Raw genomic sequence first — 57,671 nt, 5'->3', positions numbered from 1 at the left:
GTAGCCAAGTGAAGTAATGGCTTTTGCAGCAATTCAGTCCCACGGATCCAGTTCTTGGCTGGGGAGAACGTGTGCATCCAAGTGATCACACCGGCAACTTTATCGTTGTAGTTAACTTCTTTCATGAAGTCGGTGATGCTTTCAGCGGTCGTCATAACGTCCTTGAAGACAACCTTGTAAGGCAATTTGCCACTGGCGTTTAACTTGTCAGCGATGTCTTGGGCGTCCTTGGCAACGGACTTCAATTGTTCTTCACCATAAAGGTGTTGTGAACCGGTAACGAACCAAAATTCATAATCTGGTACTGATAACATAAGATAACACTCCTTTAGTAGTTTTAAATTAATTATTCGCAATGATTAGATGGCTAACTCATCGACTTATATAAATATCAGTTCATATAAGTGTCATAGGCATGAACCCTGTAAAGCTAACGCCACGTCGAAGGACGTCCTTGCGTAGGCGGCAACCCAAAACCTACTCGCGTGCAGCATGTTCCTTGGACTTGGCGTTGTTTTGGCCGTAGTAGGCATTGGCGCCATGCTTCCGCAGGTAATGCTTGTCCAACAAGTATTGTGGTAACTCACGATTAGCCCGCGTTAATTGCAAGGTGTGGTAGTCTTCTTCGGCAACCACTTCCAGCACCTTAGCGTTGTAAACGGCCTTGTCAGGTGTTGGGCCCCATGAGAAGGGTCCATGTTGGCTAACCAAGGCAGCGGGAACGGCTTCGTAATCAATACCGCGTTCGTTGAAGGTCTTGACGATGGTCTTACCCGTGTTACCTTCATAGTCTTCTTCGATTTCTTCCTGGGTCAAGGCATCGGCAGCTGGTACGTCACCATAGAAGGTGTCAGCGTGCGTCGTGTTCATGGCTGGAATATCCATCTTAGCGGCAGCGAAGGAAACGGCCCAAGGTGAGTGGGTGTGGACAATCCCACCAATATTAGGAAAATGATTGTACAGGTACGTGTGGGTTGGTGTATCGCTGGAAGGATTCATGTCCCCTTCAACAACCTTACCGTCTTTCAAACTCACAACAACCATGTCTTCGGGCTTCAATTCATCGTAAGGGACGCCAGAAGGCTTGATTACGTACAAACCCTTTTCACGATCGACACCGGATACGTTGCCCCAAGTGAATGAGACCAAGTCTAATTTTGGCAAACGCATGTTAGCCTCGTAGACCTCTTGTTTTAACTCTTCAAGCATAATAACTCTCCTTATAATTCAGTGATTAGTCGGCCAGTAGCTCAACGGCCTTGCCCTCAACTGGCAAAGCAGCCTTGTAACCAGCGATGAACTCGTTGGATCCTTTGACGCCAGCTGGGTCAGGTTCAACCGTCGTGCTGTCTGGATTGGCGAAGACCTTGTTGTCCAAGAAGTCTTCCAACGTTTCATTGGTATCTTTATCAGTCACGTAGAAGCCTAGAACAGCCATCCCCCACGGACCACCCTCACCAGCATTACTGGTGACAGTGATAGGTGTATTCAGCGAGTCGGCCAGAACTTGTTGGCCAACCTTAGGTGTTCGGAACAGCCCACCTTGAGCAATCAAGGAATCCAGATGGATGTGTTCTTCATTTGCTAAAATATCCATACCAATTTTGAGCGGCGCAAACGCTGCGTAGAGCTGCGTCTTAACAAAGTTCGCTAACGTAAAGTGACTGTTGGGCGTCCGGACAAACAATGGCCGGCCAGCCGTCATCTTGGTGATGTTCTCACCAGAGAGGTAACTATAGTTCAACAGTCCCCCGGCATTGGCATCGCCTTCCGTTGACTTGTTAAATAGCGCACCGTACAATTCGTCCGGCTTCAAATCAACACCAATCGTTTGGGCAAATTCTTTAAATAAGTTAACCCAAGCGTTGATGTCTGAAGAACAGTTGTTGGTGTGGACCATCGCAACTGGCAACCCAGTTGGGGTCGTTACCAAGTCGATGTCGCGGTGAACGGCCTTCATGGGTTGATCTAAAACGACCATCGAGAAGGCTGACGTTCCGGCCGAAATATTCCCGGTCCGTTCGCGGACGGCGTTGGTCCCAACCATCCCGGTACCAGCATCCCCTTCAGGCGGTGCCATCACGCTACCAGCGGTCAGGTTGCCTTCTGGGTCGAGCAACTTGGCACCATCAGTGGTCAAGCTACCAGCTGGTTGCCCAGCCAAGAGTACTTTGGGCAGAATTTCTTTGATATCCCAATGATACTGCCGAACGGATTTGACGTTTCTGAATTTATCTAACAGCTTTTCATCGTAATTCTTCGTGTAACTGTCAATTGGGAACATGCCAGAAGCATCCCCAATACCAATCACCCGTTCACCTGAGAGCTGCCAGTGCACGTATCCAGCTAATGTCGTGAAGAACGTGACATCCTTGACATGGTCCTCTTGGTTAAGGATTGCTTGGTACAGATGAGCGACACTCCAACGTTGTGGAACATTGAAGTCAAACAACTCTGTCAACTCATCGGCAGCCTGTTCGGTCATGTTGTTCCGCCAAGTTCTGAAAGGCACTAGCAACTCATCGTTTTCGTTAAACGCCATGTATCCGTGCATCATCGCACTGACACCGATTGACCTAATTTTAGTCAATGGTACTTTGTATTTATCTTGTACTTCTGCAGCCATTTCTTGGTAACTGGCTTGAATCCCGGCCCAAACGTTTTCCAAGGAATACGTCCAAACGCCCTTCTTCAACTCGTTTTCCCAAACGTAACTGCCAGAAGCAATCGTTTGAAAGTCGGGAGTAACTAAGACGGCCTTAATCCGCGTTGAACCAAGTTCGATTCCCAGCGAGATGTTACCGCTTTCAACATCCTGAATAATATTCTCCGCACTCATGCGATTAACCTCCATAGCTCTGTCGGCTAGTTAATTCTGTCACTTATGACTCAACACAAGAATTGTACAATTTTTGTTCGCATAAATCAAGCGAGAAAATATATTTATACGGATTATTTCTCTTTTGGCTGTTTCTACGGTCTTTTGAGGCATCTATCTCCATACTATTTTTTTATTGATCGTTTGAGCTGTGATTTAAGAGGAAAGGAACCGCTCACAATAAGAACTAATTTGCTTCAATTGGTTAATCACTCACGTCCTATTTTACGGGTTTATCTAGTTATCCGGATAAATAACACGTTAAGGTAAAAAACCACTCGCCCATCCATCTGGGAGAGTGGTTCATTTTACCTAAGACTACTTTGCGACCAGCAGCTTACTTAAATGGACACCAGAAAAGGCGGGCCATATGCTGTTGTGGAAACGCAACGTGTAACTGATTATCTTGCTGTTTTACCTGAATCCCTCTCGGCTCCTGCGGATAGATTAACTGCATCTCTTCAAAGTCCCCGTACCTCGTCAAATCAATTTTCATTTGGCGGCTACCTGAGTTTTGCCAGACGGCTAAGTAAATTCCCGTGTCTGTTTGGAGCCCAAATGCGAGTTGATCATCGTCAATGTGCCCCATTCCTAAGGGCCAAACGGGACGTGCCAACGGAATTTGCTCCCGATACGTCTTGTAGACCGCGATTCCTTGTTGTACCAAGCGTAAGCGTGAAGCCGACAGTCGATTCAAGTAACCACTCTGATGAATACGTACGAGCATCGCATTCACCATGTTGTAGATTGTTTCCTCTTCATCTCCATTAGCTAGCGGGTAGGACCATACGGCACATTGTTCTGGCGTCACTGCGCTAACACCGGCTGCGGAAATTGCACCATTGCGCAGATAATTGGTCTGATCCGTCAATGACTGAATGCTGTGACGCTGTAACATAACATAGTCATGACGCATACCACCGCTTCCACAATTTTCAATAACAAGTTCTGGATACTTAGCAAAGATTTGATCTAACCAGTCGATATAGGCGCGATTATGGGTTAACAGCGCGTCGCCAACGCTATCGCTTTTTACATCACTACCGATACCAGTAGTGATATTGTAATCCATTTTAATGTAGCCCACATGGTACTCATTAACTAAGCGATTAACGACTTGGTCTGCGAAATGAATAACTGCCGGGTTCCGAAAGTCTAAATGGTAACGGTCAACGTCAATCACCCGCTTTCCATGACGCATAAAGAACCAATCATCGGGTAGCTTATCGGCCAGTGGACAGTTGATTCCCATTGCCTCAATCTCTAGCCACAATCCCGGTACCATTCCCTTCTCACGGATATACCCAGTTAACTGTTCAATCCCCTCAGGGAAACGTTTAGCTGAGGGCAACCATTCACCCACACTATCCCACCAGTAGCCATCGGCGTACCAGCCACAATCAATTACAAAATAATCACAGCCGGTCTTAGCAGCAGCGTTAATCAACGGGATTTCCGCCTTAGTGGTTGGATCGCCCATTAACCCGTTCATGTAATCATTAAAGATGACAGGTAAATGGACATTATCAGCGTTAGGGCGACGAATCAGGCGGCGATAGGTTGTCAGCTCTTGGATAGCAGCCTCAGCATTCCCGCCAAGTTGGGCAAACGCAACCGCAATTGTCGTGAAGGACTCTGTTGGCTTTAGCTCTTTCCACCAATGCGTGTCATATTCTTCAGGTCCCGCCAGCTGGAGATTCAACAAGTCTCCTCGTCCCGTATCGCTCAACTCATAATGCCAAGCACCATTGTTTTCTAATTGCCACATGGCAACCTGACCAGTCCGATCATTAGTTAAAATCGCGTTTGGCGAGTATTCAGAACAAGACCAGGATGAATTGTTTGTGATACTAATTCGCTTAGATGAAGCTTGTTGGTGATCACCATCCGCGCGATACGTCAGTCCCAGATCCTTTAGTCGATCCGTTTGCCACTGCAGTTCAGCGGTCCAACTGTTATTGGCGATATGGAGTGTGTTGTCAACAGTAAAGTCTGCTTGATAAGCGTCGGCCTGCATTAGCCCGGTGTACGCAAGCGACGCGACGTACTCAAGTCCTAGATTGGCAGTCCCTTGATTAGTCACCGTCTTCCAAGTACGAATTGTGACTGTATCGTGATACAACTGAAAGAACGTTTGAACAACCAATCCTGTCTGGGAATCTTGCTCAGTCACTGTCAATCGTTGGCCATTTGCCATTTTATCTACCTGATGTGCAACGTATTGTAACCGGTCTGCCAGCCCAGTACCAAGTTGCTTGATCCCTTTATGATGAATATTCTCACCAGTCACTTGGATCTCACTTAATTTAAACGCAGCCAACTGATCATCTATTGCTCTTAGCCATTCAGCATTGTCCCTTAGTGCTCCTAAATAAACCAAGCGAACTGCACCATGATCTAAAACCAAATCAACTTGGGATTGCTGATCTTTAACCATAATCTTGGATTTCTCATTGACCCTCTCAGTCATCATTTGACGGCCTCCCGAATCGTATCTTCCATGTTTTCATACTTCTTGTAGAACAGTAAAGGCAGAATAGCAATAGCAAAAGCCACGATAGTCACCCAGTTAAAACTCAGTGAGATTCCTGATAAGGCATGGGCAGTCTGCGTTTTACCAGCAACGTAACCAAAGCCAGCAAGAATCATCGATGGGATAAACCCGGCAATCCCACTTCCAACCTTTACACAGAAGGAGCTCCCAATTGCCGTCAGTAACCCAGCAGCGTTCACGCCGTTCTTCCACTTACCATAATCGACGGCAGAACCTAGCATGGCAAAAGGCATCGAACATGCGACACCAGACCCCATGTTTGCAATAATCCACCCGGTGATTACGATTGGTAAGTTCATCCCGGCGAGGAGAATAATAACTTGGCCCAAAATTGCCGCAATCAAAGCGCCAATCCAAATATTTCGCTTCGTAAAGAATTTGTTTAAGAACGGAATAGAGATCATCGCAATGATTTGAACGGAGGCAATCGAATTAAAGAACGTTACCAAGCCTTTGTTGCCAAAATTATAAGTGAAGTAGTAAACCAGCGTTGAGGTCCGTTCCGTCAGAGCAATCCAGAAGAAGAAATTACTGATCACAATAATCAGCCATGGCCAGTTCTTGTTCATTGCGTGAACCCCTTTCTTCAAGGAGGTTCTTTCGGCAGTTACTTGGACCCGTTCCTTAATGTGAGCGAAGGAGAACAGTGTCATAACGGCACTCAAGATGGCAAAGATGGTAATCGTGATCCGAAAACCTTTGGTATCACTGCCACCGCCAAAGAAGGCAACCAGTGGTAGTGTTAACGCATTGACAATCAAAACACCTAATTGTGAACCAGTCATCCGCCAAGAATTCAATTTCAATCTTTGGCCTGGATCTGGTGTCAGGAGCGGCAAGACAGCAGTCAATGGCGTGTTTAACCCTGTATACAGAATTCCCGTAATGATATACGTAATCGCACAGTACCAGATTCGACCGTTAAGACCGATTTGTGGCGCCCAGAACGTCATAATCCCAAACAGTGAAAATGGTACCGCTAGCCAGAGGAAGTACGGCCGGGCACGACCCCATTTGGAATTTGTCAAATCAATTAGGGTACCCCAAATGGGCGCGTCGATACCATCGAAGAGCCGCGCAACCAGCAGAATGACCCCCGCTGTTGCGACTGGAATCTTCGCAATATCCGTATAAAAGTAAAGCAAGTAACTACTGATCATTGTGAAAACTAACTGCCCAGCAGTATCTAGCTGCGCATAACTAAATTTTTCAAGAATTGATATCTTACCTGGATTGGTTGCTACTTTCTTAGTCTCGTCCATAGTGTTCGTATCCTTTCATAATAGCAAATGCAATTTTGTTCATCGTTACTCAAGCTTGATCACAAAAATAAGTGTAAGCGCTTTACGAAGTGAAAAAAACTGTTAAAATCAATACAAAGGTATACAAAATAACGGATTGGGGCACATTATTATGCAAAAGGTATACAAATTTAACATCACTCGCGCGCTTTCCTTCTTCAAGGCAGGACAATTCATGACGCCTGAAGGATGGCGGCACAAACACATGATTAACGATGGTGATTACGAATTGATTATCATGATTCGTGGAGAAATCTTCATCGCCATTAATGGTGAACAAATTGCGGTCAAAGCGCATGATTGTCTCCTGATTCCGCCGCACGTCAAACACTGTGGTTATCAGGGCGCAATCGCCGGTTCGACTCACTACTGGTTCCATTTCTTTCCGAATGGCCCTGTCGCCGTGAATGCGGACTCGAATCCATCCGCAGAACCCATTGCCAATCAAATTCTTCTACCACAGCTTTTTCATCTCGATGACTTTGAAAAGGCCGTTTTGATCATCCGTCAAATGTTAGACAGCGCCAACAGTCACCATTCCTCTTATCTAGCAACCGATTACTTCACGACAAGTGTGGTCATTGAACTTGCCGACCAATTTCGGGCCCAGCAACTACGTGAGAGCACACAAAATCGACTACCTGCACAGATGGAATCCCTTATCAACTGGATTCGTATTCACAGTCATGAAAAACTATCTGTTCAGCGGGTAGCCGATGAGTTCCACTTGTCTCCGCTTTACTTAACCAAGCTATTTAAGAAATATCGTCAAACCTCGACCATTCATTACATCAATCAAGTCAAGATTAAAGAGGCCCAGGAGCTTTTACTGACAACGAATCAATCAATTAAACAGGTAGCCTTTGAAATGGGCTATCAGAGTGAAAAGTACTTCATGCGTCAGTTCAAGCAATTTGTCGGCGTTTCCCCCTTACATTTTAAGAATTCAAACAGTCACACCTACTTAAATAACCTAGAGGTCGATCCACCTATTCCTAAACCCGAGCATCCCTAACCCCTATCGAATAACAAGAAAGGCTTTCTCTAGGCCTTGATAAGCCGACTGGCGGACAAATACCGGTAATTGTGCCAATGGCGTTTCTGCCTGAACCGTTTGGCCACCAGGTAACGTTTCTGCTGTATAAACGTTCACCCACTCTTCTCCCGCGGGTAAGTACACCTTTCTTGAACTGGCCGCTTCATACAGGACAGGTGCCACCAAAATGTCTGGTCCTAACATGAACTGATTTTCAACTTTCCATGCCACAGAGTCCGTCGAAAAATCGTAAAATAGTGGTCGAATGACCGGTGTCCCCGATTCATGTGCGGCTTGCATTTGCACACGCAAGTAATCCTTCAGGTTCTCGCGGAGTTGCAGATACTTCTTCATAATGCCGTACGTCTGTTCACCATAAGCCCACGGTTCAGTCGCACCCCCAGATGGCATCTTCCCGCCACCAACTTGACTTAACGGTGCCGTATGGGGTTCGCGGTCGCCGTGCATCCGCATTACTGGACAGAACGTTGCAAACTGGAACCACCGGGTCACTAACTCCCGGAATTTAGGATCATCATCCACACCACCGTGGAATCCCCCAATATCAGTAGTCCACCATGGAATTCCAGCAATGGCCATATTTAAACCAATTGCAAGTTGGTTACGTAAGGACTGGAAGCTTGAATCAATATCCCCGGACCAAACTAGGGCACCATACCGTTGACTCCCTGCCCAAGCACACCGCACGAGATTAACGATCTTTTGCTGACCACTCGCCTGCATTCCATCAAAAATTGCCTTCGAGTAGTCCACAGGATACTGATTGCCGACTTGCAGATTGCTGCCCGCGTAGTACCGATAATTATCAAAATCATATACGGTGTATTCCGGCTCAGCCTCGTCCAACCAGAAGAGATCCACCCCCTTGTCCGCATAATTTTTCTTGAGCAATTGCCACAAATAGCGTTGGGCTTTGGGATTGGTAAAGTCTACAAAGCCATTATTTCCCAAGAAATTCATGGCAATGGGTACCCCTCGTTCTGCTTGAACTAGATAACCTTTCTCGGCCATTTCAGCATAATGACTGCTAGTTTCATCCACCGTTGGCCAGACAGAAACCATCAGTTTGATGCCCATTGCATGCAGCTCATCAATCATTTCTTGCGGATTCGGCCAGTATGCCGGATCAAAGGTATATTCTCCCGACTTAGGCCAGTGAAAATAGTCGATGACAATCACGCTAATAGGTAATTGCCGCCGCTTAAATTCACGGGCCGCCGTCAATAATTCTTCTTGCGTGCGATAACGTAACTTGCATTGCCAGTAACCGAGACCGTAATCAGGCATCATCGGCACCGTTCCAGTTACAGCTGCATATTGCTTTTCAATCTCACTGGGTTCATCGCCGCAAGTAATCCAAAAATCCATTTCCTTAGTCGACAACGCATGCCATTCTGTTAAGTTCTTGGCGAAATCAACATCCCCAATAGCCGGGTTATTCCAGAGAAAACCATATCCACGATTAGAAATCATAAATGGGACACTTGCTTGCGAGTTGCGGTGTGCCAATTCTAATTTAGCGTTCTTCAAATCTAGAAAATCTTGTTGATACTGACCCATTCCAAATATTTTTTCGTCAGCATAGGCTTCAAATCTCACCTTTAATTCAAAGTCCCCACCCAAGTGAGACTTGAACTCCCGGGAATCAATATTAAGCGCACTATTAAAGTGATTCACCTTGCTCTGATCGACCTCGGTCGTCATTTCGTCAACCCGGTTCCGTTGGTACCCGCGAAGTAACTCTTGATTCTTTTGATTGAAAAAGCTCAAATTATGGTAAGCATCAATCTTAGCAGTTAATTTTCCGTTAGTGATTTGCCCAGTCTGGGCGTCGGCAGCTACAGTAACGGTCGCCCGAGTTGCTCTAACCGCCATGGTTAACGCATTTCTATTGCCCGTATAATCTGGATACCGTGTGCTCCTAACCCGAAAACTGTTCTTCCCCCACGCTTCAACGGTCAAAGTCTCATGTCCTTGACGTAAATGGAGGGCATTTTCCTCTTCATAAATCATTCGATGACTTCCTTTCGATTCCTATGTAACCGATTACAAAACCGATTTTACGGCTTTTCAACAGAAGTTAAAACTGATAAAATAAAGAACAACGTGGACAAAACGAAACTCGAGGTGGGCAAAATGACCAATAAAGTGTACAAATTCAATCTATCCCAGCCAGCGATCTTTTATAAAGCCGGCCAATATCTGGCAGACACGGGTTGGCAGCACAAAGATATCATCAATCACGGTGACTATGAATTATTCGTCGTCCTCAAAGGAGCTGCCTACATTCAAATTGGTGCCGATAAATTTGTTGTTGGGCCCCATGAATGCCTTTTGATTCCACCCGCTGTCAGACACGTAGGCTACCAAGGTTCACCCGCCGGAACAGACTATTACTGGATGCACTTCTATTCGCAAGCGAATGTTCCACTTGATAATTTCCCCGTACCAGATATGCATGAGCCTGTCGCCTACCTCCCGCAAATATTCAAACTAGAAAATTTTGAACGCTTTGCCCTGTTGATGCGCCAATTATTGGATAGCGCAAATCGCTCAGCCACCTTGGAAATCACTAGCAACTACCTGATTTCTGCTATCTTAATTGAACTGGCCAATCAATACCTATCACTCAGCCAGAAACAGCAATCGACTGTCCCTTCAACCCGCTTCGAGTTGATTAAAAACTGGATTCGCATTCACAGTCACGAACCACTAACCGTCCAACGGGTATCCGAAAATTTTCACATCACGCCCACCTATCTGGCCCAAATTTTTCGTGAACGTCATCAGGTAACGCCCGTTCAATTCATCAACCGGGTCAAGATTGCCCAAGCACAGGAGCTCCTCTTAACAACCGATGCCACCATCAAGCAGATTGCTCTCGAACTAAGTTTTCGTGATGAGAAGTATTTCCTACGCGTTTTCAAACAGCAGACCGGCATTACGCCTTCAAAATTCCGTAATTCTTATGACAAAACTTACCTGAACAATCCGCAGGTCGATCCCACTATCCCCAAACCAGCTTCATTGAACCGGTAGAAATAGCCCGCAGATTTTCCAAACTATACAAAAAACTCGTCCCCAAATTATGGAGACGAGTTTTTTGTGTGACATCCATATCCAAACTGACTCTAAGACCAGCTTACCAGTGTCTATTCTTCGACTTCAGCTGGCAAAAAGCCCTGGTTAAGATCATAAATAACCTGAGTCGCCGTGGTAACCACCTCTTTGTGCTGATGGATAAATTTCACAGCATGTGGGTACGGTGCAGCGTTGGTCACGCGATATTGTGTGGGTGACAATCGTTCTAATTTGCCATTCACGACTGCTAATTCACCATCCGCTTGCTCGTACAGGTAGGCATTCTGGCCAAAACCCGTCAGGTAAGCGGCCAGCTCTTCACCCATATCCCAGTCGGCTTGACCGGTATCACCATCCGGGAAGAGCCGTGTGTAGATGCCGCCATCCTTGGCAAAGGTTGACTGACCAAAACGATTCCGCGACAGATCTGGCCGGTTCAAATTAGGTCCCGCAATACTGTAAGTCGAGGCTGCTTCACCTGGTGCCAACTGATTCGTAGGCGTCGTGGCGTGACTATCGTACATGTAGAGGACACCGACAAATGCCCGGTATGAAGCCAGCAGCAAATCCGTATCATCCAGCACCTCATAGGCGTTCAACGCGGAAGCAGCGGTAATGCCGCCCCACAAGGAATGAATCATGTAGGACTGGGCCTCCCACCACCGATCTGGTGCCTGGCTCCGGAAATCATTGCTAAAACCAATGTTAGCTTTCAACAGTTCCGCATAGAGCCGAGCTTGCGCGACGTAACCAGCGTTTGCCAGCGCGCCCGTTGCTGGACCAAATCCTGCATTGTCGTAGAAGTGTTCCGTAATGGCAGCCTGATACTCACTACTGTGCGCCGCGACTCTGGCCGTGGCATCTTCCCAACACTGCTTGATCTGCTTGTATTCCGCTGTTAAGCCATTTTCCTTTAGCGCAGTCAACAAATCATTGATGTACAGGAAGTAAACCCCCAACGTGTGCGCCTCTTCCTTCCCCCGTTGTGACGTGTGGAGATCAGCGTTAACGCGCATGTTAAAGACCTGTGCGGCCCATTTTAAATAGGTTGCCGGCGCATGTAGCTGGAGCACATCTGCATCGAATTGCGCCAGCAAGTAGTACACGTGCCCGATATACTCAAAGTCCATGTCGCGATAGAAATCGCCGTACAGGTTAACCGGCTTGAAAAAGTCACCGTCAGCAAACCACTTCGGCTTAACGTAGTTGACTGCGCTGGCTTCTACAGCCTGCACCTGTTGCCGTGTCTTATCCGTTTGATGTAGGAGATTGGTTTGCAGAATCAAGCTGAGCTTTCCCAACGATTCACCCTGATTCGAGATTGGCGTAAATGCGTCGTAAGGTTCTTGCCGCTTGCCATTGTATGCGTTCTCCGTCAGCCAATCGACACGAGTTTCAATCAATTCTCGCACCGCTGCCATCACATTGAAGACGACGAGGTCACTGCGACCATCTTTCAGGTAGATTCGGAGACAATGTTCCCCTGCCCCCTGGACAGCGGTTCGTAACGTGTTGCCGGCAAAGTCCACTGTGACATCGTCTTGATGCAACTGACCGTCAACCTGATATTCCAAGACCAACCGATCCAGTGGCGATGGCAATGTCAGCTGGATGGCCGTCGTTTCTCCCGCTGTCAGCAGGGGGTCGTAACGAACTAACGGATGGCCATTGGCAACCGCCACTTGTTGAAAGTCAGCTTGCGTCGTAAACGGTTGGAGCACGAAGCCCCACGCTTGTTGCCCACCAGCGGCCAGCGTCACGTTGTCATGTGGATAGATCCAGTCATTTTTCGGTGCTTCACCTGGTCGATACCCGCCCGCTAATTCCAATTGATGAAATAGGAGTCCATCCAATGACGGCGAGACATTCTCAAAGAAACGATTGGTCCACTCGTTGTAAGTCCCCACGGATTGCGTAGTTCCAGCGGTCTGGTACAGTCCAAGATTCGGCCCCTGGTTATCCCGTCGTACACCAGCTAGCTTGGTGAAACTAGCCGAAATGCTTGGGAAAACGGCGGTAGAATCGGCCATGTTGCGGTGAACATTTTTATCCCGGAACATGACGTAAGCTAGGGAAGCCCAGACACCTAGATGGCTGAGCGTCACTGCAGCATTTGTCGGGTTTTGCACGGTAATCTGCCAGCGAACCTTTTCTGCCTCAAGACGATAGGTTTCAACCACCGTGAGTCCCGCTATCGGGTACGTAACCGTGGTTTGGTTGGCTGCTACGCTAACCGTTGGTGTCACGGTAATACTCTGATAGGTGTGTCTCCCAACCGTCAACGTGAATTCACCAAAGAGTTTATCCTCGTCCTGATAACCCACCTGTTCTAAATAGGCCGGATCCACGACCCAGTTCATGCCATGGGAATCTTGGGTATTTTGCAGGTTAATCACGGCTCCCCGTGCATTAACATCTAGTTTAAACTGTGCTGATTCCATTATTTCAGCCCCTCCTTGTCCGTTTTAATTCGACGCGTATTTTCCCGTCGATACTGACTGGGTGACAAACCCGTGTACTGCTTGAAGACCGTCGAAAAATAATAAATATTCTGAAACCCAATGGCCTCAGCGATTTCCGTCTCCAACATGTTCGTGTTCAATAGGCGTTTACTAGCCTCTTCCATGCGATACTGTCGCAGATATTCGGTTGGCGTCAGTCCGGTCGTAGCCTTCAGGGTTCGAATCAAATAGTTCGGATGAAAGTGAAAGACCTGACTGAGCGTCGTATTCGTGATTTTTTCATCAAAGTGATCCCGCAAATAACGCTGGATCCGAGCTGACAATTGGACCATGGCCGACTCAGCCTGTGATTGCACCTGAACCTCCTGCAACACATCAATAAATAACTGTTGTGCTTGCCAGAAGCCGTATTCTTCGGTAGCTGAACTATTCTTAAAAATTTGCTCGGTCATCTGTTCTAACCGTGGCAGGTGCCGCAGTTGGGTGTGCTTGGCTAAATATAGCGTTTCCGTTGGCGTATAGTGATGCAGTGTGGGCACCTTAATCGCCGAGCGCATCGGCTCTAGTGTTGGCTGCTGTTCCCAGCGACCCGACACATAAAAGTGTAGCCAGTAGTAACCGGTATCCTCGGAGATAGCACGCCAAGAATAGTGGTGGTGCATGGGCAACAAGACAAACATTTCTCCGGGCAAAATCGTGTAATCCGTATCATCCTCAGAAATGTAGAGTTTCCCCTTGACCATAAACATCAGAATAAAATACTGTAAATTATTACGGTTCGGATGATGGTCGCCGGCATGAAAGGTCGCGTACCCCCCTTCAATGAACGTCGGCAATGGCAAACATGAAATAGAAATATAAGCCGGTTGTGCCATCCACTCACCTCCAATATCTTTACCACCAGAATACCACGGAAGGACTGACAAAATCTGCCAGCCCTTCCATTGTCTAAAGCTCAATTTTTTCCGATTGCTAAGCAGTAACACATATTCTCCACACGCAACCAAATGTACTGTGTCTAATAAGTTAATCTTCAGCTAAGTCGCCACGCTTTTCAGCAAGGTCGGCTCTGATTCCGGTTTCCTTCTTTTCGTAACGGGCGTAGAAAATCATAATTGCTGCGCCGATTACGAAGAAAATAGCTGGTAGGAAACTGATACAGAATTTAATGGCACTCAGTGATGCGGCCGTTTGCGTCGCACCAGCTTTATACCCGGCATTTGCTAAAATCATGGATGGTGCCCAGCCACCTAAGCCAGAACCCATCTTGATGGCAAATGAACTCCCAATGGCCGTTAAGAAGCCACTGGCCCGGATACCGTTCTTCCATTCCCCATAATCAACCGTATCGGATAACATGGCAAATGGCATGGAAACGGAAATCCCAGTACCAACTGAAGCAATACTCCAGGCAACCCCTAAACCAATCAGAGACTTGCCGGTGAAGAAGATCAAGATTTGACCAAACGCTGCTAAGCAGAGACCAAACATCAAGACGTGCGTTTTTGTGAATTTCTTAACTAAGAATGGAATTAAGACCATCCCGACCATTTGGAACATGACTAAAGCGTTCAAGATTGACGCAAAACCTTTGACACCTAAGTTGTATTGGGTGTAGTAAACCAACACGGATGTCCGTGAAGAGTTGCCCAACCAGTAGAAGATAAACGCAATGACCAGGATGAACCAAGGCCAGTTACTCTTAGCAGCGCGGATACTGTCCATGATTGGAATCGACTTCTGGGAAGCGGTGTTCACTTCTCGTGTATCAAAGAAGGCAAACATCAACAGTGCAAAACCAGCAACAGCCAAGACAATGGCCGTGTTCCGCCAACCAGCGACATCATTACCACCGCCAAAGAACGCGACAAAACTCAACGTGAAGGTCGCGGTAATCAGGAACCCAATGTTCCCCCCAATCATCCGGACACTGTTCAACTTGATTCGTTCGTCCGAATCATTACTCAAGTTAGGCAGAATGGAACTGATTGGCGTACCGACCCCGGTGTAGGAAATCCCGAAGACCAGGTATGTAATCATCGCCCACCAGAATTTACCGTTGGCACTCAGATTTGGACTCATAAACATGAGGACGAAGAAGATGGCAAACGGGAAGGCCATCCACAAGAAGTACGGACGACTCTGCCCCCAACGGGTATGCGTGTGGTCGATGATGAAGCCCCAGACCGGCGCATCAAAGGCATCTAAAATCCGGGCTGCCAGTAACACGGTCCCGGCAGCAGCAACAGACAGGCCGAACACGTCCGTGTAGTAATAGAGAATAAACGTGGTAACCGTCGTATAGAGTAAGTTCCCTGCCGCATCCGTACTAGCAAAAGCTAGCATTCTGTGGAACGGCACTTTGGCGTCTGATTTGACGGCAGTTGCAACTTGGCTTTTCACAAGAAATTCCTCCTTGAAGCAAATTTATAAAAACGGTCGTAAATCATTCCGGGCGTATCCATGTGGTGTAATCGGTTTCAAAATAGCTCAATAAAATAGCAAATACAAGCACAACGCCCAGGTCGTCGCCTTTATTTATCCCTACTTTAAAACGAAAACACGGTATTGCCAATCTGATTGGCAACACCGTGTTTATAAAATCTAACACTTTACTAATTTTTCACAGAGCTTTCATTTTCCTCGCGATCCAGTAAAGCACTGATATCTTGTGGGATTGGAATACTGGGATCAATTTCTGGATTGTTCAAATGCGTATTGCCATAACTGCTTCGATACTGGCCCGCCGTCATTTTCGTTTTCTTTTTGAAAAGCTTCATAAAATTTTTATCGTCGTGAAAATAAGCCGTCGTGGCAATGGTTGAGATGGGTAAATTGGTCCGCATCAGAAGCAGTTTGGCCACCTCAATTTTCATATCCATTAAGTAATTGCGTAAATTCTTCCCTTGTTCTTGCTTGAATAGCTTCGTCAGATAATCCGGACTCATTTCAAAATGCTGGGCAATCGTCGCAACGGTTAAGTCGGCTGAGAAGTTCGCCCGGATCCATTCCACCATCCGGGTGGTCTTGGGACGGACGTTGCCGGTTGCTTCAACCAAATGCTTTAGGTAAGCATCCCCCAACGTGATTAAGGTCAGCTGAGCAATTAAGTGATTGCCGTAATCCGTGTAGTGATACCGATTCGTGTAATCCAGTAATTGATTGAACTGTAGCAAGACTTCTTGGCGATTCTCCACCTTAAAGCAGAGGGGTAAATTAACCTGACATTCGAGGTCATGGGTTGGCTCATGGTCTGCCCGTTGCTGAATCAGCTTGCGCAAATGCACATCCGGTAGGTCCACCCATCGCCAGTCACAGAAAAAGTGTACCCAAAAGAAGTCCACCGCAGTCGTGGTGTCTTGGGTCCCAGCAACCGTGGTGTGCGGTGGAATTATCCAGCATTCATTCGCATGAATTCGGTGCGGTTTCCCGTTTAAACTCACATCAAAATGACCCCGCAAGCAAAAAATAATTTCAAAGTCATGTTCATGGTACATTCGTTTGTGGCGCCATCCCGGTTGATCTGCACTGAACTCACCGGCCTTGTAGAACCAGACCGGCTGCTTCAACGTGATTTGCATTAACTTCATCGTTTTCACCCCGTGTCGGAAATTGCCACCTTTTTCACAGGTTAGTGGCTACCTTTCCAATTGGTACCGTTTACAATAATAGTTGTTCAGACAAATTATCATATTTTAGAAAGCGAGGTTCTGCACGTGAACTAACCGTCGACTGCCACTCCCGTCCTTAATGGCTTTGAGCTACTTAACGATTTTTTGGGCTCTGGATATTACATGTCATTATATCATAAATTGCCATTATTTTCCGTTTATCGTCGCCTGACACCAGTCTGCCAGGCGCTCTCCTCTCACCGTTTTTCCCTGCGGTGAGAGCGGCCGAACATCCCAGCCAATACGTCCATATTAGCTAGTGTTATTTGAAAGGAGATTTTATTTTGACTGCATCGACTCTATCCACGGCCACGCCTAAAGTGACCATCACGTCTGACTTTTGGAACACCTATCGCCAACTGATTGTGAAAGAAGTTCTTCCCTACCAGTGGGCGGTCATGAACGACGAAGCAGATATCAACATCACCGATGAAAAAGGTGGCGAAAACCCTGATTCAAAGAACAGTCACGCCGTTGCTAATTTAAAAATTGCTGCGGGACAAATGACCGGTCACCACTTTGGTTTTCCGTTCCAAGACACAGACGTTTACAAGTGGTTGGAAGCGGCTTCATACTCATTTAGCTACCAGCCCAATCCCGATTTAAAACAGATTACCGATAACCTGATTGATTTGATTGCGGACGCTCAAGAAGACGATGGGTACCTGTCCACTTTCTTCCAAATTGATGCCCCCAAACGTCGGTTCAAACGACTGCAACAGAGCCACGAGCTCTACACCATGGGCCACTACATTGAAGCTGGTGTCGCCTACCATCAGGCTACTGGCAACGAAAAAGCGCTGACCATTGCGATTAAGATGGCTGACTGTATTGATGCTAACTTCGGCCCGGCAGACGGGAAGATTCATGCTGCCGACGGTCATCCCGAAATTGAATTGGCCTTAGCCAAATTGTTTGAAGTTACCCATGAGCAACGGTACCTCGACCTCGCCCATTACTTCTTAGTAAACCGGGGCGTTGATCCTGAATTTTATGACCGTCAGCTTGAAGCAGATGGTTTCGATAACGATATCATCCCCAACATGCACGGTGTGACCCACACCTACTATCAGGTTGATCAACCCTTACTGACACAAAAGGACGCCAAGGGTCATGCCGTCCGGGTCGTTTACCTCTGCACGGGAATGGCTCACGTCGCCCGGCTAACCGGTGACAAAGACCTTCTAGCCGCCTGTGAACGACTTTGGGACAGCATTGTTCATCGCCGGATGTACGTCACTGGTGGGATTGGCTCAACGAACGTAGGGGAAGCCTTCACGTACGACTACGACCTGCCGAATGAAACGATGTATGCCGAAACCTGTGCCTCAGTCGGCTTGACGTTCTTTGCCAAGCAGATGCTACAAAACGAAGCCAAGGGTGAATATGGTGACATCATTGAAAAGGAATTGTTCAACGGTGCCCTGAGTGGGATTTCTTTAGACGGCAAGCATTTCTTCTACGTTAACCCCCTCACAGCCGATCCTAAATTTCAGCAGAACCCGTCCAAGGCCCATATCATGAGTCAACGTCAAGACTGGTTTGGCTGCGCCTGCTGCCCAAGTAATATTGCGCGGTTAGTATCATCCATTGACCAATACGTTTACACGGTCACTGATAAAGCCATCTTAACGCATCAATTTATTGCCAATAAGGCGACGTTTGACCAAGGACTTGAGATTGAACAGACTAGCAACTTTCCTTGGGACAACCACATTCACTACGCTGTGACAAACCCCAACAAAGTTCAAACAACGTTGGGTATTCGGATTCCTAGTTGGTCCCGGTCCGATTTCACGGTACAGGTCAATGGCTCTAGCCAAACGCTTCCCGTAAATCAAGGATTCATTTACCTCGATGTTACCGGTGACTTAACCGTTGACTTAACACTGGACTTTAGCATTCGCGAGCTTCAGGCCAATACTGCCGTTGCTGAGGATGCTGGCAAGGTCGCCATTCAACGCGGCCCCATGGTCTACTGTGTTGAACAGGCCGATAACCCAGAAAACCTCTGGAACTACCGTTTGGCCGCAGATGCTAACCTGCAATACCACTTCAATGCAAATATTTTAAATGGTGTGGGTGAAATCACGGCGCAGGCTGCTGTTCGCCAAACACCGCAAACGGATGCACTCTACTCAAATTATCAGCCAACCACTTGGCAACCCACTTCGCTTACCTTGGTACCCTACTATGCTTGGGCCAATCGCGAAGATGGTCAAATGCGTGTTTGGCTATCAAAGGAAAATGCTTAACATCACAACTGTTGCGTTGCCTAGTCATTAGTCTGCCGACTCTTTAGCTGGAGCAACGGCTCTACCCAATTCTGTTCACGGAGGCGATAAGAATGAAATATTTAACCAAAATGTTTGCAGGTCAATCCTTCATCTCATGGGGACTTCAACTGATCATGATTTATTTGGCATGGCAGGTTGCGGACCACAAGATTGCAAATAATCTGTGGACGATTGGTGGCGCAGCTGTCCTCTTGCTCCTGATCTATATGAGCCTGTCTCACGATAGCAAGGCACGAACAAAGCGCTAGGTGGATAACCCCGACGCACTGCTGGTAAGACTGACAGTAGGCACACATCAAGGTAAATTGAAAGTGAGGATTTAACTAATGAGTTCAAATACGGAACAAACAGATCATAACGTTGCCGCCGCACAGGCACTTCTTAAGAACGACCGGCTACCCTTACACCGGAAAATCACGTATGGTTTCACGGACATGTCCGGGAACCTGCTGTACTGTATCATCGGTTCTTACATGCTTTACTTCTTCACCAACGTCTTCGGCTTGGGCGTCGGGACTGCCGGCTCTTTGCTCTTGCTGGGCCGGGTAATCGACGCCATCGGTGCGCCAGTCATGGGGGTCTTAGTTGACCATACCCACAGTAAATACGGTAAGAGTCGTCCTTGGTTCCTGTGGATGTCCCTCCCATTTGCCATCTTCGTTTGGTTACTGTTCACGACGCCTGCCCTGAGTAGCACGGCAAAAATCATTTACGCCGGGGCAATGTACATCTTAGCCGAACTCTCTTACACGGCGATGTCGACCCCTATTACGTCCGTCTTGCCTAACTTAACGTCTAACTCTGACGACCGGATGTCCGCCAACTCTATTCGGTTAGTCCTGGGGAACGTCGGTAACTTCTTTGCGGTCACCTTCATCATGCCTTTGGCCAGCGCCGTAGGTAAGGGCAATGATCAACGTGGTTGGTCGATCGCCGTTGGTATTTACGCCGTCATTGCCTTCATTTTCCTGATTATTGGTTTCTTGGACATGCGGGAAAAGAACATCGAGAGTGACGAAATTATCACGATCAAAGAGAGTTTCAAGGCTACCAAGGGTAACTGGCCGTGGATGATTATCGTCGCTGCCAACCTGATTTATTGGACCGCCTACTCTGCACGGAACGCTGCGTTACCTTACTACTTCCAATACAATTTGAGCGACAAATCCTTAATCTCCTTCTTCAATGGTTTCTCCATTATTCAAATTATTGGGATGGCTTCCGTGCCACTGTTCGTTAAATTCCTCCACAAATGGGGAACTACTGTCTTCATGTTGGCCTTGACCATGGTCGGCCAAGTCTGGATTGGCCTGGCTGGTGCTAACGTTACCTCCACTTTAATCGGCTGGATCTTAGCATGTATCGGTTCTGGTTCCGCCTGCACCATGTTCTTCGCCATGGTGGGTGATACCGTTGACTTTGGTGAATGGAAGAGTGGTATTCGGGCCAATGGCCTCTTAACCGCGATGGGAGCCTCCTTCTGTATCCAAATGGGTGCTGGGATCGGTTCCTTTATCGCTGCTAAGATCATGGCCGCCTTCGGATTCACAGCTGCCAAAGCCGCACAATCCGCTAGCACCATGAGTGCCATCAGTTTCACCTTCATCTGGGTTCCCGTGATCATCTACGCCATCAGTTTAATTCTGATGGTCGTTTACCGGAAATGGGAACGTCACGAACCAATCGTTACCGAAGACTTAGCTGAACGCCACGCACAAGCTAAGGAGAACGCTTAAGTAACCATTAACTTCCACTAGCAAAAGCGGTGGCAACCGACCTCAGAGGGTTAGTTGTCACCGTTTTTTGCTACGCAAGTATGTGGTCAGAGACTACCTTAATCAGTGCTACTAGGCCGCACTGCAGAATTACGTTTAACAATTTCTGGCTGATACGTGATGTTATCAACCTTGTCATGATTTAATAATTTAATGATGGTCTCTGCCGCGTCGGCTCCCATCCGTTCCTTTTCGTGGTTCATGGTCGTTAAGGACGGCGTGAAGTACTCGCCAATCTGGTAGTTGTCGAACCCAGTCACCGAGATATCTTCCGGTACCCGTACGCCCTTAGACTTCAGGTAGTCAATCACGTGAATCGCCAGCTGATCGTTGTAGCACACGATGGCGGTTGGCGCCTCTGTTTGCTGGAGGTAACCATTGATGCGTTCATAAATCTTGTCAGAAGTTTCTCCAGATTGGTACATGATAATGTTGCTTAGGTAGGAATATTCAGGGTGCTCCTGGTAGGCGCGCACAAACCCATTCATCCGGTAGACACCTTGAATGTCATCGACCTGGAAAATCCCCAGGATACTCTTGTGGCCGAGATCGAAGAGGTAACGCATCATGTTCTGTTCAGCTGTCAGATCGTCCGTGTCCACGTACGGAAATGCCAGCTGGGGATAATGTGCGTTAATGAACAGCGTTGGGAGTTCATCGTCCTTAATTTCCTGGTATAAGTCCTCATTGGGATTGGGTAAGGCACTCTGCGTTGGCTCAATGATCAGGCCAGCGACCTTGCTGTCCAACATGTTGATCAGGCTCTTACGTTCCTTGTCGTGCATGTTGTGGGTATTACTGATTAAAATCGAGTAACCCGCTTTGGACACGACCTGATCGATTCCCGAAATAATATTCGGAAATATGTAGTCGGCAATGTGCGTGGTAATTACCCCAATCAGCTTCGTATCCGTCGGTGTCGACCAGTCCTTGTGCCAGTCTTGAACGAACATTCCGCCACCTTGAATCCGGTAAATGAAGTGATCACTTTCTAAATCCCCCACTGCCCGGCGCACTGTGTAGCGGCTAACTGAATATTGCTTCATTAACTCAGACTCGGTCGGTAGCTTTTCATCCACCTGATACTTACCCGAGATGATATCTTCCTTTAAACCATCTTTGACTTTCTGATATTTATTTTCCATGTTAGCACCTCATCAATGCACCTATTCTACCGGTTTTTGGCATCGGTTACAAATAAATTTTGCGGAAAGTAAAATTCATTAGACAACTAACTGTAAAAAGCAGACAGCTCAATATTCTGGTCGTGATTCCCAAATCCTTGTCCAAATATCGTACAGCCACCGGACTTTTTCGCATCCGGTTTAACCTCAAAACGGATTGTCCAAGTCTCTTTGTCGGCTGGTAAATCTTTTAAACAAACGTCGGTAAATGGCTGCCCATCGAGGTACGTGCCATGATCGGTTACCCGCAGAATCTTTAAGATACCGTACTGATTTACGTTGTCTGGAACCCAGTCCGGCGTGTACTTTCCCCGAATATCAGAGAAGTCACCTGGGCTACGCCACGTGCCTATCTCTTTGCCATTAATGGAAAAAGTAATATCAGACGGCCAGGTGTTGTTGGAGAAGGGAAATTCTGATCCCAACTCCATTGACAGGTCGAGCATCTCCAAGTGCTCCCCCGTTTGTAAAAAGTTAGGCGTCCGGTATTCGACGTAGCCATCGTTAAACCAAATCATCCCCGCATTCATCCGTTCAGGAAACATAAAGAATTTGGGATTGTCGACCTTGCCGATGTAACCATCGGGGCCAGCTAGCCCACACGAAGGATGAACCGAGTACTCCGTGTAATGGCCAACCGGAATGGTTGTTTGGTGAACTTTGAAGTCCGGATAGATTGCCTGAGGAAACTTCACCTCAATTGTATCCACATGTAGGGAAGAAATTTTCTGATGCCCCACCCGCTTGCTCTGGATCAAGCCGGCCGTTTCTAATTTTCGTAGGTGCTTCGTGATGATTGCACTGCTGAGTCCTAAATGCTCCGCTAAATTCTGAACACTCATCGGTTGACCGGATAACAATTGAATAATCTGTAATCTAACCGGACTGGCCAGTGCTTCATAGACGGGTAACGATGTTTCTGTCAAATCTAATTGCATGATAACGCTCCTCAATTCACAAACTATGTAATCGTTTTACATTAACTTAAAGGTTAATTAATTCAAGACGTTCAGCCAATGTATCCGCTAACAATTAGTATTATAGTTAATTCAAGTAAAAAAAACAAACCTTTTTGTAGAAAGATTAACAAAAGAGGTTGACAGCGTTTTCATCCGGTTGTATATTTCATATGTACTTATTTATTAGGATTTATTGGAAATAGCAATTTTAGGTCCTTACAAATTATTCATCAAAGGAGAGATTGATTTAATGGTACAAGCACAGGATTACGTCAACCCACTCATTGTTCAACGAGCAGATCCCTACATTTACAAGCACACTGATGGTTACTACTACTTCACTGCTTCGGTTCCTGCCTACAACTTAATTGAAATTCGCCGGGCAAAAACTTTAAACGGCTTGGCAAATGCTGCACCCCGCACCATTTGGCGCAAGCATCCAGATGGTAGCGGTGCCATGAGCCAACTCATTTGGGCACCAGAACTTCACTACATTGATGGTAAGTGGTTCATCTACTTCGCCGCTTCCCACACCAAGGAATTTGACCACAATGGTATGTTCCAACACCGGATGTACTGCATCGAATGTGATAATCCAGATCCCATGCGTGATGAATCCGACTGGATCGAACATGGCCGGGTAGAAACGCCAATGGATACCTTCGCTTTGGACGCCACAGTCTTTGAAGCTCAAGACAAGTTATACTACGTTTGGGCTCAAAAGGATCCCGCAATCAAAGGGAACTCCAACATCTACATTTCAGAAATGGAAAATCCTTGGACGTTAAAGACGAAGCCAGTTATGCTGACGAAGCCTGAATTCGACTGGGAGACAAAGATTTTCTGGGTGAACGAAGGACCAGCCGTCATTCACCGGAATGGCCGCTTCTTCCTAACATATTCCGCCAGTGCAACTGACGAAAACTACGCGATGGGGATGCTGAGTGTTCCTGAAGATGCTGACTTGTTAGACCCAGCCAACTGGACCAAGTCCAAGAAGCCCGTCTTCCAAAGCAACATGCCAATTCAACAATTTGGTCCAGGTCACAACTCATTTACGGTTGCCGAGGATGATCAGACTGATATCTTGGTTTACCATTGCCGGAACTACACAGATATCAAGGGTGATCCACTGTACGATCCCAACCGTCACACAATGGTTCAACCATTCACTTGGAATGATGATGGCACGCCTAACTTTGGTAAGCCAGTTCCATATAATTACAAATAGGGGCGAAATAAATAATGGATAACGCAAAAACTGAATCAAAACATTTCTGGGGCTTCCCATTCTCCCACTTTAGTTACTTCTTTATCTGGGCCGTCGTCAACGGGTATTTAACCCTTTGGTTGGAACAAGTTGCTCACTTAAACGGAACTGAATCTGGTCTGATTTTCTCCATGATGGCTGGGATTTCCTTAATCTTCCAACCAGTCTTCGGGGTTGTTTCCGATAAGTTACTCTTCAAGAAGACCTTGATCTTAACCATTTCTATCGTTGGGATTTTCATTGGACCTTACTTCCAATGGGCCTTCATGCCACTGCTGCACATTAACACCGTATTAGTTGCGATTGTCACTGGGACTTTCCTCAGTTTTATCTTAAACGGTGGTGTTTCCGTTATTGAACAATACGTTCAACGTGCTAGTTTAGCTAACGGCTTCGAATACGCCCACTCACGGGTTGGTGGTTCCGTTGCCGGGGTTGTTGCTTCATTAGTTGCCGGTCGAGTATTCCTCTGGAAGCCAAACTCAATCTTCTGGGCATGTACCATTGCTGCAATTATTTTAACTGGTTTATTAATTTTCTCTGACAAAGTTGATTTGGACAATGCCTCAGCTGCCGGTGATACTTCCGACTCATTGGACATGAAGACTGTGCTGTCCGTGTTCAAAATCAAGAACCTTTGGGTTTTGGCTATCTTCTACATGGGTGCTTCTGCCTTATTCGATGTCTTTGACCAACAATTTATCATCTTCTTCAAGACTTTCTTTGATACCGCCGCTCAAGGGACTCTGGTTTACTCATACATGAGTTCTGCACAAACTGCTATTGAATTCTGCCTGATGTTCCCTATGCCTTGGATCATCAACAAGATTGGTTCACGTAACGGTTTGATTATCTATGGGTTCTTAACTTGTATCCGGATCTTAGGGTCTGCTTTATCCCCTAACTGGATTTGGATCGTTGGCTTCCGTCTGTTGGCTGGTCTTGAAATGCCATTGCTGTTAACTTCTATTATGAAGTACATCGCTGGTGCCTTCGATATTCGTTTGTACGCCACGGTTTACGCGCTAGCGTCGAACTTTGCTAAGCAGATTTCCGTCTTCATATTCTCAACTGTTGCTGGGACTATGTACGACAAGATTGGTTACCAACACACCTACGTTATCATGGGTGTTGTCGTCTTCTTGATCACCTTGTTCGCTGCCTTCATGTTAAAGAAGGAAGACCCTGTCCAAGCTGGTGAAGTTGAAGCTACTGATGCCGATGTGAAACCCGAAACGGCCACGAATAGTCAGGAATGATGATTCTCGGCTAGGTCACTAAGTTTTAAATGAGAGGGGTAGCCACTTGGTTGCCCCTCTTTATTTGGTTAAATACCGTCTATTTAGGAGGAAAACAACTATGAAAGGGAAACTAACCGTTGACCCCACCAATCAAATTTCAAAGATTGACGATCGCGTTTTCAGTGCACTGATTGAACACCTCGGTCGTGCCGTTTACGATGGCCTGTACAATCCAGGTCACCCACAGTCCGATGAGAATGGCTTTCGTCAGGATGTTGTCCAAGCTGTGAAGGACCTAAACATCGACTTGATTCGTTACCCTGGTGGCAACTTTGTCTCTGGCTACAACTGGGAGGACGGTATCGGGCCTAAGAACCAACGCCCCACTCGCCTGGATTTAGCCTGGCGGAGTATCGAAACCAATCAATTTGGCCTTCATGAGTTTATGAAATGGACCAAGCAGACTGGCACGCGCCCCGATATGGCCGTCAACCTGGGCAGCCGTGGTATTGACGCTGCCCGTAATCTGGTTGAGTACTGCAACTATCCTGGTGGTACTTACTGGAGCGACTTACGACAGAAGAACGGCGCCAAGGAACCCTTTAACATCAAGACTTGGTGTTTGGGCAACGAAATGGACGGCGACTGGCAGATCGGTCATAAGGACGCCGAGGAATATGGTAAATTGGCCCACGAGACTGCCAAAGTTATGCGGTTAGTCGATCCTGATTTGGATCTCGTCGTCAGCGGCAGTTCCACGCGGGAAATGGCCACGTTTGGCAGCTGGGAGGAAACCGTCCTCGATCACACCTATGACGATGTGCAATACCTCTCCCTTCACCGCTACTATGATAACGAAGAAAATGATCTCCACAACTTTTTGGCAAAATCCATCGACTTTGATGAATTTATCAGTGGCATCGTTGCCGTCTGTGATGCCGTGAAAGCCCGCAAGCATAGTGACAAGACGCTGAACCTCGCGCTGGATGAATGGAACGTCTGGTACCATTCCCACAAACAGGATGACGAGACCGCCCCCTGGCAAAATGCACCACACTTGCTAGAAGACCACTACAACTTCGAGGACGCGCTGATGGTTGGAACCATGCTCATTACACTGCTGAAGCATGCCGACCGGGTAAAAATCGCTTGTCTAGCCCAGCTGGTCAACGTCATCGCACCGATTATGACCGACGACAAGGGCATCTGGCTGCAGTCCATCTTCTTCCCGTTCATGCAGGTTTCCAAGTACGGTCGCGGCATTGCGCTGACACCCAAGAAAACAGCTGATACCTATGATAGTAAGGACTTCAAGGACGTGCCTTACCTAGATAGTCTGGCTGTTTACAACGAAGCCCATCACGAAATCGTTGTCTTTGCCGAGAACAAAGGCGAGGAGTCGTTGGACTTCAGTACTGAACTGCGCGAGTTCTCTGCGCAAGCTATCATTGAAGCCACGCAATTCTGCGGCTATGATATCAAGCAAACGAATGAGGATCAGGCCATGGCCATTCACGCGAATGATCACGTTTCTCTGACTGATAATACCTTGCGGACCACCCTCCAACCGCTATCCTGGAACATGTTCCGGATTCAGGTTAAGGACTAAATAACTTTGCGACTAGCAAAAAAGATTCGCTTCCTCAACTTTGCGGGGAAGCGAATTTTTTGTTTTCTAATTGTTATGACGCTTGCACGAATCAGTCTGGGACAAACCCTAGACTCACGTTGCATCTCCAATACTATATTGTTGAAACGTGCGACAAAAGGCACTTACAAGTACCGCGCCGTCACCGACCGCTCCACCGCATGAATACCGCTAACCGGCCCTTCATACAGCACTTCGCCACCCTTGTCACCGCCATCTGGGCCAATATCAATCAACCAATCGGCACTGCGCATGATATCCAGGTTGTGTTCGATGACCAGCACCGTATTGCCCTTATCCACCAAGCGGTTAATGATTTGAATCATGACTTTGATATCCGACGGGTGCAAGCCGGTTGTCGGTTCGTCTAAAATGTACAGGTTGCCGCGCTTATTGAGTTCCTTGGCAATCTTCAGTCGTTGCCCTTCACCACCCGACAAGGTGTTCAGCGGCTGTCCTAGTGCCAAATAGTCCAGCCCAACATTGCGGACGTTCTTCAGCTTGTTGACAACCTTAGTTCCTGCCAAGAAGTCGGTGGCTTCCTCAACAGTCATGGCCAGAATTTCGACAATATTTTTACCCTGATAGGTATACGTTAAGACCTTTGGATCAAAACGTCCCCCGTGGCACAGGGAACACTCTACCGTTGCATTTTCCATAAACGACAGATTCAGTTCGATCACGCCCTTGCCCCCACACTGCGGGCAGGCACCCTTAGAGTTATAGCTGAACAGGCTATCACTCACATCATTGGTCGTCGCTAGCAATTTCCGCAGGTCGTTCATCACCCCAATATAGGTGGCCGGATTGGAGCGACTATTGGCGTGGAGCGGTGTCTGGTCAATTCGAATCGTATCCGGATGGTCGTGGGCAAATGCCTGATCCACCAACGTGCTCTTGCCGGAACCCGCAACCCCCGTCACCACGGTAAACAGCCCCACCGGCACCCGCAAGACAGCGCCTTTCAGGTTATGGCGGTGACTAGGCTGGCTGGTGATAAACGTTTGGGGCTGCCGCGGATTAGCTTTGATCGGCAACTGTTGGTTCAAGAACCGACTAGTCAGCGTATCTGCCTTGAGCAACTCCGGATAGGTCCCCGTGAAGGTAATCTCCCCGCCGTGAATCCCCGCGTGCGGACCCACATCGACCACGTAATCAGCCACCTTAATTACGTCCGGATCGTGTTCCACCACCAGCACCGTGTTGCCATTATCCCGCAACTGACACAGCAAGTCATTCAACCGATGAACGTCACGAGGATGCAAGCCGGTACTAGGTTCATCCAAGATGTATAACAGGTTTGTCAAGCTATTGGACAGGTATTTAACCGTCTTGACCCGTTGCGATTCCCCACCAGAAAGCGTCGTGGTTTCACGAGTTAGGCTCAGATAATCCAAGCCCACGTCGATCAAACTTTGGACACGCGTCTGAATGCTGGCAATGACGCCCTGCATGCGTTCATCGGTAAACGTCGTCAGAGTTGTCGCCAATTGGTCCAGCTGCAAGTCTGTTAAATCAAAAATATTATAGCCATTGATTTTTGCGGCTAAAACCTCCGGCCGGTAACGTTTCCCGTGGCAGGTCGGACATTCACTCATCTCAGCAAATTTTTCCATCTTTTTGCGCGCACCATCACTGGTCCCAGAACTCGTTTTCAGATTTTGCCGGTAGAATAAGCGTTCAACACCTTCAAATTTAACATTTAAGGTAGAGCCCCGATAATCAACTGTCAATGCCTTTTCACCATTCATCAACTGGTTAAATTCGGTAGGGGTGTAGTCCTTTAAGGGCTTATCCAAATCAAAGAAGCCACTATCGGCAAACATTTGGTAATAAAAACTCGTCGCCCCGTAGCCTGGCAACAGGATTGCACCCTCGCTCAGTGACTTAGACATGTCCATGGCCGCATCCCGCTTGAGCACGTAAGTCTTCCCAATCCCTTCACAGTCGGGGCACATCCCCGCCGGATCGTTAAAGGAAAACGCATTGCTGGCCTGGCCATATTGCGGTTGACCGAAACGGGAAAAGAGAATCCGAAACAACGCGTTAATGTCGCTGACGGTTCCCAAGGTTGACCGCGCATTGCCGCTAAGGGGCTTCTGATCAATCACGATGGCCGTCGACAAATGCCGGACTTCATCCACGTCTGGTCGGTGATAGTGTGGCAAGTATAGCCGGGTGAAACTATCGTATGTACTATTCAGTTGCCGCCCCGCCTCTTGCGCGATGGTGTCAAAGACGATGGATGACTTACCGGAGCCTGATACGCCGGTAAACACGGTTAATTTGTTTTTGGGAATCTTAAGACTCACATTCTTTAAATTATTCTCACGGTCATTAACAATTTCAATGAAATCTGAATTGGACATAGCGACCTCCCGTCGATTGGCAAAGTGACTGACAGGCTTCTAGATTACCATAGTTGATAGCCTGAACAAAGCCGGACGACTCGCAATTTTTGAACGACTAATCCCACGAAAAAAGTCACCAGCCGTGAGGACTCCAAGCCCTTACAATTGGTGACGCAACAACGAATACACGGTCAAGCTTAAGCTTCCTTCGCCTGCTCGTTCACGACATATTCGCGAATAATTTTCATGAAATCTTCGCCATACTGATCCAGCTTACTCTGCCCAACCCCCTTAACATCCAGAAAGCTCTGGTCGTCGACTGGCAGTGCCTCGCAAATGGCGTGCAACGTCTTGTCGGAGAAAATGACAAAGGGTGGCTTGCCAATCGCCTCGGCTAGTACCCGACGCAGAGCGCGGAGTTGGCCAAAGAGTTCATCGTCTTCAGGTGCCAAGCGTTTAACCTGTCGCGCCATCTTACGGAAGACCTGTTCCTTGCCCTTTAACACGGCGCCACCCTCAGCTGTGACCTGCAGCGTCGGGTACTGCCCGCCTACACTCGCCAGATAACCGGCTGCCGTGAGAAAGTCGATGAGTTCGGCGACCGCCTTTTGCCGTTGGCCCTGCATGATACCGTAAGTGCTAACGTCATCGAGATGGTTTTCCCGCACCCGTTGATTGTGCGCGCCGGTCAAAACTTGTGCAACCACGGCCTTGCCATATCGGGAACGCAACCGAATGACACACGACAAAATCTTCTGCGCGTCCGTGGTGACATCTTGGGCTTCGCGATCATCCAGACAATTACTGCAGCGACCACAAGGTGCCGACTCCTCGCCAAAGTAATGGAGAATGAATTGCTGTAAGCACCCCTGCGTATTGGCATACCGATTCATCACTTGAAGCTTCCGGTATTCGCGTTGTCGGTGCTCTTCATCCATTTCGGACTGGTCAATAAAGAACCGCTGAATCTGTAAGTCGGACGCCCGGTACAGGAGAATTGCTTCGCTGGGAAGACCATCTCGACCGGCCCGCCCCGCTTCCTGGTAGTAGGCCTCTAAGGTACCTGGAACTTGTGCGTGAATTACGAACCGCACGTTACTCTTATCAATTCCCATCCCAAACGCATTGGTTGCGACCATAACCTGAACGCGATCATAGAGGAAATCCTCTTGATTCTGTCGTCGGACATTCTCATCCAGCCCGGCGTGGTACGGGGCAACATCGATGTGCTGGCGCTGTAAGAGTTTGGTCACCCGGTCGACTTCCTTCCGTGTGCTGGCGTAGATGATTCCCGCTTCACCCTTGTTGACCTTCAGGTAGTCTAAAATGTACCGGTCCGTATCCTGGTCCTTGACCACGGTTAAGTTTAAATTGTCCCGTGCAAAACCCGTATTGACCTCGTTGGCCGCATCAATGCGTAGCTGTTGCCGAATATCCACGGCCACCTGTTCCGTCGCCGTCGCTGTCAGTGCCAGAACCTGAGGATGGGTAGGTAACTGTTCAATCGCAGTACTCAACGCCAAATAACTCGGCCGGAAGTCATGTCCCCACTGCGAAATACAATGCGCTTCATCCACCGCTAGCAGGTCGATTGGGAGACTGGCCAATGCCTGGATAAACGCTGCGGAATCTAACCGTTCTGGGGCGATATACAACAATTTATAATCGCCATTGTGTAGTGCAGCCAACCGCTCCTGAATATCTGGCCAGTCCAGTGAACTGTTGATGAACGTGGCGGGGATGCCGCTGTCATTTAACGCGTCCACCTGGTCCTTCATCAGCGAAATTAGCGGCGACACCACAACCGTAATACCATCAAACAACATCGCTGGAATCTGATAACACAGGGATTTTCCCCCACCGGTCGGCATGATTGCCAAACTATTCTCGCCAGCCATGACGTGTTCAATGACTGCCTTTTGCCCCGGTCGAAACTCGTCGTACCCGAAGACTGTTTTTAAAACTTTTTGTGCTGCCACTAACTCCATCTCGTGTACTCCTTATGCTTGTCTGATTATCTAGGCTCCATTATACGCTAGCTGGCGACTAAATGGCGGACTTGCACCATTGGTTATCGACAGATTTAATAATCGTCATCTCAACTGCCGCTTTTAACCACAATTGAGAAAGAGTGCAATCCGGTATTTTAGTGAAGAAAAAATAACAATAAAAATATCGTACCGCTAAAGTTCCGCAAAAATACCGTGTTCAAGCGATTTGACGACTTCGCCAGCGACTGATTTCTTTCACAATCCACCTGACGATAGTTGACAGGTGAGATAAATATGATTATAGTAGATTATATTGAATCGTACACAACTTAATTGGAGGCGAGGAGTATCATGGAAAATGACTTAACCTTGGCCAATCAACTTTGTTTCTCCACTTATCATGCAAGCCGCTTGTTGATTAAACTGTACCAGCAAGCTCTGCAACCATTTTCGCTGACGTATCCCCAATACCTGGTCTTATTAAGTCTCTGGGAGGTGGACCGCCAGCCACTCCACGTGCTAGGCGACCAGCTCGACTTTGGAAGCAACACCCTGACGCCCTTGTTGCGGCGGATGGAGTACAACGGCTGGCTGACCCGTCAACCACAAGAAACCGACCGGCGCCAGTTGATTATTCAGCTCACAGAGTACGGCCGTTCATCCAAAGCGGCCATTTCCGAGGCCATTGCAGCCTGCGTCACTGCCCAGCACATTGATGCCGATCAGTACCGTGCTGCCCTCGACATGAATCAAGTGCTGATTGCCAAGCTCAAAAAGATGTTAAACTAAGCTGCTGTCAGTCCATTCGTTGCCTTTTGCCTGGCGAAGTGGCCCTAGTAAAGCCACTTCCAATACCGGTAAACCAGCGACCCTGTAATCCCCCAAACCTGTCATACTAGAATCAAATGACTCGTAACATGACTTTGGGGGTGTCTATGTTGTCCATGATTCGCAAACTCTACAACGGTGGTGTCGTCCTCTTCGCGTTAATTTCCATTGTCCTGGTCATCTTTGACTTTTCTGGCATTATTAAGCTAACCGCTCAGCCGTGGGTCTACCTGGATAATGGCATCCTCGCGCTCTTCACGGTGGACTACGTGGTTCGGTTCTGGCGAGCGCCGCACAAGTGGGCCTTTTTCCGGCATAATATTTTCGATTTGTTGGCAATCATCCCACTATATTCAATTTTCAGTTTTTTCCGGTTAGCCCGACTCACGCGGATCTTTCGCTTAGTCCGCCTCTTCCGATTCATTCGGCTTGTTGGCTTTATTGGAAAACTTCGACACAATTTAAAACGGTTCTTGAAGACCAACGGTTTCATTTATTTACTCTGGGCCTGTACGGCCATTCTAATTCTCGCGGCCACCCTTTACTCTTACGCTGAGCACGTTTCCTGGGGTGAGGCACTCTGGTGGGCCATTGCCACGACAACCACCGTTGGCTACGGGGACGTGGCGCCCCACACGATTGTGGGCAAATGCGCCGCCACCGTACTGATGCTGGTCGGTATTGGCTTTATCGGGGCACTGACCAGCACAATTACCACCTACTTTGCCAATCGTGGCCGTGCCTCAGAGTATGAACAAGTGGCCAAACGGTTAACCACCATCGAACAACAGAATCAGGAATTACGTGACCTGCTGCAGACGGAGAAGACCCCAGAAAAGCCGAGGAAAACTGATGCGTGATCCCTGGAAAATTTACGGTCAACACCCCTTCTGTCACTGACAATACCATCTGAGGCGTCGGCAGGTCCTCTTTACCTGAGATGGGGTCCTGACCGGTTACCAGATGCGCCCATTTCTTCTGACAAACTGCCGAACCACTTCTCTTCCCCCACTTCAGAATGATATAATATGAGTCAAAAGGAGTGCTGCATTCATGGAAAAACGAATTAAAGGTTCATGTACCACAATTTTAGTTGGAAAAAAGGCTTCAATTGATGGCTCGACGATTATTTCACGGAACGATGATGGTCACGAGGCCCTCGACCCTGAAAAATTTGTTGTGGTGAACCCCGCTGATCAACCACGGGATTACCAAGCCGTTATCAGTGGTGTTCAAATCAAGCTGCCTGATAACCCACTTCGTTACACATCCATTCCCAACTCGCTCTTAACCAACGGTATCTGGCCAGCAGCCGGTATCAACAGTGACAACGTTGCCATGTCTGCCACCGAAACCATCACGACTAATTCTCGTGTCATGGGCATTGACCCATACGTGGCCAATGGTATTGGTGAAGAGGACCTGGTAACCTTAGTTTTGCCATACATCCACAGTGCCAAAGAAGGGGTTGAACGTTTAGGCGCCCTCTTAAAGGAATTTGGGACTTACGAACCCAACGGCATTGGTTTCTCTGATAACAACGAAATCTGGTGGTTAGAAACCATCGGTGGTCACCACTGGGCTGCCAAGCGCATCCCCGACGATGCCTACGTGGTCGCACCTAACCGCATGAACATTGACGACTTTGACTTCAACGCTGATGACACGTTGGCTTCAGACGACTTAGAAGACATGATCGCCACCTACAACCTGAACCCAGACTTTGAAGGGGTCAACTTGCGCCATATTTTCGGCAGTGCCTCCGACAAGGATACGGTCTACAACAACCCCCGTGCTTGGTACGGTCAAAAGTACTTCACACCGGACGTTGAACAGGACCCACAAGGTCAAGACTTGCCATTCATCTGCCATGCCAACCGCAAGATTTCCATCGAAGACGTGAAGTACGTATTGAGCTCTCATTTCCAAAACACCAAGTACGACGTTTACGGTGACGGCTCTGAGAGTGACAAGACCAAGTTCCGGCCAATCGGTATCAACCGGAACCACGACGTGCACATTCTCCAAATCCGCAACAACGTGCCCGACAGTATTGCCGGAATTCACTGGTTAGCCTTTGGTGCCAACACGTTTAACACGGTCGTACCTTTCTACGCTAACGTTGACGACACGCCAGCCGCTTACAAGGACGCTGACGGCACCTTCAACATGAACCATATGTACTGGCTAAGCTGCACCACGGCCCTGCTGGGTGATACGGATTACGACCTGTACGAAGACTTCCGCAACACCTTTGCCTTAGACGCCATGGGTGCCTACCGGAAGATTCAAAACGACACCGACGCTGCCATTGAAAATGGTGCTGACGTGGCAACCTTGAAAGCTGCCAACGAAAAGCTGTCTAACGAATCCTTCACGCGTCAAACCAAATTACTCGGTGATATGGTCACCTTTGGTTCTGAACACATGAAGTTACGGTACAACTTGAACGACTAATTTTATATTCACTTGTGACGACCTGCCTATCTGGTGGGTCGTTTTTTGCCAGAACTGATTGCATACGGTAAATTCAGATTGCCAACCGTTCTAGCCAGTATACCCGTCTACTTCCTGGCTGTATAGCGAACACAGAAAAAAGGCCTCAGAATCGTTTTAGCTCACGATACATCGTGGATCAAAACAATTTTAAGGCCTTTACTTATGCTTATTGAAACGTCGCAGGCGTCACCTTCATCAACCAAGCGTCCTTGTTACCCGCAAAAAAAGGACGCTCATCAAATCTATGAGCGCCCCCTAGTCTATCTATTTAACCGTCTCAGCAACCGCAGCGTTCACGGCACTCTTCTCAGCTTCAACCAGGTCAACGCGACTCTCGATGACCTTGGTATCCATTTTAATTTCCCGGGTTAAGCCTGGGGTGTTGATTTTCGGTTCGAAGAAGGCCTTGAATTCAGCCAGCCGTTCTGGCGTATGGAAGACGCCAGTTGTCACGGTGATGTACGTGGTGAATTCCATGTCGCCACCGACCGTATCTTCCAACCATTGCCAGTCGCTCCGTAACCAATCCCAAGCCGCCTGTTGTCCCTTGTGGGCTAAGACGCCCCGGTACCATGCACGCAAGTCTTGTGGCTTGATGGTATCGGCATCTTCAAACGCGTTGATCAATTTGCCAATCAACTTGGCGTCTGGCGTGGTTGGCAAAGCTGACGCAATGTCCGCCTTGTAGCTGGCGTCACTGGACTTGCGGTAGTCGTTCAACAACTGATCGACCAGGTCCGCACTCCCAAAGTTTTCGACTTCGTTGGCCAAAATGTAGACACGCACGGCAGCCGGTAAGCCGACTAAGTTGTCCTGGTTAGCCGTGAAAATGTCATGGGCCGCCTTCAGGGAAGCGGCGTCCTTGGCGTACAGCGCGGCGTTTAAAATCGTTGGCCGGGTCAACTGGTCGTCGTTGGATTCACCAGCTTGTGGTAACCAGCCTAACCGGTCGGCCTGCGGCGCACTCAATTTGCCAAACAGTGCGCGCAACTGGGCCTCTTCCGGTGAGCCAGGGGTCACAAATTTCCGCAAGTTGTTGGCGACGCCGTACAGCACGTCGTTAACCACTGCGGAATGGCTCTCAGCGAACCGTGGCAGTAACGGCACGATGTCTGCATAAGAAATCTGCCGGCCTTCAGCCAGTAACCGTAAGTCTTGCAACAGTTGTAACTGGGTAATGTGGTCTAGAGAATCCAAATTATCCAGAATGTCTTGCAACAACGTGGCGTCGTACTTCACGATGAAGTGAGAATTGTTGCCCACGTTCAATCGGAAGGGTTCCCCACTGGCCTGACGTAGCTGGGTGTAATCGCCCAGAACAGCGTCAGTATCAGCGAAAATAGCCGGCGCAGCATCGTAATTACTGTTCAACGGCACTTGCCATTGGCGACCGGCTTCTTTACCTTCACCAATGAAGAATTGTTGTTGGTGAATGGTTAATTTGCCATCAACCACTGCGGCGGAAACGACCGGATAGCCGGGTTGTTCGAGCCAAGAATTCATGATGGCCCCAACGTTCATGCCGGACGCAGCTCCCAGAGCGGCCCAGAGGTCACCACCAGTAGCGTTACCGTAATGGTGCGTGGCAAAGTAGTTCTTCAAACCAGCTCGTAAGGCATCATCACCGATCAAAGCCCGGACCATGACCAACATCCGCGCCCCTTTGGCGTAAACGATAGCACTGTCAAAGAGCGCATCAATTTCAGCTGGGTCTTCTACTTGGACGTGAACGGATTGCACGCCATCAGTGGCATCTCGTTGCAGGGCCATTGGGGCTTCACCCGTTTGGAAGGATTCCCAGATGTGCCAGTCGGGTTCGATGGCATCAATGGCGACGTACTCCATCATGTTGGCAAAACTTTCGTTCAACCAGAGGTCATCCCACCATTTCATGGTAACCAGGTCACCGAACCATTGGTGAGCCAGTTCATGTGCAATGACGGTTGCCACACGTTGCTTGGTTTCAAACGCCGTGTTGTCGGGATCTAGCAGTAAGTAGGCTTCCCGGTAAGTGACCAAGCCCCAGTTTTCCATGGCGCCGGCTGAGAAGTCGGGTAAAGCCAATTGCCAGGAATGTGGCAGTGGATAAGGCGTTTGATAGAAATCTTCATAAAATTCAATTGAGCGCTTGGCAATGTCTAAGGCGAAGTCGAGTTCCTTGGCTTGGTGCGCCTTGGTAGCGAAAACGCCGACCTTCACGCCACTCTTGGTGGTGGTCAGCTTGCTCTGCATGTCCCCGAAGGCAAACGCAATCAGGTAAGAGGACATGCGAACCGTGGTATCAAAGGTGTGAACGCCATTTTCGGTCTTCACTTCTGGCATGTTGCTGATGATGGTTTCGCCCTCATGCTCGTCGAACTTGATTGCCAGGTCAAAAGTGGCCTTGGCTTCGGGTTCGTCGACACATGGGAAGGCTTGGCGCGCAGCAGTCGTTTCAAATTGGGTCCCGATTAACTGCTTCTTCTCGCCGTTTAACTCGTAGTAAGACGGGTAGATACCCATCATGCTGTCGGTCAATGGTGCGGTAAAGTCAATGGCGACCGTGGTTTCGCCGGTCTTGCCCAGGTCAATGTGAATGCCTTCTGAAGCGTCATCAAAGGTAAACGGTACGTCCTGGCCATCGGCTTTAACGGCGCTGATGGTCATGTACTTTTGGTGAATGGCAATGCTGGTCTGTTTGGCGTCACCAGTGATGGTGGACGTCCCGGAAATCAGCTTGGTTGCCCGGTTAATGTCGAGGTAAACGTTGTAATGCGTTGGTTGGAACAATTCGTAAAAATGTGTGGATTCTGCCATAGTTTTCTCCTTAAATTCTTAGAATAAACCCATTATACGACAAATGATTGGGGGACGCCACGAATGATGCGGCGAACTTACTGATTCCCTTGTTTAAGCCAGGCTTCCACTTCTTGGCCGGTGATGGCGCTAGTGAAACGATGACTCGGTCCCCAGTTGATAGCGGGATAGTCCGTAGTTAATTTCGCCGTCGACTTGTCAATGGGCGTTTCGCCAGAGGTACAGAACTGACGGACGTCCTTACAACGGAAATACCCCGTCTCCAATAGCGTATTGATGACATGGGGCACCTGCCCCCACCAGATGGGTGAGCCCAGGTAAACGGTATCGGCCTGCGCAATCAGCCGCTTGTCGGGAGCCACGATGCCTGGCCGCGACGTGTCATCGTGGGTTTCAAGCGAGGTACGACTAGTCGGATTGTTGTAATCGAGATCAGCCGCTGTGTACGGTTGTTCCGCTTGAATTGGCACTAGCTGCGCCCCAGTCACGGCCGCAATCTTCTCGGCAACCGCCTTGGTATGCCCCGTGTTGGAAAAGTATAGAATCACTTGTTTTGACATGTAGAATCCTCCTGTTGTTGGATTTTTCTCTCTAGGCTTATTTTACACCCGCGACAGCCATTTCTCGGCAAAAAAACACAATCCGATTGGTTGGGATTGTGTTGTGTAAACGACAGCTATTTATTTAGCCCGCGTCATAAAGATGTCGCTACCCCTCTGCTGGCCAAAATCTAGTTTCTTGCCCTGACGGCTTAAGAAATTCCACTTCGTAAACAGGCTGTCACCATGCAGTGTGACCAGATCTTTACGGTATTGAAATGCTCTAATCGTATGTACCTTATGATCATAACCCGCATCCGCTGGTAAATATCCCTTCATCTGCCACTTAGCAGTTTTCTTGTAAACGACTAACTTCATGCTAGGCAGCCACATATTCTTATTGATATGCGGTTTTGAATTGTACTGGGGCTTCGTTACCCAGGTCCCCCGCATGGATTTTGGAATCAGCTTCACCTTAGCACTGGCTGGCACGGTCATCGCTGGCGCCAGGACTACTAACGTTAATAAAAATACCCCACATTGCTTGAATTTCATTTGGAATCGCTCCTCGACTATGTATTCGGTACAAGCACAGAATAGCAGTCGTGGCTTACGGTTACCAGTGTTGTGGCGCACAATTTGCGGCTATTTATTTTTAAAATGAAAATGCGACAACTATTGACGGGACAACGTTTACTGGCTTCCATACACCAGATTAGTTGACGAACAATCTTCGTTTGGTTGGCTACTGCTCCCCGACCGCATTTTGCACTCACTGACGTTTGGTTTTGAAGGCTAAAAAACCACAATCCGATTGGGGATTGTGGTTAGATCATACGTTCTAACTTTTCAGCAAAGACAATGTCGTCAGCCATATTATCTGGCGAGACGTGGGTTCCCGTGACTAGATAGGCGTGCTGCCATTCAAGAATGTGCGCACGATAGGTATGCATTAGCTCTGAAATAGTTGAATCACTGTAACCATACGTCTTCAGCCGAGCTTCAATTTGATTTTTCAGTTCAACATCAAGATTACGTGTACTTTCCATCATAGGACGACCTCATTTTAATCAGTCTTAGATTTAGTTTAGGAAGTTCTGACTCTTCAAACATACCTGATGATACCACAAAAGAGCGGCTTGTAAATTTTTCAAGTCCTTGCCCTCTGTGCCTTCACCCGGTTCTATCTCATTTTACATGAACGAGACTGAATGTATAACCAAACCAGACAATCTTGTTTCCTCAAATTAGGTACCCTACTCAGGCCGACCTAGTCTTCCGAAACCCAATCCCGAATCTCTTCCGATGTAAGGCTACTCGAGAAACGCCGCCCGGCATGCCACCGGACGTCTGGGTAGTGCTCACGAAGCTGTTTAACCGCCTCAGCAATCGCTGTGATGCCTGATGTACAGAAGGGGTAAACATCCTTGCCAACCAGGTCAACACTGTCTAAAAACGTGTTAATTTCGCCAGGAACGGTCGCCCACCAGAGTGGAAAACCCAGGTAAACGGTCTGAGCTGCCACAATCGGTGCTGGATCAATGGCTTCGATGGCTGGCCGTACCTCGCCAGCGTGTAGCCCATGTTCAGCCTGATTAGCTGGGTCCTCCCAGTCAAGCTCAGCCGCCGTGTAATCAACTTTAGAGTGAATTCCAACAAGTTCAGATCTGGTCGCAACCGCAATTCTTTCCGCAATAGCCTGTGTGTGCCCGGTATTTGAAAAGTATAAGACAACTGATTGTCCCATAAGTCATTCCCCCGTTTTATAAATAGTCTTATAACCTAGTTATACTCCCTTTTGGCCAATCTGTGGGGGTCTTCCGGGAAAGATTCCAAATTTAAGCGGATGGGTATTCCGTTTGGACATAAGCTGGTAATTAGATCACGATTATGGCAAGTAAAATAGCGCATTTATCTCATGACTCTCGACACCAGCGAAAAAAACAACTAGTATTAAGAAAATACGAGGAGGAATAAAAATGAAGACACTAAGAATACTAGAATGGAATATTAACCAACGCTCATCCGGTACAAGAATGCCCAGCTACATTACCAAAGAAATTCAGCGAAAAGATCCTGACATTATTGTTTTGGTTGAGTTTAAAGGTCAAGAAAATCTTTCCACTCTTCAGAATACATTTTCTTCTGATTTTTATCTTGAACACTATGAAGGTGATCCTACCTCAGATTATGAAGGTGATCCTACATCAGATATTGAAGATAATGGCGCAAATAAAGGCACACTTAAAAAACGAAACGGAATCCTAATAGCGTTACGTAAAGATAAATTTGAAGAACCATTATCTGAGAGACATCCTCAAAAATATGACGAAACACGGCCAGATTGGCTCAATGTTCACACTACTCTGTTGAACAGTAAATATAGTTTGGAAATTATTGGTGTAAAAGTTGTTGTGGGTGGCGATACCGCTGAAGATCTAGAAAACAGAAAGTCACAAATTCAATGGTTGTTGTCACAAAACTCTCCTAAAAACTCTTCTAAAAAAACTAATCAACATCAGTTGATTATTGGCGACCTAAACTACGGCCCCCACGTAACTGAATATCTCTATCCTGAATATATAAAAAGAAATAACCAGAAAAATAGTCGTCGCAAGGATTATTTCATAAACTGGCAAGATATTATTAAATTAATGTGGAAGTACGATTATGTGAAACAAGATTCTGGGCTTGCCTCCCCATACGCTCCCACTGGTACCAGCTGGAAATCAGAAAGGCTAGATTGGCTCATTACCACCAAGGGAATTTCCGTAAATAAAACATCAGAGTACAATTGCCTAGATTGGAGCTTTGGCCGTTTTAATACTCAATACTATGCTTTTGGCTACACAGTACCTGAAGGATACTTTATCTGTTCCACTCCGTCTCACCCAGATCACGCAATTTTCACTGCCGAAATCCAGATTAAAACTGAATAAGTAAATAAAAAACGGCCAATCCTAAAAAAGATTGGCCGTTTACGCTTGTTTAAATTCACCTATTTACACCGCAACACCACAACCGAATGGAAGTAAATCCTACTCCCACTCAATCTATGACGCCCCCTACTATCCCTGCCAAATCAACGATTCAAACCGCCGTATCGTTGTCTGGTAGTGACTTGGTAGGGAATAAGCCTTGCATAGGATTCTTTACCACTTGGTTACCAGTAAAGTTAACACTACTACTCTTAGCTGGCGTCAAATTAATACTGCCGGTTAGCTGTTCGGCTACCTTCTCGTTACTTCCTCGCCAAAGATGCGCATAATACTTCAATGTGATATCTGGGCTTGAGTGTCCTAACCGCTGTGAAATACTCAGCACATCAATGTTAAACTCATTAATCAAGTAACTAACGTGCGAATGCCTAAGCGCCTTCGCTTGAATGCGTGGTACTCCGGCCAAGTCAGCATACCTGCGTATGATGTTTTGCACGCTAGATCGAATAGTCGGCGTATCATCATACGACATGACGAAATGCTTAACACCACGCCTACGCTGAGCCTTCTGCCACTCAGACAAGATTCTGCACGTGTCTCCATCGATAGAAATGGTCCGCATACCACTTTCGGTCTTGGTGTATGGCTTTAAATCGTAGTCCATTTTGTTTCTGATATCCAGAGTCCGATGGATTTTCAATTTCCGCCGTTTCAGGTCAACATCACTCCATTGGAGTGCAAGACCTTCACCTACACGACACCCCGTCATAAAGTACACCCATAGCATGACAAAGCAAAAATGTTCATAGTAACTGGGTAGGTAAATCTTCGAAATTACCTGTTCAAATTCAGACTTCGTCCAAATTGGAACCTGCGCTTTCCCTTTAGCAACCGACTTAGTCTTCTTGGACACATTCTCGTTCAGAAAGCCTACTTGTACGGCATAATCAAGACTCTTCCGGAAGCTCCCATATACCAAATGACTGAACCCTTGCGAATACCCACTGTCATTTAAAAGGTAACTCCTAAACTGCTCACATTGAAGGACTGTTATATCCCTCAGTACGATATCTCCAAATCTATCAACCAAGTGTTCAAAAACGCTCTTACGAGAAGAGTACGTGCTCTTTTCCACGTCAGCCTTGTATGAAGGAATGTAGTTCTCACGCATAAATGTGCGGTAACTAATTCTATAATTCGCATACCCTTGCTGTTCAAGGTACTGGTTTTTAACCCTTGTCAGCTCTTTATACGCTTCATGCGCCGATCGAAATGGCTGTCCTTGCTCAGAGCGCCGCTTGGTCTTTTGGATTCGTTTACCTGTTACCTTATCTGTTCCTAGTTCCACTCGATAGAAGATTTTACCATCTTTACCGGTATAGACCCCTGGATACTTAGTTGTTGCCATTATTATCATCGCCCTCATTAAACTCGAGTTTGACACCAATAATTTCTTCGACTGGTTCCAAAGGCACTACACCTAGTCGCTTCCCATTATACAGGCCAAATCCCTTTTTAACCATCAATAACTTGGCCTGACGTATAATTGTTTGCGCTTGGTACTTCCTAAATCCTATTGTTTCAAGGTCTTTAGCACTTACCATTGACTTCAATTTCCTTCGCCCCTTCCAAACTGGGTACGAAAATGCGATACTATGAGGGATAGTTCGAGCTATCAGAGGCGTTGCTTGCGGCTAAGCATTAGCAACGCTTTTTGTATCCACTTTTTCGTGCCATTTTCCTCACCATTACCAAGTATTAGACTTGCTAATACCGAAATCCATATTGGTCCCAACCTGAGTCTTGGTGGTTCCACTTGTCAATCTCGGGCAGTACGACAAAGTTAGACAACCATGCATCCATATCTTCACGATAGAATCGAACGATGTCATCAAGCTCATAATATGGTAATCCTTTCTCAATCCAGAGCTTTAAAACTTCGTCAGTAACGCTTAAGTACTTGCACGCCTGTTTCCGGTCCATATATTCCATTTCGTTAGTAATTCGCCGCAGTCGTTCCGTGGTAATGCGAGCAACCGTACGTTCAACCGAGTTTTCAATATCACGGACCTGTGCATCAGTGAGTTCGACGTTAATTTCTGATTGGAATTTCCCCCAGCCATCTAAGTCTTTACGATATTCAGAACGTTCATCTTTCTGTTCATCCATATTAATCATCCTCCATATCAGTGAGTAGTTGGTCAAGTCCAAGTCGAGTTGCGGTAGTGTCAGGTGAGTAATATGGGTTGGGTTCAGTGCTAGTTGCTACATACCCACCATTTGTGAAATCAACTTCATTCAAGCTACCAGGTGTTACTTCTATCGTTAACGAAATACGCCGGCTGAGTTGGCCGAAACCATCAGTTATTGAGACTGAGCTTTGTTTAGAAAAGAATGCGGCTGGGCTGTATGGCGATGTGACAATAATTGTCTCTGCCTGAAGTTGTAAATTATGGTAGCGGGATACCGTCCGCATGTCATAATTAAAGGGGTCAAGTATCTTTAGCAGGTCGGCATATTGCAATACATTGGGACGCAGCTCGTCAAGTACCACGCTGTGTTGACCGGCATAGTCTTGAAACATATCATTTGACCCACCAGTTGTAAAGCATGCTCCGGGGTCATCAAGCTTGCCGCCAATTGTTTCAGCGAAACGGGTTTTGCCCGTACCGGCGGCACCATAAAGCCAAATTACTCTGATGCTCTGACCATTCTTACGCATCTTAGCACGCCACTGTTCCGCACTAATATCTTGAACGGCGGAATTAATTTCCCGTAATGCCCGGGCCTTGCTTGAGTAGACACGTGGACTGAGATCTAATAACTCCTGCCTAGCTTCAAGAAATGTGATTTCTCCATTTTTGAAATCTTCCAAAATACGGTCTGGTCCGGTGGCTGTATTTTTCACTTTTTCTGCCAACTCCGCCATGAACTTGGGATAGTCAAAGTTGGCAGTAACTTCCGAAAAATCGTATTGATATCGGTCGGCTGCATTAGTAGTTCTGTGGGTAAGATAGGCGAAACCATTGTTAACGCCATTCTTCCGGTCATTTTTGGTCATGCTTTCAAAATTCTGTTCTAAGTCGTTGAGCTTATTGGCTAATGCGCTAACTCGCTGTGCCGTGTCAAATTGCATCATGACATGAACATGTGTCTCCAATGGCTTCCCATCTTCGTCGACATCCTTGTCGTGGATAATGAGAGCGTAACGTACAGCGTTGAGTGTCTTCACACGTCGAAGCAAAGCATCGATGTCATTAAACGGCAACTTCTTAAGTTGTTGTACGTACATCGGTGCGGTTGTCTTGAAATCACTCATTGATAGAAGCCTCCTTGAAACACTGATTGAACAGTGTTTATCATCAATTTTGTCCGTATTAGGGGGTGGGAGATAACGAGCCCTCTCCCACCCAGTAGAAATGGACCAAATGAAGAGAATGGTTGTTGATTTACTTTAGTTGGTACGTGCGGTGGCCTTGCTTCTGCCTAACGGCAAGCAGGCCGCCGCTAGTTTCAGTTCATTGTAAGTTCAGTAATCGTGCTACAACGGTCGCATGTTAGCAATAGTGTGAAGCCGAAGCCTTGTATGCTTCACATCTTAAAATAGTGCACCTGTTTTTATTTCCCTTCCTGCTATCGGGATCCAGTCAGCACTAGTGTCATTCCCTGTCGTTCAAACGAGGAAAATGCATATTCTGGGAATATCAACCCAATACGCTCGCGAATTGCGTCCTCTTGGTCATTCAGCATTTGTTGAGCATCTACTACTTTCGGCAAGGGTATCATTAACTCAATCGAGTCGTCTAGAACGCTTAACGTAAGCCGCTTTACGGCATGGTTGAAATCTCTAATCACTCGGTCAGTGTCTACTCTGGAAAGTTGCTTAAAAAGAGAATACCGAGTGTAAAACGTTCCCTTAAGTGATTGAATCCAGTAAACCCAATTCCACCCAAAAAGTTGAAGTCCTTTAAGCCAATAGTAGACGGGATAGATTAAAAGATACACAAGTAAAAGATAGGCAATTCCACCTATTAATACTAAATTATCCGCACCAACAACCGCATTTACGATACCAACATCAACAAGCATATTTCCACCCCAGGCAATACCTGCGACAAATGGAATCAAACCCATTTTGATTAACACGGGGTACAGCTTAAGAAGATACTTTCTTCGTTTTCTCTTTTTCCTATCACTTTTCATAATTAAGCCTCCCTGTAAGTTGGCATGAGTAATGGCATTACATTAGCGGGATGATTACCATCAATTATCTGAATTAGACCTGTACCCTTCCCTGAAGGAATAACAATTCCGTCAAGATTGTCCAAATCTGGAAGGAGGAACTGCGTCGTCTTTCGGTTGACATTTCCCAGCTGAATCATTACGTTTGCCTGTTCTCGAACAACAACAGGAAGTGCATTAGCGTCGAACCGCTGCGACAACAGAATTAACTTCACTTGCGTTGACCTTCCCAGCAACGCAACTTGGCTCAGCAGACTAAAGAAGGTGTCCTTCAGAGACTTAGAAACGGAACTGGTCAGCGCAAGTAATTCATCGATAACTATGACATATGACTTAAATTGCAGACTTGCATCGCCCTTCAACTCCGCCTGACGTGCTTGTACGACGTGTAACGCGCTACTCAATAAATCACAGACCGAGTTGACAAAGTCATTCTGTGACCGGTCACCATCAGGCGTGAGCACGCTAACACCATTCTTATTTCCCCACCTTGTCGGAGCATCCATCTTAGGATCGACTATGTGTAATGCGGCCTGTTTCTTCAGCACTTCGAGTAAATATGTCAGGGCATATGACTTACCAGAACCGCTGTTGCCCGCAATGACCAAATGCGTCACGTCAGTAATATTAATCGTCAGATTCTGCATGAACGGAATATCGCCTGGTTCAAGGTTGGCCTTAAATTTTTCAAAATCCGAAATCTCTATTCGCGTAGGAATTCCCTTCAACCAAGGAAAAAACAGTGCACGAGCATTGTGTATGCTATTTCCCGATAAAGGAACAAAATAAGTGCCATTCTGCTTGAGTAATGTGTAGTACGGGTATAATGAGCCATTTGCAATCTCAAATATTCGTTGATAGAGAGTTCCATTTAGGACGTACCCTGCGGGAACCCGCGGGATAAACTGAAAACCACCTTCAGCGACCGTAACATCGAAACTGTTACTATAGGTGGTCTCGTTCCCGATATCTAGTGCCATGTTCAGCGCTTGTATCAGCAACGTGCGCGTCCCTTCTAGATCTAGTTGAGTCATATTACTTCACCTTTTTAATCGCTGAAGCCTGGAAACTGTACTTATACGACTTGTTTCGGTAGCCGAGCAAATTCTCAAATTTGATTGTGTCGCCGAAGCTGAGGTTAACTGGTGCACCGTCAACACGAACCATGACGGGGTTCTGCTGGTAACTCGTTGAGTCGTCACCCACGACGTCTTGCACAACCGAATATTTGTAGCCAATGACGGGGTCAGTGTATTTACGATTGGCGTCGTCCCAAGTCTGGATTGGTTCTGGTGCTACGCCAGAATACTTGAATTCAAGTTGCGGATGCATACCCGCTGAAAAGATTACGTCCTGCCGCATGTAGCCCTGGAACCCAGTTTTAAGCGACGGTGTTGCCTGATTATTACGTAGTAACATGTGTGATTCCTCCTTATTTTTCGGAAAACGTAATTCCTTAGTCTTATTATCTTATTAATAAGGGAATTTGTCCTAACATTTAGGCGAAAAATCAAAAAAGCTAAGTAATTTGTAAATATGAATTAATCGTGATATATTAGTCATCACTGAGGAAGTTTAGTACTTTATTAGGCGAAATAAATTTAATGGAGACGAAATAATGGATTTGAAACTGACTGACCTACCTGATACACCAACGATTAAGGATATCTTTAGGCATCTTGAAAAGAATCCCGAAACAGCTTCAGTCACTACGAGAACCTTGCAAAATTGGTTTCGCAACGATAAGATCCCTCCTATTTATGAGGACAAGCGCCAAAAGAACTACAAACGATCTGACGTAGCAACCGTTCTGAAAAAACACATGAATAAACTTGCGCTGGATAAAGAGGAGCTAATCCGACAATCAAGAGTTCAAAAAAAAGCAATTGATGAATATCATTCGGAGCAAGAGGACTATGAAGAGTCTTTGCAACCACATGAACCATTCTCGTTCAAAATCCAATTTTCAGAGCACGAATTAGAATGCCTGGGAAAGGACTTGACTGACGCTGAAATTCGTAAACTTGAGAGTAACTTTAATGAAAAAAACATTAGCAAAGTTGCTGGTAAGCTTTCCATGACTATGAAGGAAAATTTATTATCCAAGTTCGAAACGTTTAGAAGAAACAAGTATATTCAAGCAAGAACTCTCGCAGAAAGCACTGGGTTAGATGCAACCATCAACAACGAAATTGAGGTTGAACTACATCAAAAAACCGTTGAATTTTTACTATTCGAGGTTTTGGAGACTCTTAACCAGTCGCCAATAAAGTTCAAGCAATATGCGCTGAGAAATGATTTGAAATCCAAAATTGCAAACGAAACTTTTGGCGTTATCTATCCTGAGATGGATGTAGATGAACAAAATGCGATCGACCGATTGAAAGACTTCCGGAATTATTTTGAGAAAAAGATATAGCTTGCTTTGAAGTTAGCGGAATCTAGTGTGAATGCGAATAGTGCTTCGACGCCTGAGACGCCAAGTGCGGCGCAAACAACACCAGCTGATAATAGTAACGGCACGGATGGTAGCGTCGGGCAAACGCCTGATACAGGTAGTGACACGACACCGACTCAGTCGGGTTCAACTGGAACGAGTACCCCAGCAGCTAAGCGCGCAGCTTCACGGCCAACGTTTGCAACGACTGGTGGGAACGATAAAGTTTCGACTAACCCCGTTTACAACTGGTTGTACAAGTGGTTCCATTAAGCTTGACTTGACTAAGTTGTAAATAAAAGCCCCTCAACATTTCTGTTGAGGGGCTTTTTGTATCAGGGCGAAGTTAGGCAATAACGTACCAGTCAGTGGCTTGCAGGTCAGCTGAACTGGCCAGATAGCCGACGTCGTCTAAGTACGTGTCGAATTCGTCAGTAACGGACTCTTCATCATAATCGTCGGGGTCAAATTCATAGTCGCCCGCTGCATACTCATCATCGGTAAGCAATAAGATGTTACCCGCACTGCGTAAGACGCGTAGATTTTGCCAATTGTGCCGGGCGACTTGGTGATCTTGTTTGATTTGGGTCAAAGCGGCTTCAAAGGTCATAGGTAAAGACTTCTTTCTGAAAGATTGGACTTTTGTTAGATCAGATTATGAGTCTGATAGGGATCAAGTGAGTTACTTGGTGCCTAAAATGGTTGCGTTGGAAGCAACTGTGTTGTCACTAATGCTGTGTGCGCCAATACCAACAACATTGTATGATGGATTGAGCATGGAGTCTCGATGGCCATAGTCACTGTCTGCGTCATCATAGATGTAAGCTAATACCCGAGCTTTGCCGGCATTATATGCAGAATCGATAACGGTGTTAAGTTTAGTGCTGTTGTCAATGCTGTCGTCTTCATTAAGTCCATGAGAAATCATGTTAACTCCGTCCATGCCGATTGCTTCGGTTTTAACGTAATTGATACCGATAGCTTTGGCTTCAACTTTAGCGGCTAATTGACCATCAGACGTGTAATGTGATCCGTCAATATTTGACTCAAGGTCTCGTTTCATGGCAACGCTGTTCAATCCAGCATCTTCTTTTAATGTGGCGATCCCACGCTTAGCCCGTTCAGCATTAACGGTGTCTAAGAAGCCTTGCCGGTATTGACTGAGGTTCATCGTAAAGCGCTTGCCCTTAGATAACCGGTCAAAGTCGGATTGGCCCCAGTTACTGTTGTCGTTACCATAAGGATTGTATGTCGAGGTTGTTGATAAGGCGTTCTTTGACGTCTTCTTTAAATAGCCGCTCCAGACCCAGCCGGTATGGTTCGAGCCGGTACGGAACTTGTAGTAGACGCGCTTATGGCCGTTGACAGTAACATGAGAAGAATAGTAACCAGTGACATACTTGCCGTAGGCGCCTAACTTGGCGCCAGTCTTGTGCTTGATCTTACCGTTGGAATAGATAACGGCTTTCTTGTTCGTGACCTTATACGTCCGGTCTTTGATGTTCTTGTAGTAGCGGAACTTGGTAGCCGCTGAGGCACTAACGGGGTTACTTGTGGTGACCATGACGCCGGCGACACCAGCAGTGGCCGCAACGATTGCGATTAATTTTGTGATTTTTGACATGATAATTTCCTCCTCTGAGACTAACGTTAATTTTACCATTAACCTTATACATAAATAAAGACAATATTTATTTTACCATTATAGTTCAAAAATGTATACGTTCACTTTTAGTCATTATTTTTTCGCCTTATTTTTCGTAAACTTACTCTAGGGAGTGACGACATGGACAATAAGGACTTAAATAAAATGGTTGTAGCACGGATTCAATACTTACGACATCAGAGGAAGATGTCACAAGACCAGCTTTCTGAGTTATCCGACCTTCCAATCAAGTACATTAACAGAATTGAAAATTTCAAGACCGGATTTACAATCGCCACTCTTGACAAAATTATTCAGGCGCTGGGCGTTAATTATCAGCAATTTTTTGATTTTGGATCTGAAATAAATGTTAAAGATGATGACCCTACTTTTGAAATAAAAAAATTATTGAGTCTAGTTCATGATTTGGAGACCACCACCGACAAACTGAAGCATACACTCAAGGAGTAAAATCATCGCTATCAAGTTTATCAATCATTGAAAAAAGACAGGTAATACCGACCATCAGTCGATATCATCTGTCTTTTTTATTACCACTCCCAAAAATTCTGGTAGGGAAATTGGTAGGGAACTACTTGATTATAAATCAATTTTGACTAGGTATAGCCCCTTAAAACGCCGTCTTATCGGTGTTCACAACTCAATTTGTCTATGGGAATTATTCCCACTCTATACTTCACCTTAACAGTATCAGGATGAATCAGCGTGTTTAAGGCGTTTATCGAAACAACTAATAGCAATAAAAAACTAAAAAATCAAATGCGATGTGCCATTTTAGTGCCAGTAGTATTGAGAAATCTAAACTTCAAAACCACAGTTACGGGTAGTCCGATTTATATATTGGTCTACCTTTTTTGTACCCATTTTTTAGTTCAATATTTTTGCCGGATTTACAATGTAAGTGCAACACCAAAATAACTAGACCAAAAAGGCCATGAAGCCTTAAACTTATAAGTGACAAAACCAATAAGTTAGGACGGACTTCATGACCCAATCTAAAGATACCATCAAAAAATCTTATAAGCAACTATCAAGTGAGGAGCGTGGCCAAATCCAGAGTCTTTATGAAGATCATTATTCGATCAGGGCGATTGCTAAAAGATTAGCCCGCGATCCCAGCACGATCAGCCGTGAAATCAAGCGCGGCACCGTGACGCAAATGTCCAGTTATGGCGTTTATACCCAGCGTTATTTTGCCGATAGCGGTCAAATTCAATACGAACAACGCCGTTTAAATTGCCATCGCAAAAGTCTACTCGAACATAATCCGGAATTCTTTAACCAATTGACCACTGCGCTTAAAGCTAAGTTCCGGGTGCACAGTGTAGATAGCTTTGTCGGTGCTTATAAACGTCACCATCCAGCTGAATATTGCCCCGCAACACCCACTGTTTATCGTTACATTGATCGCGGGTTACTAGCTGTCGCCAATATCGATTTACCACAACAGGTCAAACGTCACCAAAAGCACCGTACGGGTCGTGTACGCCAAAATAAAAAGATCTTGGGGACTTCAATTGAACAGCGACCAGTAGCGGCTAATGATCGTTCTGAATTTGGTCATTGGGAAGGTGATTTAGTCAAAGGCAAGCGAACCAGCGATCAACCGGCACTGCTCACCCTAACTGAACGAATGACGCGCTACGAAGTCGTGATCAGAATCCCCAACTATCAGGCTGAAACCTGTAAGGCTGCAGTTCAACAGTTTGTGAATAAACTTGATGCTGAGGTGGTTAAGTCACTCACTTTTGATAATGGTGCAGAATTTTCTGCGCTGAGTGAGGTCACTGGGACCAACCTATATTTTGCTCATCCTTATACGCCGTCAGAACGGGGCAGTAACGAACAGCTTAATGGGCTACTAAGAGAATTTATCCCTAAAGGTCAATCAATTACCAGTTTCAGTGATGATCATATTAAGCAAGCGACCGCGGCACTTAACCAACGGCCACGTAAACTATTTGGTTATAAATCAGCCAATGAATTCATGGCTGAGCAGCTACTCGCATGACCACCACCTAGACCACTTATAAGTGAAGTTTAGCAAGTGTTGCACTTGATTTGACAATTCGGGGTTCAATATTTTTCACTGCTGGCTAAATCTATTTGATCAAAATGGAGGTAATCTACTTGCAAACAGCAACCCGTAAAGTTTCTGTCTGGTTAGCCCTGCTGACCTTGTTCACTTCAATTTTTATGACCCCAATCACAAGTGCTTTTGCCGCTGACATGACCAACATTAAAGCTGGCGACTGGGTATCAACTTGGCATCTCAGTCTATTGAATGGTCTTCATTGGACTGACACCGGTATTTACAAAAAAGTTGTTGATGGCCAAATCACTTTCTGTGTTGAACACGGGATCGATATTGAAAATTCTGGTTCAGGTTGGACACCAACTGATTATTCGGCGGCTGAGAAAGACAAGCTAGCCGAAATTGCGTATTTTGCTTATCAACAAAATCCAACTGACGCCAATTATGGTCTAGCACAAATTATGATCTGGGAAGCCTTAGGTAATGAACTATTGACCACCGACTATCCAGATTATCAAAATAAAAAAGCGGCTGTGCTGGCAAAAGTTGCAGCGTTCAACACCAAGCCATCGTTCAATGATCAAAATATTACCTTAAACGTTGGTGATTCAATCACTTTAACCGACACTAATGGCACTTTGGCTTCATATATTGAACAAACTGCTAATACCGCTAATTTGAACATCACAAAAGCTGGCAATAAATTGACTTTGACTGCCACAGCTAATTCCAAGGAATCTGGTAAGATTTCCTTTGCTAAAGCTAAGGCTGCTAATATTGGTACTTCCCTCCTTTATGGTAAAGGTAATCAACAAAAAATTGCCTATTTCAAACTGCCAAACGGAAATAACTTTGATCTAAACATTAAGGTAAATCTGAATGGTAATTTGAAAGCTAAAAAAGTTGACGCTGATACCAACAAGGCTCTGCCAGGTGCGAAACTCAAATTTGAGTACAATGGTCAAACCAAAGAGGTCACCACCGGCACTGATGGTTACGCCGCTTTAAACGACATCAAGGCGGGTACGCAAGTCAAAGTTTCAGAAGTAACCGCACCTAATGGCTACGTTAATAAAGGTGAAATCAAAACGGCCACGATCACACCTAACCAAACAATCGAAGTCGTTCTTGGCAATAAAGAACAACTTGGCAATGTAAATCTAACGAAGATTGGCCGTCAGTTCGGCACCAATATGTTTAACAGGTACTATTCATTAAATGGTGCCATGTACGGTGTTTATTCAACTGATGGTAAAAAAGTTGGGACGATCACTACCGATAGCACCGGCAAAGGTACACTACAAAATCTGAAGCTCGGCAACTACTACGCCGTTGAAGAAAAGGCACCAGCCGGTTATATCCTTAACAACGAGAAAATACCTTTTGAATTGAAATATGCTGGTCAAAACGTTGCTGTCACTGCTACCTCGGTTAAAGCGACCGATGATGAACAATTCGGCACTGCCACTTTGATCAAGGAAGATGCTAAAACTGGTAAAGCCCCACAAGGCGCTGCTTCACTTGATGGTGCCGTTTATGAATTACATCGAACTTCCAATGATGAGCTGGTTGATACCGTTACGATTAAAAACAATCAAGCGAGTGTCGCCAATTTAAAATTGGATGACTACTACTGGATCGAAAAGACGGCACCAACTGGCTATATTAAAGATACTGAAAAACACGCGTTCAAACTAGCCTATGCTGGTCAAAATGCGAAAACGGCCACCGCATCAACAACGGTTAAGGAACAAGTTATTACGGGTGGTTTCGATTTAATCAAAATTGGTAACTATGATTGGCACACCGCACTTTCTAGTCATTTAACCGGTAAAGAAAATAAATCTAACCCACTGGCTAATGTTGAGTTTACAGTCACTAGCAACACAACGAATAAGGTCGTCACAACAGGGACAACCGATAAAGAAGGTTATCTCAAGTTTACTGATCTACCCTATGACACTTATACCGTGACGGAAACAAAAACACCAGAAGGCTATAAAACCGCCGATCCATTCAAAGTCACGGTTCATCAACAAAACGAGACCCATCATTATTCAGTCGTCAATAATGTATTGGAAGAACGTTTGAAAGTGGTCAAGGCTGACGCTGAATCCGGGAAAACAATTTCGCGCGCCAACGCCGGTTTTAAAATCAAATCACTGCAAACTGGTAAATATGTTTCCATGCCTAACCTCAATCACGATGGAACAACTGATACTTTTATGACTAATGAAGAGGGCTACTTGACCACAACTGAGGCGCTCCCCTATGGTCAATATGAATTAGTCGAAACACAAGCACCATTAGGCTATGTTCTTGCCAAAGACCCAGCTAAATTTTCGATCACTGGCAAAGATAGTGATGGTATTGTGACCGTCAAGTTCACGGATAAGTCGCAAAAAGGCATTGTCACTTTGAATAAGACTGGCGCCACGCCGGTTGAAGTGACTAAACAGTCAACCAAGTACGGCGAACAATACGGTTTTAACTATGACTACACCCCACTGGCCGGTGCCAAGTTTGAATTTACTGCCAGCGAAAACATCACCACCGCTGATGGTACCGTCCATGCCAAAAAGGGTGAAATTGTCGCCACTGCTACGACTGACGCTAATGGACAAATCAAAACGCCACAACTTTATCTCGGCAAATATTCAGTTAAAGAAGTTGCTGCACCAAATGGTTTTGTTCTTAATGACAAGCCAATTGATTTTGAATTGAAATATGCTGGTCAAAATGTTGAAGTGACCTCCACTTCACTCAAAGCGACTAACGATTTTCAGAAGTTGAACGTGACTGTTAACAAACAAGCAGAACAAATCAAGAATTGGGATAAGAACAAACCCACGATTGAAAACAAGGCCGCCAATGGTCAAGTTTTCGGCTTGTTCAGTAAAGCCGGCTACACCAGTGGTAACATCAAGGTCCCAGCAAAAGCCTTAGTCGCAACTGCAACCGTCAAAGATGGTAAAGCAACCTTTGCCGACATTCAATTGCCTGAAGGTAGCTATTATGTGCAAGAACTAGATGCCGGTGAAGCTTATCAGCTTAATGACCAAACTTATGATTTTGAATTTAAGGCAACTGACAACACAGCTACTAAAAATTTCACGATCAATGACGATAAGGACGCCCCAATTCTAAATAAATTACACTTCAACGAATTTACCTTTAAGAAAATCAACGAAACCGCTAAGTTAGTTGAAGACAAAGGTTATCAATTCACTTTTGATGGCAACGCCAAAGGTGCCGTATTCGAGTTACTAGATAAGGATAAAAAAGTCATTCAAACCACTACGATTGATGACAAGTCGATTGGTGCCTTTAAGAACGTACCAGTCGGCACTTTCTATCTACGCGAAAAGACCCCTTCCGCAACAAATCTAGTTTTGACTAAAGATTTAACTAAAATTGTTTCAACAAAAACTGGTATCACTGCCTATGATGCTAAGGGCAAATTAATTAGTCAGGATAAAAATCAAGCAGCTGAAAAAGCAACAACCGAGACTAAGACCACTTCTGAATCGCCAGCAATTAGTTTCACGCTACAAAATAGTTTAATCAAAGGTACTGGTGAATTAACCAAGACTGATGTCAGCGATGGTAAAGTCTTGCCAAATACGGGTATCAAGATCCTTGATCAAGACGGTAAAACCGTTGTATCCGGCCGAACCAACGACAAGGGTATTTTCAGTTTTGCCAACCTACCTGCTGGCAAATACCAATTTGTAGAGTATGACGCACCAAAAGGTTACAAGATCAATGAAACACCTGTCGATTTTGAGATCACTAAAGATGGTGAAATCGTCAAGGCGCAAATGAAAGATGAAGCGGTCGATACGCCACTAATTCACCTACCACAAACTGGTGAAGAACGTAATCAATTGTTAAGCGTTATTGGCGTGATTCTACTATTAATCACTAGCTTAATTGTCTGGTGGATTCATCATTCAAGAAAAACTAATGCGGATTTTTATGACGATGAAGATGAAGATGATAACTGGAACAATGAATAGTCTCTCCCATCGGAAAGAGTGATCGTATGCCAAAAGAAAAAATTGATTCTGTTTTTAATTTATCCGAATTTCATCATGACTTTAGAGAATTGATCAATCCAATGTTCCCTACCTCACCAACAGAAGATGAAATTTTAAAAGATGTACTGCAAGAGGCGCAAGCTAATCTAGAAACGTCAATTAGGTTTGAAATTTCAAAAGATGAATGTAAATTAGGCGCCTATATTACCTTTTTGTTCAACTCAGGTTTTATTAATGGTAACAACCCTTTTCTGAGTTATCGTGGTGTACTTCTGGATTAGGTTTCAATAAATACCCAATTTTCATATTTAGGAGGTCAAATGATTTACGTATCTTCCATTAAAATGTCATCCAGTGGTAAACCGAATGTTTTGCTTGAAGGTGAACTCATTCTGAACCATAGTCTGATCATCAACCAAGTACAACTCATTCAAGGACACCATCGTCTGTTCTTAAACTTCCCCCAAGTTCGCAATCAGCGGCTTATCTATCCCCTCAATACTGATCTATATCAATATTTACTCAACCAAGTCATCGAATATTATGCACATTCCAAGTCAGATAGTTAAATTATCTGACTTTTAGTTTGCCTAAAATTCAAGAAAAGAAAGCGAGGACCCAATTATGGATCTTAAATATGTAATTCCCGAAGTACGTGAAACTTTCGGTCAACTCACCTTTGCCGGTAATTTTAGCGAAACTCGCGAAGGCTCCGGTGCCAATCGTAAAGTTGTTTCGCGCACTTATGACCTTTACTCCAATGTTCAACGTGCCGACAACATTCAAGTGACGATCCCAGTGGCAGCCGGTGAAAAAAATGACACGCTCGAACCATTTGATCGGGTTCGATTAATTAATCCACGAATCGCCGCAGTTGGTTATCGGATTGCCGAAGCAGCATTTGTAAATTACACCTGCATGGCTGATGATTTCGTCAAGATTTAGCCACTTATCAAAATTAAAGAAAGAAGGAACCCTATATGCGATTACCAGAAGGCATTAAGCTAGACACACCAAAAACGTTCGGTAAATTATTATTCTCCGCCCAACGCCGTGAAAGATTTATCGAAGACGATGAAGGCAACCAAACAACTAATGTTCGCTCACGTACCTTTGATCTAAAAAGTACAGTACAAGGTCAGATGGTTCAAGTCTCCATTCCGGCCGAAGCTGGGACTAAGAATTTTGAATATGATCAAGAAATAGAACTAGTTAATCCTGAGATCGACACTGTCGCCAATGCGGATTTCCGAGGTGTAACTGTTTCTTGGTATCTCAAAGCATCTGATATTGTATCAGTCAAAAATAACCAATCTAAAACTGGTTCAGTAACCACGGAGAAAAATACAAATGACAAAAAATAACCATCGGAAGTTCTCATCCCAGCGCTCCCCACCGTCTCTATGGCGGTTTAAGTGTTCCCTGGTCATCACAAAAAAGAAGTTAGGAGATTTTTTATGAATGTACTTGTCTGTATTAATGAAATCGGCTTTATGGACGATTTTGTAGCCAATATCAAAGAAAGCTCTGTTAACGAAGCTGAGAGAAAACTTCAGGAAGCTCATGAAATTGCGATTGAATCGCCTGATTCTGGTTTTAGTTTAACAGCTCTATCGGAAGTGACTAAAGATGGTGTTGCTAAAGAATTTACCTTCAAGAGTATGCAGACCGAAGAGGGTCTAACAATGATTTATATTGGCGTAGCTGATGCCGCCTAGTTGATTCTAAAATAATTGAAATGAGGTGATAATTTGAAAGCAATTTTTCACTATCGCGGCACTCAAATCCATCCACGTGATCAGAACCTAGTTTTTCAAACATTGCTAAGTATGATTCTATTCATCTTGCTACCATTGACTATTTTCTTTTATCTGCCGTTACTGTCTAAAATCAACCTCAAAACCGTTTCATGGCCAACAATTCATAGCCT

General features: G+C 46.1%; 50 protein-coding genes (2 of these 50 cut by a window edge). 22 read left to right on the top strand and 28 right to left on the bottom strand.

The features are described from left to right. The 5 genes from araA to EKM99_RS05280 form a co-directional block, all read right to left on the bottom strand. Nucleotides 1-314: the 5' end (the start) of an L-arabinose isomerase gene (araA, locus tag EKM99_RS05300; protein ID WP_125581613.1), read on the bottom strand. 1,111 nt of this gene lie to the left of the window's left edge; only the first 314 of its 1,425 coding nucleotides appear in the window; its start codon is at nt 312-314; the stop codon falls past the left edge of the window. A 163-nt stretch (nt 315-477) separates the two neighbouring features. Next, complete coding sequence (locus tag EKM99_RS05295) at nt 478-1,209, bottom strand: L-ribulose-5-phosphate 4-epimerase (protein WP_125581611.1); 732 nt, start codon at nt 1,207-1,209, stop codon at nt 478-480. Nucleotides 1,210-1,234: 25 nt separating this feature from the next. After that, nucleotides 1,235-2,839, bottom strand: coding sequence for a xylulokinase (locus tag EKM99_RS05290; protein ID WP_125581609.1), 1,605 nt, complete (start codon nt 2,837-2,839; stop codon nt 1,235-1,237). Nucleotides 2,840-3,215: 376 nt separating this feature from the next. After that, nucleotides 3,216-5,351: a glycoside hydrolase family 36 protein gene (locus tag EKM99_RS05285; RefSeq protein WP_225419789.1), complete on the bottom strand. Its 2,136-nt coding sequence runs from the start codon at nt 5,349-5,351 to the stop codon at nt 3,216-3,218. Further along, entirely contained in the window at nt 5,348-6,694 is a 1,347-nt protein-coding gene (locus EKM99_RS05280) for an MFS transporter (RefSeq protein ID WP_125581607.1), read from the bottom strand. The genes EKM99_RS05285 and EKM99_RS05280 overlap by 4 nt, the downstream gene beginning before the upstream one ends. A gap of 151 nt (nt 6,695-6,845) precedes the next feature. Here EKM99_RS05280 and EKM99_RS05275 point away from each other — a divergent pair, with 151 nt between their 5' ends. Continuing rightward, a complete protein-coding gene (locus tag EKM99_RS05275; RefSeq protein ID WP_125581605.1) occupies nt 6,846-7,748 on the top strand; it encodes a helix-turn-helix domain-containing protein in 903 nt (300 codons plus the stop codon). Between the two features lie 3 nt (nt 7,749-7,751). On the opposite strand, the gene EKM99_RS05270 is transcribed toward EKM99_RS05275, so the two are convergent. Continuing rightward, nucleotides 7,752-9,803 (bottom strand): glycoside hydrolase family 31 protein, encoded by a 2,052-nt coding sequence (locus tag EKM99_RS05270; protein WP_125581603.1) that lies wholly within the window; start codon nt 9,801-9,803, stop codon nt 7,752-7,754. Between EKM99_RS05270 and EKM99_RS05265 the strand changes: the two genes are divergently transcribed. Continuing rightward, nucleotides 9,774-10,829 carry a helix-turn-helix domain-containing protein gene (locus EKM99_RS05265; protein WP_225419788.1) on the top strand — a complete coding sequence of 352 codons (1,056 nt, stop codon included), beginning with the start codon at nt 9,774-9,776 and terminating at the stop codon, nt 10,827-10,829. The two genes, EKM99_RS05270 and EKM99_RS05265, sit on opposite strands and share 30 nt — an antisense overlap. A gap of 113 nt (nt 10,830-10,942) precedes the next feature. Here EKM99_RS05265 and EKM99_RS05260 read toward each other — a convergent pair whose 3' ends face one another. The 4 genes from EKM99_RS05260 to EKM99_RS05245 form a co-directional block, all read right to left on the bottom strand. Further along, entirely contained in the window at nt 10,943-13,312 is a 2,370-nt protein-coding gene (locus EKM99_RS05260) for a hypothetical protein (RefSeq protein WP_125581601.1), read from the bottom strand. Beyond that, nucleotides 13,312-14,208 carry a helix-turn-helix domain-containing protein gene (locus EKM99_RS05255; protein WP_125581599.1) on the bottom strand — a complete coding sequence of 299 codons (897 nt, stop codon included), beginning with the start codon at nt 14,206-14,208 and terminating at the stop codon, nt 13,312-13,314. The genes EKM99_RS05260 and EKM99_RS05255 overlap by 1 nt, the downstream gene beginning before the upstream one ends. Nucleotides 14,209-14,359: 151 nt before the next feature. Continuing rightward, nucleotides 14,360-15,679, bottom strand: a complete 1,320-nt coding sequence (locus tag EKM99_RS05250; RefSeq protein WP_191983299.1) for a glycoside-pentoside-hexuronide (GPH):cation symporter — start codon at nt 15,677-15,679, stop codon at nt 14,360-14,362. 269 nt (nt 15,680-15,948) lie between these two features. After that, the gene (locus EKM99_RS05245) at nt 15,949-16,923 is read right to left on the bottom strand and encodes a helix-turn-helix transcriptional regulator (RefSeq protein WP_125581595.1); all 975 of its coding nucleotides are present in this window, start codon (nt 16,921-16,923) and stop codon (nt 15,949-15,951) included. Between the two features lie 365 nt (nt 16,924-17,288). Here EKM99_RS05245 and EKM99_RS05240 point away from each other — a divergent pair, with 365 nt between their 5' ends. From EKM99_RS05240 to EKM99_RS05230, 3 genes are all read left to right on the top strand, one after another. Beyond that, nucleotides 17,289-19,259, top strand: a complete 1,971-nt coding sequence (locus EKM99_RS05240) for a glycoside hydrolase family 127 protein (protein ID WP_125581593.1) — start codon at nt 17,289-17,291, stop codon at nt 19,257-19,259. A 92-nt stretch (nt 19,260-19,351) separates the two neighbouring features. Then, a complete protein-coding gene (locus tag EKM99_RS05235; RefSeq protein ID WP_125581591.1) occupies nt 19,352-19,549 on the top strand; it encodes a hypothetical protein in 198 nt (65 codons plus the stop codon). Between the two features lie 78 nt (nt 19,550-19,627). Beyond that, entirely contained in the window at nt 19,628-21,037 is a 1,410-nt protein-coding gene (locus tag EKM99_RS05230; protein ID WP_125581589.1) for an MFS transporter, read from the top strand. Between the two features lie 98 nt (nt 21,038-21,135). On the opposite strand, the gene EKM99_RS05225 is transcribed toward EKM99_RS05230, so the two are convergent. Beyond that, nucleotides 21,136-22,221 (bottom strand): GntR family transcriptional regulator, encoded by a 1,086-nt coding sequence (locus EKM99_RS05225; RefSeq protein ID WP_125581588.1) that lies wholly within the window; start codon nt 22,219-22,221, stop codon nt 21,136-21,138. Nucleotides 22,222-22,307: 86 nt separating this feature from the next. Continuing rightward, the gene (locus EKM99_RS05220; RefSeq protein WP_125581586.1) at nt 22,308-23,198 is read right to left on the bottom strand and encodes an ArsR/SmtB family transcription factor; all 891 of its coding nucleotides are present in this window, start codon (nt 23,196-23,198) and stop codon (nt 22,308-22,310) included. A gap of 271 nt (nt 23,199-23,469) precedes the next feature. Here EKM99_RS05220 and EKM99_RS05215 point away from each other — a divergent pair, with 271 nt between their 5' ends. The 3 genes from EKM99_RS05215 to arfA all read left to right on the top strand — a co-directional run bounded on the left by EKM99_RS05215 (nt 23,470) and on the right by arfA (nt 27,339). Continuing rightward, nucleotides 23,470-24,450, top strand: coding sequence for a glycoside hydrolase family 43 protein (locus EKM99_RS05215; protein WP_125581584.1), 981 nt, complete (start codon nt 23,470-23,472; stop codon nt 24,448-24,450). Nucleotides 24,451-24,464: 14 nt separating this feature from the next. Further along, the gene (locus tag EKM99_RS05210; RefSeq protein ID WP_125581582.1) at nt 24,465-25,748 is read left to right on the top strand and encodes an oligosaccharide MFS transporter; all 1,284 of its coding nucleotides are present in this window, start codon (nt 24,465-24,467) and stop codon (nt 25,746-25,748) included. Between the two features lie 100 nt (nt 25,749-25,848). Further along, entirely contained in the window at nt 25,849-27,339 is a 1,491-nt protein-coding gene (arfA, locus tag EKM99_RS05205; protein ID WP_125581580.1) for an arabinosylfuranosidase ArfA, read from the top strand. 164 nt (nt 27,340-27,503) lie between these two features. Here arfA and EKM99_RS05200 read toward each other — a convergent pair whose 3' ends face one another. Both EKM99_RS05200 and recQ read right to left on the bottom strand, forming a co-directional pair. After that, nucleotides 27,504-29,747: an ATP-binding cassette domain-containing protein gene (locus tag EKM99_RS05200; protein ID WP_125581578.1), complete on the bottom strand. Its 2,244-nt coding sequence runs from the start codon at nt 29,745-29,747 to the stop codon at nt 27,504-27,506. Between the two features lie 179 nt (nt 29,748-29,926). Further along, on the bottom strand, nt 29,927-31,717 hold the full coding sequence (gene recQ, locus EKM99_RS05195; RefSeq protein WP_125581576.1) for a DNA helicase RecQ: 1,791 nt from the start codon (nt 31,715-31,717) through the stop codon (nt 29,927-29,929). Nucleotides 31,718-32,071: 354 nt separating this feature from the next. Between recQ and EKM99_RS05190 the strand changes: the two genes are divergently transcribed. The 3 genes from EKM99_RS05190 to EKM99_RS05180 all read left to right on the top strand — a co-directional run bounded on the left by EKM99_RS05190 (nt 32,072) and on the right by EKM99_RS05180 (nt 35,005). Further along, complete coding sequence (locus EKM99_RS05190) at nt 32,072-32,509, top strand: MarR family winged helix-turn-helix transcriptional regulator (RefSeq protein ID WP_125581574.1); 438 nt, start codon at nt 32,072-32,074, stop codon at nt 32,507-32,509. 146 nt (nt 32,510-32,655) lie between these two features. Continuing rightward, nucleotides 32,656-33,408, top strand: coding sequence for an ion transporter (locus EKM99_RS05185; protein ID WP_125581572.1), 753 nt, complete (start codon nt 32,656-32,658; stop codon nt 33,406-33,408). 193 nt (nt 33,409-33,601) lie between these two features. After that, on the top strand, nt 33,602-35,005 hold the full coding sequence (locus tag EKM99_RS05180) for a C69 family dipeptidase (protein ID WP_125581570.1): 1,404 nt from the start codon (nt 33,602-33,604) through the stop codon (nt 35,003-35,005). A gap of 306 nt (nt 35,006-35,311) precedes the next feature. Here the strand turns inward: EKM99_RS05180 and EKM99_RS05175 are convergent, their stop codons facing one another. From EKM99_RS05175 to EKM99_RS05155, 5 genes are all read right to left on the bottom strand, one after another. Next, the gene (locus EKM99_RS05175) at nt 35,312-37,843 is read right to left on the bottom strand and encodes a M1 family metallopeptidase (protein WP_125581568.1); all 2,532 of its coding nucleotides are present in this window, start codon (nt 37,841-37,843) and stop codon (nt 35,312-35,314) included. 77 nt (nt 37,844-37,920) lie between these two features. Further along, nucleotides 37,921-38,403: a flavodoxin gene (locus EKM99_RS05170; RefSeq protein WP_125581566.1), complete on the bottom strand. Its 483-nt coding sequence runs from the start codon at nt 38,401-38,403 to the stop codon at nt 37,921-37,923. Between the two features lie 120 nt (nt 38,404-38,523). Further along, nucleotides 38,524-38,937, bottom strand: coding sequence for a hypothetical protein (locus tag EKM99_RS05165; protein ID WP_125581558.1), 414 nt, complete (start codon nt 38,935-38,937; stop codon nt 38,524-38,526). A 272-nt stretch (nt 38,938-39,209) separates the two neighbouring features. Next, a complete protein-coding gene (locus tag EKM99_RS05160; RefSeq protein ID WP_125581557.1) occupies nt 39,210-39,434 on the bottom strand; it encodes a hypothetical protein in 225 nt (74 codons plus the stop codon). Nucleotides 39,435-39,652: 218 nt separating this feature from the next. Then, nucleotides 39,653-40,129 (bottom strand): flavodoxin, encoded by a 477-nt coding sequence (locus EKM99_RS05155; protein ID WP_125581555.1) that lies wholly within the window; start codon nt 40,127-40,129, stop codon nt 39,653-39,655. A gap of 232 nt (nt 40,130-40,361) precedes the next feature. Here EKM99_RS05155 and EKM99_RS05150 point away from each other — a divergent pair, with 232 nt between their 5' ends. Next, nucleotides 40,362-41,321, top strand: a complete 960-nt coding sequence (locus EKM99_RS05150; protein WP_125581553.1) for an endonuclease/exonuclease/phosphatase family protein — start codon at nt 40,362-40,364, stop codon at nt 41,319-41,321. Between the two features lie 151 nt (nt 41,322-41,472). Here EKM99_RS05150 and EKM99_RS05145 read toward each other — a convergent pair whose 3' ends face one another. The 7 genes from EKM99_RS05145 to EKM99_RS05115 form a co-directional block, all read right to left on the bottom strand. Continuing rightward, a complete protein-coding gene (locus EKM99_RS05145) occupies nt 41,473-42,729 on the bottom strand; it encodes a tyrosine-type recombinase/integrase (protein WP_436970451.1) in 1,257 nt (418 codons plus the stop codon). After that, a complete protein-coding gene (locus EKM99_RS05140) occupies nt 42,716-42,925 on the bottom strand; it encodes a DUF3173 family protein (protein WP_125581667.1) in 210 nt (69 codons plus the stop codon). Before EKM99_RS05140 ends, EKM99_RS05145 begins: the two co-directional genes overlap by 14 nt. A gap of 163 nt (nt 42,926-43,088) precedes the next feature. Beyond that, a complete protein-coding gene (locus EKM99_RS05135; RefSeq protein WP_125581549.1) occupies nt 43,089-43,490 on the bottom strand; it encodes a MerR family transcriptional regulator in 402 nt (133 codons plus the stop codon). Nucleotide 43,491: 1 nt separating this feature from the next. Continuing rightward, nucleotides 43,492-44,640 (bottom strand): Rep family protein, encoded by a 1,149-nt coding sequence (locus EKM99_RS05130; RefSeq protein ID WP_125581548.1) that lies wholly within the window; start codon nt 44,638-44,640, stop codon nt 43,492-43,494. Between the two features lie 314 nt (nt 44,641-44,954). Beyond that, nucleotides 44,955-45,524 carry a hypothetical protein gene (locus tag EKM99_RS05125; protein ID WP_125581546.1) on the bottom strand — a complete coding sequence of 190 codons (570 nt, stop codon included), beginning with the start codon at nt 45,522-45,524 and terminating at the stop codon, nt 44,955-44,957. Nucleotides 45,525-45,526: 2 nt separating this feature from the next. Continuing rightward, nucleotides 45,527-46,597: an AAA family ATPase gene (locus tag EKM99_RS05120; protein WP_125581544.1), complete on the bottom strand. Its 1,071-nt coding sequence runs from the start codon at nt 46,595-46,597 to the stop codon at nt 45,527-45,529. Between the two features lies 1 nt (nt 46,598). Next, nucleotides 46,599-46,982, bottom strand: a complete 384-nt coding sequence (locus tag EKM99_RS05115; protein WP_125581542.1) for a hypothetical protein — start codon at nt 46,980-46,982, stop codon at nt 46,599-46,601. A 199-nt stretch (nt 46,983-47,181) separates the two neighbouring features. Here EKM99_RS05115 and EKM99_RS05110 point away from each other — a divergent pair, with 199 nt between their 5' ends. Together EKM99_RS05110 and EKM99_RS05105 are read left to right on the top strand one after the other, a co-directional pair. Continuing rightward, nucleotides 47,182-47,982, top strand: a complete 801-nt coding sequence (locus tag EKM99_RS05110; protein ID WP_125581540.1) for a hypothetical protein — start codon at nt 47,182-47,184, stop codon at nt 47,980-47,982. Between the two features lie 6 nt (nt 47,983-47,988). Further along, complete coding sequence (locus tag EKM99_RS05105; RefSeq protein WP_125581538.1) at nt 47,989-48,273, top strand: hypothetical protein; 285 nt, start codon at nt 47,989-47,991, stop codon at nt 48,271-48,273. 73 nt (nt 48,274-48,346) lie between these two features. Here the strand turns inward: EKM99_RS05105 and EKM99_RS05100 are convergent, their stop codons facing one another. Beyond that, nucleotides 48,347-48,610: a Thoeris anti-defense Tad2 family protein gene (locus EKM99_RS05100; RefSeq protein WP_125581536.1), complete on the bottom strand. Its 264-nt coding sequence runs from the start codon at nt 48,608-48,610 to the stop codon at nt 48,347-48,349. A 72-nt stretch (nt 48,611-48,682) separates the two neighbouring features. Beyond that, nucleotides 48,683-49,624, bottom strand: coding sequence for a CAP domain-containing protein (locus EKM99_RS05095; RefSeq protein ID WP_164511530.1), 942 nt, complete (start codon nt 49,622-49,624; stop codon nt 48,683-48,685). 162 nt (nt 49,625-49,786) lie between these two features. On the opposite strand from EKM99_RS05095, the gene EKM99_RS05090 reads away from it, so the two are divergent. From EKM99_RS05090 to EKM99_RS05050, 8 genes are all read left to right on the top strand, one after another. Beyond that, nucleotides 49,787-50,116 carry a helix-turn-helix domain-containing protein gene (locus EKM99_RS05090; protein ID WP_125581532.1) on the top strand — a complete coding sequence of 110 codons (330 nt, stop codon included), beginning with the start codon at nt 49,787-49,789 and terminating at the stop codon, nt 50,114-50,116. Nucleotides 50,117-50,651: 535 nt separating this feature from the next. Next, a complete protein-coding gene (locus EKM99_RS05085) occupies nt 50,652-51,677 on the top strand; it encodes an IS30 family transposase (RefSeq protein ID WP_099235906.1) in 1,026 nt (341 codons plus the stop codon). Between the two features lie 119 nt (nt 51,678-51,796). Continuing rightward, the gene (locus EKM99_RS05080; RefSeq protein ID WP_125581530.1) at nt 51,797-55,720 is read left to right on the top strand and encodes a SpaA isopeptide-forming pilin-related protein; all 3,924 of its coding nucleotides are present in this window, start codon (nt 51,797-51,799) and stop codon (nt 55,718-55,720) included. A 26-nt stretch (nt 55,721-55,746) separates the two neighbouring features. Beyond that, a complete protein-coding gene (locus EKM99_RS05075; protein WP_010581082.1) occupies nt 55,747-56,022 on the top strand; it encodes a hypothetical protein in 276 nt (91 codons plus the stop codon). 343 nt (nt 56,023-56,365) lie between these two features. Then, entirely contained in the window at nt 56,366-56,686 is a 321-nt protein-coding gene (locus tag EKM99_RS05065) for a DUF961 family protein (RefSeq protein WP_010581080.1), read from the top strand. A 35-nt stretch (nt 56,687-56,721) separates the two neighbouring features. Further along, nucleotides 56,722-57,105: a YdcP family protein gene (locus EKM99_RS05060; RefSeq protein WP_010581079.1), complete on the top strand. Its 384-nt coding sequence runs from the start codon at nt 56,722-56,724 to the stop codon at nt 57,103-57,105. Nucleotides 57,106-57,198: 93 nt separating this feature from the next. Beyond that, nucleotides 57,199-57,459: a hypothetical protein gene (locus EKM99_RS05055; RefSeq protein WP_010581078.1), complete on the top strand. Its 261-nt coding sequence runs from the start codon at nt 57,199-57,201 to the stop codon at nt 57,457-57,459. A 33-nt stretch (nt 57,460-57,492) separates the two neighbouring features. Beyond that, nucleotides 57,493-57,671 carry the start of an FtsK/SpoIIIE domain-containing protein gene (locus tag EKM99_RS05050; RefSeq protein WP_010581077.1) on the top strand. The gene runs 1,189 nt beyond the window's last position, so the window shows 179 of its 1,368 coding nt (coding positions 1-179); it begins with the start codon at nt 57,493-57,495; its stop codon lies beyond the right edge, outside the window.

The organism is Levilactobacillus cerevisiae, from assembly GCF_003946245.1.
GTDB classification, from domain to species: Bacteria; Bacillota; Bacilli; order Lactobacillales; family Lactobacillaceae; genus Levilactobacillus; species Levilactobacillus cerevisiae.
This window is presented reverse-complemented; position numbering and strand designations above follow the sequence as displayed.

What these genes read in the sequence shown, in the direction of transcription:
- EKM99_RS05295 (WP_125581611.1), bottom strand. Translation starts at nt 1,209, where the DNA reads ATGCTTGAAGAGTTAAAACAAGAGGTCTACGAGGCTAACATGCGTTTG.
- EKM99_RS05290 (WP_125581609.1), bottom strand. Translation starts at nt 2,839, where the DNA reads ATGAGTGCGGAGAATATTATTCAGGATGTTGAAAGCGGTAACATCTCG.
- EKM99_RS05285 (WP_225419789.1), bottom strand. Translation starts at nt 5,351, where the DNA reads ATGATGACTGAGAGGGTCAATGAGAAATCCAAGATTATGGTTAAAGAT.
- EKM99_RS05280 (WP_125581607.1), bottom strand. Translation starts at nt 6,694, where the DNA reads ATGGACGAGACTAAGAAAGTAGCAACCAATCCAGGTAAGATATCAATT.
- EKM99_RS05275 (WP_125581605.1), top strand. Translation starts at nt 6,846, where the DNA reads ATGCAAAAGGTATACAAATTTAACATCACTCGCGCGCTTTCCTTCTTC.
- EKM99_RS05265 (WP_225419788.1), top strand. Translation starts at nt 9,774, where the DNA reads ATGGAGGGCATTTTCCTCTTCATAAATCATTCGATGACTTCCTTTCGA.
- EKM99_RS05270 (WP_125581603.1), bottom strand. Translation starts at nt 9,803, where the DNA reads ATGATTTATGAAGAGGAAAATGCCCTCCATTTACGTCAAGGACATGAG.
- EKM99_RS05260 (WP_125581601.1), bottom strand. Translation starts at nt 13,312, where the DNA reads ATGGAATCAGCACAGTTTAAACTAGATGTTAATGCACGGGGAGCCGTG.
- EKM99_RS05255 (WP_125581599.1), bottom strand. Translation starts at nt 14,208, where the DNA reads ATGGCACAACCGGCTTATATTTCTATTTCATGTTTGCCATTGCCGACG.
- EKM99_RS05250 (WP_191983299.1), bottom strand. Translation starts at nt 15,679, where the DNA reads ATGCTAGCTTTTGCTAGTACGGATGCGGCAGGGAACTTACTCTATACG.
- EKM99_RS05245 (WP_125581595.1), bottom strand. Translation starts at nt 16,923, where the DNA reads ATGAAGTTAATGCAAATCACGTTGAAGCAGCCGGTCTGGTTCTACAAG.
- EKM99_RS05235 (WP_125581591.1), top strand. Translation starts at nt 19,352, where the DNA reads ATGAAATATTTAACCAAAATGTTTGCAGGTCAATCCTTCATCTCATGG.
- EKM99_RS05230 (WP_125581589.1), top strand. Translation starts at nt 19,628, where the DNA reads ATGAGTTCAAATACGGAACAAACAGATCATAACGTTGCCGCCGCACAG.
- EKM99_RS05225 (WP_125581588.1), bottom strand. Translation starts at nt 22,221, where the DNA reads ATGGAAAATAAATATCAGAAAGTCAAAGATGGTTTAAAGGAAGATATC.
- EKM99_RS05220 (WP_125581586.1), bottom strand. Translation starts at nt 23,198, where the DNA reads ATGCAATTAGATTTGACAGAAACATCGTTACCCGTCTATGAAGCACTG.
- EKM99_RS05215 (WP_125581584.1), top strand. Translation starts at nt 23,470, where the DNA reads ATGGTACAAGCACAGGATTACGTCAACCCACTCATTGTTCAACGAGCA.
- EKM99_RS05210 (WP_125581582.1), top strand. Translation starts at nt 24,465, where the DNA reads ATGGATAACGCAAAAACTGAATCAAAACATTTCTGGGGCTTCCCATTC.
- arfA (WP_125581580.1), top strand. Translation starts at nt 25,849, where the DNA reads ATGAAAGGGAAACTAACCGTTGACCCCACCAATCAAATTTCAAAGATT.
- EKM99_RS05200 (WP_125581578.1), bottom strand. Translation starts at nt 29,747, where the DNA reads ATGTCCAATTCAGATTTCATTGAAATTGTTAATGACCGTGAGAATAAT.
- recQ (WP_125581576.1), bottom strand. Translation starts at nt 31,717, where the DNA reads ATGGAGTTAGTGGCAGCACAAAAAGTTTTAAAAACAGTCTTCGGGTAC.
- EKM99_RS05190 (WP_125581574.1), top strand. Translation starts at nt 32,072, where the DNA reads ATGGAAAATGACTTAACCTTGGCCAATCAACTTTGTTTCTCCACTTAT.
- EKM99_RS05185 (WP_125581572.1), top strand. Translation starts at nt 32,656, where the DNA reads ATGTTGTCCATGATTCGCAAACTCTACAACGGTGGTGTCGTCCTCTTC.
- EKM99_RS05180 (WP_125581570.1), top strand. Translation starts at nt 33,602, where the DNA reads ATGGAAAAACGAATTAAAGGTTCATGTACCACAATTTTAGTTGGAAAA.
- EKM99_RS05175 (WP_125581568.1), bottom strand. Translation starts at nt 37,843, where the DNA reads ATGGCAGAATCCACACATTTTTACGAATTGTTCCAACCAACGCATTAC.
- EKM99_RS05170 (WP_125581566.1), bottom strand. Translation starts at nt 38,403, where the DNA reads ATGTCAAAACAAGTGATTCTATACTTTTCCAACACGGGGCATACCAAG.
- EKM99_RS05165 (WP_125581558.1), bottom strand. Translation starts at nt 38,937, where the DNA reads ATGAAATTCAAGCAATGTGGGGTATTTTTATTAACGTTAGTAGTCCTG.
- EKM99_RS05160 (WP_125581557.1), bottom strand. Translation starts at nt 39,434, where the DNA reads ATGATGGAAAGTACACGTAATCTTGATGTTGAACTGAAAAATCAAATT.
- EKM99_RS05155 (WP_125581555.1), bottom strand. Translation starts at nt 40,129, where the DNA reads ATGGGACAATCAGTTGTCTTATACTTTTCAAATACCGGGCACACACAG.
- EKM99_RS05150 (WP_125581553.1), top strand. Translation starts at nt 40,362, where the DNA reads ATGAAGACACTAAGAATACTAGAATGGAATATTAACCAACGCTCATCC.
- EKM99_RS05145 (WP_436970451.1), bottom strand. Translation starts at nt 42,729, where the DNA reads ATGGCAACAACTAAGTATCCAGGGGTCTATACCGGTAAAGATGGTAAA.
- EKM99_RS05140 (WP_125581667.1), bottom strand. Translation starts at nt 42,925, where the DNA reads ATGGTAAGTGCTAAAGACCTTGAAACAATAGGATTTAGGAAGTACCAA.
- EKM99_RS05135 (WP_125581549.1), bottom strand. Translation starts at nt 43,490, where the DNA reads ATGGATGAACAGAAAGATGAACGTTCTGAATATCGTAAAGACTTAGAT.
- EKM99_RS05130 (WP_125581548.1), bottom strand. Translation starts at nt 44,640, where the DNA reads ATGAGTGATTTCAAGACAACCGCACCGATGTACGTACAACAACTTAAG.
- EKM99_RS05125 (WP_125581546.1), bottom strand. Translation starts at nt 45,524, where the DNA reads ATGAAAAGTGATAGGAAAAAGAGAAAACGAAGAAAGTATCTTCTTAAG.
- EKM99_RS05120 (WP_125581544.1), bottom strand. Translation starts at nt 46,597, where the DNA reads ATGACTCAACTAGATCTAGAAGGGACGCGCACGTTGCTGATACAAGCG.
- EKM99_RS05115 (WP_125581542.1), bottom strand. Translation starts at nt 46,982, where the DNA reads ATGTTACTACGTAATAATCAGGCAACACCGTCGCTTAAAACTGGGTTC.
- EKM99_RS05110 (WP_125581540.1), top strand. Translation starts at nt 47,182, where the DNA reads ATGGATTTGAAACTGACTGACCTACCTGATACACCAACGATTAAGGAT.
- EKM99_RS05100 (WP_125581536.1), bottom strand. Translation starts at nt 48,610, where the DNA reads ATGACCTTTGAAGCCGCTTTGACCCAAATCAAACAAGATCACCAAGTC.
- EKM99_RS05095 (WP_164511530.1), bottom strand. Translation starts at nt 49,624, where the DNA reads ATGTCAAAAATCACAAAATTAATCGCAATCGTTGCGGCCACTGCTGGT.
- EKM99_RS05090 (WP_125581532.1), top strand. Translation starts at nt 49,787, where the DNA reads ATGGACAATAAGGACTTAAATAAAATGGTTGTAGCACGGATTCAATAC.
- EKM99_RS05085 (WP_099235906.1), top strand. Translation starts at nt 50,652, where the DNA reads ATGACCCAATCTAAAGATACCATCAAAAAATCTTATAAGCAACTATCA.
- EKM99_RS05075 (WP_010581082.1), top strand. Translation starts at nt 55,747, where the DNA reads ATGCCAAAAGAAAAAATTGATTCTGTTTTTAATTTATCCGAATTTCAT.
- EKM99_RS05065 (WP_010581080.1), top strand. Translation starts at nt 56,366, where the DNA reads ATGGATCTTAAATATGTAATTCCCGAAGTACGTGAAACTTTCGGTCAA.
- EKM99_RS05060 (WP_010581079.1), top strand. Translation starts at nt 56,722, where the DNA reads ATGCGATTACCAGAAGGCATTAAGCTAGACACACCAAAAACGTTCGGT.
- EKM99_RS05055 (WP_010581078.1), top strand. Translation starts at nt 57,199, where the DNA reads ATGAATGTACTTGTCTGTATTAATGAAATCGGCTTTATGGACGATTTT.